Below are 57,671 nucleotides of genomic sequence, written 5' to 3'. Positions count from 1 at the left end.
TTCCATACTCAGTTCTCGGTCGGGTTTTTCTGAATTGATCATCTGAACGAGTTCATTCACTAATGGATGACCTTCCAAACCTTCATCCTCCATAAGCATAGAAGCTAAAATAGTGCCTGTCCCAAGGGAGATGGCCGGATCTACCGCTAAATGCTTACCAAGAAGTCGACTTACGAATAAAAATTGACGTTTTTTATTTATTCTTACGGCCATTTGGAAAAGTGCATCTGGTGATAAATTATACGGATTCTTTCTAATATCGATAACAAGCTTTAAATCTTCATGTAAGCTATAGGTTTTTGATGTATTGAAGGAAGTCGAGTGATGTAACATTTTCTTTTAGCACCCCATATATTTCTGCTTGGGCAATAATCTTCGTCGCCCAGCTGTAGTGAGGTTTAACCTCATTCATTTTGTTTCTAGCAGCACTTCGCAAAACACCGTTAGTTTCTGCTCCATTTTCTACGATTAAACATGCGTCTTCAAATAACTCCTTAGGCACAATATATCCACTATTCACAATGTCAATTTGAGATGGGTGAATACAGGTTTTCCCGTAAAAGCCATTTAAAACGTCGAGTTGAACTTCATTCCATAAAACGAATTCTATACTATTTGCATCGGTGAATAACCGAAAAGAATCTTGGGATTCAAAATACTCATAAACAGGTCCAGAAACGACAAAGTTATCCTCTTTACGATTAAATTTGTTCAATATATCGGTCAAACAATTGGTAACTAGCAGTAGATCATAGATTGTTCTATTTCCAGGACGTCTTTGACTAAACAGGCTAGTGAAATCTGTCGCTCCAACTCGTATAGTGAGTACAAGATCCTCAAACTGCTTAAAAATCGTATATAGTTTAGAAAGTTCTTGCTCTCTAAATTCTGTATAAATAATTTCTTTCGTTTCCAAAATGGGTAAGGCATATAATTGAATAGCATGTTGAAGGTTTAATTTTTGTAGACATAAAAAAAAGCTTTCTGCATTCTGAGAAGTGCATTTTGGAAAAACGAAGCCTGTAATAAATCGAATCGTACTTCCTAATAAAGTAGCCATTTTTTCTAAATGTTGAACGTTTCTAATTCGGACAAATAGGAGAGGGATGTCATTCGTAAGTGAGCTATTTTGCTCCAGCTTTTTTATTTCTTGTACTACATTTTGTTCTGCTTCTAAAAGGTCTGAATCAGAAACGGCATCCTCCAAACAAATGATAGTGCTAGTTAAGTTCTGCAAATGCTTGTTTAGTAGTTTATCGATGAAATTGGGCATTGAACCTGGTAAGTATAAAGCTGCTCCCATAGCCATCCCTAATTTTTTTCTTTCCAAGTTTTTGGAAAAGTCGCTAGGTGGTATATGAAAGAATCGATAAATCTCTTTCTCACTAACCCCTTTAAATTGTCTCATATTTTCCACTCCTAAGAAGGAAGAAGGAGTTATTAGGTATACCCAAATACCACTTACTTTCTTCAGATACTAAAACAAAAAGCAAGGAAGCATGCCCTTGCTTTTTGTGAGAAGTTATTAATTCAAGCCGAAATCTGTAACTAATGAAGCAAGACCGCCTTGGTATCCGCTTCCGATTGCATTAAATTTCCATTCGTTATTATGGCGGTATAGTTCACCAACAACGACTGCAGTTTCAATGGAGAAGTCTTCACCTAAATCATAGCGAATCAACTCTTCTTGTGTGTCCGCATTTAGAATACGTACATATGAGTTGTTTACTTGACCAAAGTTTTGACCTCTCGCTTCTGCATCATGGATCGTAATACTAAATGCAATTTTATCTACAGATGCTGGTACAGTCGATAAATTCACGTTAACTTGCTCGTCATCTCCGTCTCCATCACCTGTGCGGTTATCTCCTGTATGAACAACAGATCCATTACCACCTGTAGTGTTGTTATAGAATACAAAGTCACCTTCTGAAGAACATTTGCCGTTACTGCCTAATAGAAATACAGATGAGTCTAAGTCGAAGTCTTTACCACCATCGTATTTATTTGTATCCCAGCCTAGACCAACTGTAACGTTTACTAAACCAGGATTCGTTTTTGTTAAATCTACCTTTTGTCCTTTTGATAAGTTAATGCCCATTTATAACCACTCCTTATAAGTATTTGTTTGCGATTGAACCGATATCAAGATCTAATGTACCTTCTCCAACTGCAGAGAACTTCCAATCAGAGCCATTTCGATATAGCTCTCCTGGAATTAGAGAGGTTTTACCAGCATAGCTTTCACTTAAATTATAATGTACTAACTCTTCTTTTGTGCCATTATCCACTAGACGGATAAATGCATTTTGAATTAGACCAAAGTCTTGTTTTCTTTGTTTTGCTTGATAAATGTTTACTACAAACACCAATCTATGTACAGATGGCGAAATAGCACTTAGATTCACGTTAATCACTTCGTCATCACCGTCACCGTCTCCAGTTAAATTATCACCAGAGTGGACAACGCTACCATCTTGACTTGTTTTGTTTCCAAAATATATAACATGTTGCTTAGATACTAATTTACCTTTTTCATCTAAAAGAAGTACAGATGCGTCGCAATCAATGGCTGCTCCGCCGCCTCCACCACCTAAAAGTCCGCCTAAAAATCCACCACTTTTTTTCTTTTCAACAGGGTCCCATCCTAGTCCTACCATAACGCTTGATAGGGAAGACCTGCCCTTTGTTAAATCAATTTTTTGACCCTTAACTAAATTAATGCCCATTCTATTACCTCCAATTTTAGTCCTACCATATATACGAGGAAACGATCTAATAAGTTTCAAAAAAAACCAACGCATTGTTATGCAAAGGATAGTGTAATTTTATCAGAATTTTTCAGTATTTGCTATTAAGTTGAATAGGGTAAATTACGAGCTAGAAGAATAATTTTCAGTGTGAAATCCAAACAACGCTCATTTCCGCTGCGATTAACAGGATTAACTTATTAAAACGAATAAAAAAATACGAAATACAGTAAATATTTGTGTGATTGAAAATTAAATAGGTAATATCGAATTGACTCTGATGAAAAATAAAAAACAAGGCTGAAAAATATATGTGCGCTTAACATAATTTTTAGCCTTGTTCAGTAATTATTTGTTTTTTAAAAATGCAACTAAGTCTCGATGGTTCTCTGGAGTCACCCCGTGCCCTTCGTTATACGTTTTAAAAGTCACTTTCGCTCCCGTAGCTTCAAAAAACTCTTTACTGTCGAGTCCCCATTGTGATGGGATGACATAGTCATAATCACCATGTGAGATGAAGATGGATAAGTGATCAATATTACGCTTGCTATATTCCGTTTTAACAAACGCAGGAATATATCCGCTTAAAGCAACCACTCTACTAATTTCATCTCCCATTGTTAGTGCCACTGTTTGGGAAAGGATTGCTCCTTGACTAAATCCTAGTAATGTAATGTCATTCGGATCTAAGTTGTATTCGACAATAGCTTCACGAATAAATGCTTGAATATGCGTTACAACCTGATCGAAAACGTCCCTCACAGGCTTTCCGATTTCTTCAATCAGGAAAAATGCATAACCGGGTTTATGAACGATTGGACCACGTAAGCTAAAAATATGATGTGTGCCTTCGAATTCCTTCACTAGCTGTGGTAGGTCTGCTTCATTACTACCCATACCATGTAATAGAAATAACGCTGGTTGTTTTTGGTCAGTGTTTTTAGGAGCTGTATGGTTAAAAGTAAAAGGTGATTTCATCTATCTTCATTCCCTTCCGTTAAAGTATGTCCATCTTATCATAGGTAGAGATAGGAGCTTGTTGTGGAAGCTTTAGCTGATTTTTCTTACCGAATATATTGACAATGATGACACTCAAAATAGCTATGAATCCTCCGACAATCGAAAGGGACGAAGGAAGCTCCTGCAACCATATCCATGTCACAATAATCGCAACGACCGGCTCGAGGTACAAAGAATTCGAAACAGAGCTAGCTTCGCTATATGACAAAGCCATAGCCCAAGTTAAATATGCAATAGCAGTAGGAAATATTCCTATATAAATGGCAGATAAATTAGCCTCTAATGTCGCTTGTTGAATTCCTTCGATAAGTCCAGGTGAAAAGAACAAAAATGGAATAGTTCCTACCCAAGTAAAATAAGCAGTCAATTCAATAGCGCTATATTTTTTAAATAAAGGCTTTTGATAAACAAAAAAGATTGCAGTTGAAAAGGCAGCAATAAGAACTAAAAACACACCTGGTGAAATACTTAAAGAGCTTCCGCCTGTGCCTAATGCAATTAGAATGATACCGATAAAACCAAATGCTAAACCCAACCAACCAATTGTGCCTAAACGCTCTTTTAAAACAATGATCGCAATAATTGTTGTGAAGATAGGAGCAGAACCAATCAGCATACCAGCGGTCCCAGCAGAAATCGATAGTTGTCCGAATGTAACACAAAGATGGTATATATTAATCCCAATAAAACCGAGAAGACTTATTTTAAGTATATCTTCCTTTTGTGGTAGTTGAAACTTAACTCCAGGCCAAAGTGCGATAACTAGAAATATAATAGAAGCAATTAGAAATCGTACTAATATTAAATGACCTGCAGAATAGCCACCCTGTAAACTGGCGCTAATTGCCGCAAAAGAAGACCCCCAAATAGCTACAGTGAAAAGTGCAAGTGATAATGCTTTTGTATTCATTTATTCCACCAAACTTTCTATTTCTATGTACAAAGCAAACAATTAATAGTACAACGGATTTTCAAAACAAACAAGAGGAGTGAAAGGTCGATTGGTAAAAAAATCCTGAGTGAGAGTATTTGATACCAAAGTGAGAGTAGTCAACAAATGAGAACGAGTAAAAACAGAGGGAAAGCGAGTAAAGCAATGCGGTCCTAGAGTAAAATACATACGAACGCAAGTAACGGAAATAAGAAAAACCGGGCAAAAGACGCCCAGTTCTTTAAGAACAAAACCCAGATATGCCATTGTAGCTCTGGTCGGACGCTTTCCGTGGGCACTGCTCGAGCCTGTAGTCTCTCCCTCGTGCTTGTGAGACAGATGAGTTATCACAACGATGCGCTAGCGAAGGTGTTAGCTCATCACTCACCTCACGAAGGCGTTACCACACGAGGTGGCGCTCTTAGTCATCGTTCCTTTGTCTCCACCGGAAACGGAAATCATAGCATTATTTATTCTTACTAGTCTCCTTACCCAGTGTTAACGAGACATTTTTATATACTATCTTATCTTTTTAAAAAATGAGCACCGCAATATTAATCGCGATGCTCTACTCGTTTTGTACTGCACTATCGAAACTCGTTAGTGGACTTTAGTAATTGTGTGTTTTTCTTTTTTTCTATTCGTTCAAAGGCTCTAAAGCTTAGAAAAGTAGAAATATAAGCAAAAACACTACCAGAGAATAAGGGGATAGCTCCTGGGAAGAGTGTCAGTAAAAAATAGATTACGATCGCTGAAGCACTGATTGCCATTAATTCAACCGGCGATGTGATGGCTATGAAGAAAGATTGTTTTATGTAATGGAAAAAACGTAAATTAAAATGTGTATACACTGGAAATAAAAATATTAATGTGACTATAAAAGCTATTAAAATAAATAAGAAAATTGGTAATAGAAATTGGAAATCATTCTTTTGTATTACAAACATAAAGTCTAAATATAAAATGTAAACGGTGATGACTATAATGACGCCAAAACCATTTGCTTTTAGAAAGTCTTTTCTGAAATAACCCCAAAACACAGAAAAGATTTTAAAATTAGTTTCCCCAATGATTAATTTTCGAGTGATAGCATACATTGCTGTAGTTGCCGGAAATAGACCAAAAATACCTAAGCCCACGATGCTAAAAAGAATCCATAGTAAATTTATGTATGCCAAAGTCATTATTTTATAAGCTAGTGTACTAAAATTTTCCCAATTCATTAGACCAGTCCCTTCTTGAAAATACTATATGTAAGAATGGATCAAAAGGCAATAACAAATAATCAGAACAATATTTTCTCGTCCTCAATTAAAGACACTTAATAGACTTGTCTCTTTATAAAAAATAATATATGCTTTTAAAAAGTTAACGAATTATTTAGTAATTTCTGTTAATTTTAAATCGGATGAATTGAGATAAGTGTTATGAATTGTTATAAGACTCTTATTTCATTTGAATAAATGTTTTTCTAATTGGAGGGAGGCCTAAATAATATAGTGATAGGTTATCAGACACTGGGGATGTCGTATTAACTAATTTGAGAGGGGTCAAAGAGATGAAGAAATTTAGTTTAGTTCTATTACTATTGTTATTTGGTGCTTTAATAGCTGCTTGTAGCGATGAAGGAGCAGAGGGAGATAAACCAAAAGAGGGTACTAGCGAAGAAGGTCTTTCAGGAGAAATTACAGTATGGGCTCATCCATTTACAGGTGATCAGGAAACAGAAGGTGTCATGTGGAATGAAATAATTGCTGCATATGAAGAGGAAACAGGTGTAAAGGTAAACTTTGAACAAATTCCTTGGGCAAATAGAGATCAAAAGGTTCTTACTGCTCTTGCTGCTAATAATGGACCAGATGTATTTTATGTTATTCCAGACCAAATGCCACAATATGCAGATGCTGGGATGCTATTAGAATTAGATCCGTATCTAGAAGATAACGATATGGATGATTTTGTGGATTCAGCACTAGTTTCAACGACTTGGAAAGATAAAGTATATGGGCTTCCGATTCTTCAAGAAGCATATACTTACTTATACAATGTGGACATTGTGAAAGCAATTGGTGAGGATCCAGCGAAACTACCTACAACTTGGGATGAGTTTGAAGCATGGGCTGTAAAAGCAAAAGAAAAAGGTTACTATGCAACGAGCTTCCAAGGTGGTGGATCTATGAATGGAACACTATATCCGTTCTTATGGCAAGCTGGCGGGGATGTTTTGACTGCAGATAATGAAGTGTTGATTAACAACGAAGCTGGAGTAGAAGCATTTGAATTTATCAACAAAATGTACCAGGAAGAATGGACTCCAAAAGATTCAATTACAGCGATGGAACATAATGCATTATGGGATGGCGGTAAAATGCTTTCCGTACAAGGTTCTGGTATTTCTGTTAGCCGTATGTTAGGTCAAGATACGTTTGAATTTGTCATTGCTCCACCTTTGAAAAACAAAAAGCAAGTTACTTATGGAACTACTGGGATGTTTGTAGCTCCTATTAATACAGATAATCCAGATGCTGCAGCCGAATTTATTAAAGTGATGACGAATGCCGAAAACCAAAGGAAATTTAATACCGTTACGCAATATATTCCAACAAGAGAATCTGCAAAAGATATTTTTGGAGATCAAAAGTATATGGCACAGCTTGCAACGTATACAGAATATGCATTACCAGGAGTTATTCATCCAGAGGGTCGTACAATTATGCCTTTAATCCAAGCAGAGTTGCAAACAATGATGGAAGGCAAGAAAACTCCTAAAGAAGCTGCGGATGCTGCAGCAGAGGCTATTAAAGCCAAAGTAAATTAATAACAGTTAATAGAGAGTTTGGTCCAAGAGAGATCAAACTCTCTATTAACTTACATAGGAAAGGGTGATTACACTGAGTAATACACTGACTTCTAAAGAAAGAAAGAAGCCACTTCTCATAAGATTGAAAAAAGAGTGGAAGAAGAATGCGATTGTTTATATTGTATTGATCCCTATTTTAATTCACTTTGCAATTTTTCAGGTCTACCCATTTTTGCTAAGTTTTTATCTTACATTTATGGATTGGAGAGTAATTGGTGATCCTGAATTTGTAGGGTTAAAGCATTGGAAGTATTTGTTGAATGATTCACTCGCATGGAAGGCTATTTGGAATACAGTCAAATTTTCTATCTATTATATTCTTCCTACAATGGCACTGGGTTTGATATTAGCCCTTATCATTAACTCGGGAGTAAGGGGAGCAAAATTATTTAAAGGGGTATTTTTCCTTCCGGTTGTCACTTCTTTTGTAATCATTGCTGGTATATGGGGTTGGTTATTTCGTGGGACAGAAGAAGGGATGATTAACTATATTATTGGTTTCGTTGGAATCGAACCACAACTTTTTCTTTCGAATTCAAGTCAAGCTCTCGCAGTTTTGGCAGGCTTAAGTGTTTTTAAAGTAGCTGGTAGTACAATGATTTACTATTTTGCTGGCTTACAATCTATTGATAGACAACTATATGAAGCTGCAAGAATTGATGGTGCATCTCCTTTTAAAATATTTTGGAATGTAACTTTTCCATTATTAAAACCAATTCATTTTTATGTAGCAATTACTACAACGATTGGTTCGTTTCAAATATTCGACTCTGCGTATTTGTTAACTGGCGGAGGACCGAATTATGCAACAACAACCATTGTATATTATTTATACTCTCAAGGATTTACAAGTCTTAATTTAAGCTATGCAGCTGTGCTGTCATACGTATTATTCTTTATCATTTTAATAATTTCTCTGATACAAAGAAGGTATCTTGGCAAGGAATCCAACCATTATTAATTTTCGGAAAGGAGGATGAAAAATGAAAAAAGTAGTTTCATATATAGCTTTATTTGTATTAGGTTTTTGTTTTTTAATGCCTTTTATCATTATGGTTTTAGGTTCTTTAAAAGATGTGGAATATGCCCAATTAGATCCGCTGTTTTGGATTCCTGATGACCCTACATTAAAAAACTATAAATACATTTTGAGCGATGGGTTGTTTTTACGATGGATATGGAACTCTGTTGTCATTACGGTAATCCCTGTATTTAGTCAAATGTTATTCTGCGCAATACTAGGTTATATCTTTGCTAAAAAGCAGTTTATTGGTAGAGAGTTTATATTTTGGGTATTCATGGGAGTTATCATGATTCCACAACAACTACTAATCATCCCTAAGTACATTATGTTTTCCGATTTTGGATGGATAAATACATATTGGGCACTGATTGTACCAGAAATTTGGGGTATTATGGGGGTATTTCTAGTAAGGCAATTTTTGCAAGGGATACCAAATGATTTAGAGGAAGCGGCCTATATAGATGGTGCAAATGATCTGCAAGTATTCTTTAAGATTATTTTGCCCTTATCCGTCCCTGTTGTTGCAACAGTTGGTACTTTTTCGTTTATATCTAACTGGAATGATCTTTTTCAACCATTGATATATTTGACTCAAGAAAAGATGTTTCCAGTAACGCTAGGTTTGGCATCCATTTTAGGGAAAGAAGGGAACTTTGGAATAGAGATGGCAGGTTCAGCTGTCTCCTTTATACCGACATTTCTCATATTCCTATTCTTCCAAAGATTTTTCACAGAGGGAATTCAAATGTCTGGCTTGAAGTAAATTCTAGCTAATTAAGGAGAGGGGTAACGATCAAACAACTATCTATTGGCATTGTTGGCTTAGATACTTCCCACGTCATTGCTTTCACAAAGCTATTAAATGATTCCGATAATCCTCATTACATTAAGGGCGGGAAAGTTGTTATTGCTTTCCCCGGAGGATCACCGGATTTTGAACTAAGCAATTCTAGAGTGGAGAAGTTCACGAAAGAATTAAGGGACAATTACTCTATAGAAATTGTTCAATCAATTGAAGACGTGGTAAGAAATAGTGATGCGATTCTACTAGAGTCGGTAGATGGAGCGGTTCACTATAAACAGTTAAAAGAAATAATAGCATGGAAAAAGCCAGTTTTCGTTGACAAACCATTTAGTTTAAATACTAAAGAGGCAAAAAAGATGGTTGAATTGGCTAATCGGTTTGGTACACCATTAATGAGTTCATCAGCACTTCGATATTCAGAAAGCTTAACTCGTATACTGCAAACTTCAGAAAAAGGAGAAATAATTGGGGCTGATTGTTTTGGACCAATGGATTTAAACCAGGCAGGCTACTTTTGGTACGGTATTCATGCAGTAGAAATGCTATTTACAATTTTAGGGCAAGGAGCGAAATCCGTAAAAACAGTGAAGACAGTTGATCATGACGTACTTACAGCTGTGTGGAAAGACGGGCGAATAGGAACAGTAAGAGGGAATCGAAAGGGAAATAATCAGTTTGGTGCAGTAATTCATTTTGAAAAAGGTAGTGAATATGTGAATGCAGACTTGGATATTAAACCTTACTATGCAAGTTTGTTGGAGCAAATAATGATTTTTTTCACTGATGAAAATACTAGAGTTCCCTTAGAGGAAACGACAGAAATTATTCGCTTTTTAGAAGCAGCTACTGAAAGTAGTTTCAGTGGGGAAGAGATTATTATTTAACTTTAAAAAGAAGGGGCGTGAAACACCCCGACTTTGGAAGAAAAGCATTATCGTTGTTCTTCATCAATAAAGCTTAACCGATAAATGCGGCGTGGTCTTCCTTTGTGAGTTACTTTTTCTTCTCCAACAATATCGACTAATTCAGCATCAGTCCATTTCAACAGAATACGGTTTGCGCTTCGGATTGTGACATTAAGTGTGGACGCTAACTCTTGAGCGGTATATTCAATTTTCTTATGCCTAGAGACACGAGCCATTAGTTTTGTCATATAGGATGCGGACATTCCAGCTTTTTCTGCTTTGTCTAGTAACTGTGGATCGGTAATCGCCAAATTATATTGTTCATATTGTTTGTAGGTTGTTATGTCTACTGGGCCCAAAACACTTTGGTCTTCTCGTACTATGTAACAGACGTTTCCACCCAAATCGAGCGATTGTCGAAGTGCTAATCTTGCATGATTTCCAGATTCAGCAGCTGTTCGCCCGAAGCCTACACCGAGACTTATTGTCACACCAAGATCATTTTTTACGTCTTGTAACAGAGGAATAAATTTGTAACCTCTTGTTTCACGCTCGAAAATACCTCGAGTAGTGATAAAAGAATATTCATTACCGCCTAGGTTGATGAGATGTCCATCTAGCATTTTAATATATTCTAGTAGCATTTGTTGCAATTTCAATTTTAACAATTGTACATCATGCTCAGAGGAATATTTTGCTGTGACATTTTTAAAGTTATCGATATTGATTAATCCAAATACAATTTGAGATTCTTTGTTTCTTCTAGTGTCTGTTGCTAGTAAAGCTCTTTCGAAAGAGACAATCATATCTTGCTGTGTAGGTGTTACCCATTGATATGGAATTTGAAGAATGTCTAGTTGTTTAGCAACATCCGTAATTCCAGTAAGAGCTATTGAGTTATTACTTCTGTAGTTATGAATGTGGAAGTTAACAATTTCATTGATTCCTGGACTAGGTTTATTGCTCTTGTAGACTAGTAAATTATAGTTATCCTCTTCAAGTTCTAACAAAATCTGTTCGACGTAATCTTTATCAAAAGTATCAATAGATAAACTTGTTAAATGATATGCAATTTTTATAAGAAATAATGATCTGTAAAGCCCGGTGCCCATTAGGGGCATGTGATGTACAGGGATTTTAAAATCGATTAGTTGTTTCGCAATACTATAAGCATGAAATTCTGTGAACATTAAAACTTCTACATCTTTTATTAATTCTTTCGTAATGTCATGAATTTGACTGTCCTGTTCAATAATGCGAAAAACAGGTTTGAAATTAGGGAAAGCCATTAAAGTTTCTCTTGATTCATTCACTAGATCTTTTGGTCCAATAATCCCGATTTTTATATCGGAGGTGTCATTTAGTGCATTTTTACTTGCCACATGCTATTCCTCCTAAATGGTATTGTCTTTAAATGTAATGTTAAATCTATCTTAAGTTTTGTATATGAAAATGTCAAAATGTAACGTAAATACTAATGTTGAAGAACAACTAGAATTTTAATTATTTAAAGACAGTTTAAAGACATAACCTTTAATAATCAATTAAACAAATAAGAAGGAGTGATTAAATGAAGACGTTAACAGAATTAGAGGATTTTATGACAAAGCCATCTACCAACCTAATTGAAGATATTAAATTAGTAGATGGAGATATATTGATATTAGGAGTGGGTGGAAAAATGGGACCTACTTTAGCAAAAATGACAAAACGTGCAATTATGGAAGCTGGTATACAAAAAAGGGTAATTGGCGCATCTCGGTTTTCGTCAGGGGAATTAAGAGAAGAACTTGAAGAGTGTGGAATCGAGACTATAGCTGTAGATTTACTCAATGATGAAGAGCTTCAAGCGCTTCCCGATGTGAAAAACGTCATTTTTATGGCTGGAAATAAATTTGGTACAACAGGCAATGAGCATTTTACTTGGGCAATGAACGCTTATTTACCGGGAAGAGTAGCTGAAAAGTTTAAAAACTCACGAATCGTTGCATTCTCATCTGGTAATATCTACCCATTAACAAATGTAATTAATGGAAACTGTTCAGAGGAAGTATCACCAAACCCAATTGGTGAGTACGCTCAATCTTGCTTAGGTCGTGAACGTGTATTATCTAGTTTTTCTTATAAAAACAAAACTCCAATGCTTATGTTTCGCTTAAATTATGCAATTGACTTAAGATATGGAGTTTTATTGGAAATTGCTAAAAGTGTTTTAGAAGGTAAAGCAGTGGACCTTACAATGGGAAGTGTCAATGTTATTTGGCAAGGGGATGCCAATGAATATGCAGTTCGTTCTTTATTGCACTGTGATACTCCACCAAGATTGTTAAACGTTACAGGTCCCGAAACTCTATCAGTTCGCTGGTTAGCAGAGGAATTTGGCAAACGGTTTAATGTCTCTCCTGTATTTGAAAATGAGGAACAGACTACTGCATTGTTGAATAATGCATCTAAAGCACACCAATTATTTGGCTATCCAAAAGTCTCGCTTCAGCAAATGCTTGATCTGACAGCTGATTGGTTAACTAACAAAGGCGAAACTTATAATAAGCCAACTCACTTCCAAGAGAGAAAAGGGGCGTTTTAATGTTGAAGCAAGAGGTAAAGAAAAGCTTATTAGAAGGTGCGATGATTCCTGCTCATCCACTAGCTCTAACTGAGGATAGACAACTGGATGAAGCTGGTCAGAGAGCGTTAACCCGATATTATATAGATGCAGGTGTTGGCGGAGTTGCGGTTGGAGTACATACAACTCAGTTTGAAATAAGGGACCCTCAATTTAATTTGTATAAAAGAGTATTAACTCTTGCGATAGAAGAAATGAACAAAGCAAAGGTATCTGATTCTTTCATTAAAATTGGAGGTATTAGTGGACCAATAGAACAGGCGATGGAAGAAGCAACGTTTTTAAAGGAGATCGGCTATGACCTTGGTTTACTAAGTATGGGTGGACTCCAAGATGCTTCAGAGGAAGAGTTAATTGCTCGAACTCAAATAGTAGCGGAAATTATTCCTGTAATCGGATTTTATCTGCAGCCGGCCGTTGGGGGTAAGGTTCTTTCTTATGATTTTTGGAAGCAACTAGCCAATATTCCTAATGTCCATGCGATTAAAATTGCTCCTTTTAACAGATATCAAACAATAGACGTTATACGGGCGGTATGTAACTCGGAGCGAAATGAAGAAATAGCTATCTATACTGGCAATGATGACAATATAGTAAACGATCTATTAACAACATATAAAATTAGTGTTGGAGATAAAAAACTAACGAAACAAATTGTTGGTGGACTACTTGGTCATTGGTCAGTTTGGACGAAAACAGCCGTAGAGATTTTTGATAAGATTTCTACCTATAAATCAGCGGAACAAATTCCAAGTGAATTGTTAACTTTAGGTCAAGAAATAACAGATGCAAATGCTGCTTTTTTTGATCCAAACAACCAATTCAAAGGAAGTATTGCTGGTATAAATGAAGTGTTAACTAGACAGGGTCTACTTCGAGGGAATTGGTGTTTAATGGATAAAGAGAAACTAAGTCCAAACCAACATGAAGAGATTGATCGGGTGTATGCAGAGTATCCACACTTAAATGACGATGCTTTTGTGAAAGAAAATCTAACAAAATGGTTCTCCAACTAAGGAGTGTGTCAAATGAAATCAATCGTTGCAAGTAATGGTGCGGTTCATATATTAGAAAGAGAAAGCCCTAGAGTTAAACCTTCTTTTTTATTGATAAAAACTCTTTTCTCAGCAGTATCTCCAGGAACTGAGATTGAACTTATCGGAGTTAGTGAGGGAAAGGAAATCTCTTTAGGATATAGTGCAGTGGGAGTCGTGGAAGAATGTGGTGAAGGTGTCTCAGACTATCAGATTGGAGATGTAGTAGCATGCTATGGGGCTCCATACGTAGGGCATGCCGAGTACCTTCTAGTGCCTACAACATTATGCGCTAAAGTACCTGAGAATATGGAACCTAAACAAGCTGCATTAGCGGGAATAGGAGCAATTGCTATTCACGCTTTAAGAGTGGCTAAACTTGAATTTGGAGAAACGGTGGTCGTGGTCGGTTTAGGATTACTAGGACAAATGATAGCTAAAATAGCTAATGCAGCTGCCTTAAATGTTATAGCACTTGATATCTCAGAGGAGCGAGTAAGTATGCTCCAACAGGATGGGATAAACTCTTTTTCTTCGATCAGAGATATGGAAAATGAACTGATGAACGCTACCCATAACAAAGGAGCTGATGCAGTTTTATTATGTGCAGGAGGAAAGCGTTCCCCTTTAACTCATGAAAGCTTAAAGTGGATTAGAAACCAAGGAAAAGTAGTAATTGTAGGAGATATAGAACCAGATTTTCCTCGTGACCTTATGTTTGCTAAAGAAGCACAAATCCTTATTTCTCGTGCTGGTGGACCAGGCAGATATGACAAACAATATGAGCTACAAGCAATGGACTATCCATATGGTTATGTCCGCTGGACGGAAGGCAGAAACGTGGCTGAATATCTTCGTTTAGTAGATAAAAAGCGGATAGACGTACAACCATTTTTAACAGAAACAGTTGATTTTAATAATGCTCCAGGTGCTTATAAAGATTTATTAGATAAAAAATCACAAGTGTTAACTTCTATTATTGCTTATAACAATTAGAAAGAGGAGTGAGGTCAATATTATGTTAAAGGTTGGAGTAGTCGGTGGAGGATCCATTTCGGAGTTTCATATAAATCCTTATATCTCAAACGAGAAGGTACAGTTGTTTGCATTGTGTGATAGCAATGACCAACGTCTAGCTGATGCAGGTGAAAAATATGGAGTTACAAATCTTTATAACAATTATATAGAACTACTACAAAATAGTGAGATAGATGCCATAAGTATTTGTACATGGAATAATACGCATGCAGAAATAGCGGTTGCAGCCTTAGAATCAGGAAAGCATGTGCTTGTAGAAAAACCACTTAGTTTAACAGTTGAAGAGGCATTGGCTGTAGAAGCTGCTGTAAAAAAATCCGGTAAGATATTACAAGTTGGTTTTGTTAGAAGGCATGGAAGTAATACAAAAATTCTTAAGCAATTTATCGATCAGGGTGAGCTCGGAGAAATATATTATGCCAAAGCTTCTTGTATAAGGAGACTGGGCAATCCTGGAGGTTGGTTCAGTGACAGTTCAAAATCTGGAGGGGGGCCGCTTTTAGACTTAGGTGTGCACATGGTTGATATCTGTTGGTACTTGATGGGGAAACCACGTCCGGTTTCGGTAAGTGGGAATGTATATTCTAAGTTAGGAAACAGAAGCAATATAGAAAATCTGTCATTTTACAAGGCTGCAGACTATGATTCTAGCTTAAATGATGTAGAGGATTTAGCAAACGCGCTTATTCGATTTGAAAATGGTGCATCTTTATACGTCGATGTTAGTTTTACGCTGCATGCAAAGGAAGATGAACTCTATGTGAAGTTGTTTGGAGAAAAAGGTGGAGCAGAAATAGAACCAGAGATAGCAATGGTAACGGAGAAAAATAATACTATTTTAAACATCACTCCTCAAATTGATAACCTAAGTTTTGACTTTGTTGGTGCATTTACAAACGAAATAAATCATTTTGTTGATTGCTGTATAGCAGGAAAAGAGACGTTAGCTCCAGTTGAAGATGGCGTTCAAGTGATGAGAATGTTAAATGCGGTATATGAATCTGCTGAAACTGGGAAAGAAATATATTTATAAATGAATACAAATAAAATAGATTTGGTAATCGTCGGTGGCGGGCTAGGCGGATGTGCTGCAGCTTTATCCGCATGTGCAAAAGGATTAAAGGTAATTTTAATAGAGGAGACGGATTGGATCGGAGGACAGTCTACTTCACAGGGAGTGCCTCCTGATGAACATCCATGGATTGAAGAGTTCGGTTCAACTAAAAGATATAGAACATATCGAGAAAAAGTAAGAGACTTTTATACAAACATGATGGACCCTCTAGAGAAAAACGATAAATTTAATCCCGGAAATGGTCTTGTCAGTAATATTTGTCATGATCCACGAGTCAGTTTACATGTTTTAAATGAAATGCTTTTACCATACGTATTAAGAAACTTACTAACAATTGAGTTAAATACGGTGGTGAAGTCAGTAAATAGAGAGGGGAGAAAATTAGTTGATGTTTCTGTTGTAAATATAGAAACTGGGAAGGCAGCCGAATATACAGCCTTATATTTTGTGGATGCAACAGAATCAGGTGATTTACTTCCTCTAGCGAAGCTACCATACGTTACGGGAGCTGAAGGAAAGAGTGAATGGAATGAACCTAATGCTTTAGAAGAAGCGGATCCTATTGATATTCAAGCTTTTACTTACGTACTAGCGATGGAAAATCGAGAAGGAGAAAATCATGTTATCGAAAAGCCGAAAATGTATACATTTTGGAAAGAGTTCCACCCGAATATTTGGCCTGACAAATATTTGAGCTTCTTTGCTCCTCATCCAATAACAAAGGAAAAAAGAAGATACTCGCTGTTCCGAGAAGAAAGTGGATTTCCGCTATGGGAGTATCGCCGTATTTATGATGAAAATCAGTTTCGTTCTTTTAATGATTCAAAAGACGTTAGTTTAATGAATTGGCCCCAAAGTGATTACTTCTTAGGCAATATTTATGATGTATCAATAGAAGAAAAAGAAAAAAATATATATCAAGCAAAACAATTAAGTCTATCGCTTTTATATTGGTTGCAAACGGAAGCTCCAAGACCGGACGGAGGAAAGGGATATCCCGGATTAAAGTTACATAAGGAAATATTCGGGACGGAAGATGGCTTGGCGAAAGCTCCTTATATTAGAGAATCTAGACGGATACAAGCTGAATATACGATTGTCGAACAGGATGTTTCTCCACTATTTAATAGCGGAAAGACAGGGAAGCTATATGAGGATCGAATTGGTATAGGTTCATATAGTATTGATCTACATCCTAGTATTTCTGGGCGCACATATCTCGATATTCAGGCTCTGCCTTATCATATTCCACTAGGAGCAATCATTCCGAAAGATGCAGATAATATATTGGCAGGTTGTAAAAATATTGGAACTACACACATAACGAATGGCTGTTATCGATTGCATCCAACTGAATGGAACATAGGAGAAGCATGTGGAGCATTAGTAGCATTTTGTTTAGAAAATGATGTAACTCCAAAAGAGGTTCGGAAAGATAAAGATCTGTTAGTAGATTTTCAAAAGCGACTAAGAATGGACGGCTTTGAATTGGAGTGGCCGCAATCGTTTTATGAAAAAATAAATAAATGATCGTGTGGGATAATTATGGGTAGACAGGTTGGAGATTTACCGATTGAGGAACTAAGAGAGTATAAGCCAAGCCTTACTAATAAACCTACTGATTTTAAATTATTTTGGGAGAAACAAAAAAATGACCTCATATCGATTCTTCCATTTGTAGATGTAGGGTGGAGAAACTATCCGGTACCAACAGTTGAGGTGGCAGATATTACCTTTAAAAGCTGGGATAGTACACCATTAACAGGCTTTTTGATAAAGCCTAAGTCTGTTGATAATTGCCCAGTTATTATAAACTTTCATGGCTATACCGGAAGTTGTGGATTGCCGATTGACTACTTGAAATGGACTTCCCTAGGTGTAGCTGTATACTCTTTTGACGTTCGTGGTCAAGGCAACTCTCCAGATTTTGCAAAATATTTAAATGGCAGTAGAACTCCTGGATGGATGCTAAAAGGGATTCAGGATCCAACAAACTATTATTATACAAATGTCTATAGGGATCTACTCATGATAGAACGATGGATAAGATCTGAGGACGCTCCAGTAGCAGTGACTAAGTTAGGATTAACAGGTTCCTCACAAGGTGGTGGGTTAGCCCTTAGCTTAGCGGCACTCATTGGAAAGGTTGACCTTGTTATTGCGGATTACCCATTTATTGCCCATTTTGAACGTGCATTAGAAGTAGCGAATCTAGGACCGTACATGGAGATTGTAAATTATTTTAAGCTAACTGATCCTCAATATAAAACTTACGATAAAGTAATGCGCACTTTAGGCTATATAGATTCCGTTCATTTCTGTGATGAAATTACTTGTCCAGCACTAATGACGATAGGGCTTGAGGATGCAGTAACCCCACCGTCTACGGTTTTTGCTGCATATAATCATTTGTCATCAACTGAAAAAAGAATAGAGGTATATCCTCAATTCACACATGAGAATAATCCGTTTCACGAAGAAAATAAATTGTCATTTATCATGAAACATTTGGTGAATGCTATCTAAAGGCGGGATTATGATGAAGGTAAGTGTAAGTATGTACAGTTTAGCTTCTACTATAAAGAAGGAAAATTGGTCTGTGCTTGATTTTATTGATTATGCAAAGAGTATTTCTTTAGATGGTGTAGAGTTACTAGATTTTTACTGGAAAACTCCTAACGATAAAGAAGAAGAGATTAAATCAATAAAAGAGGCTTTGAAGAAAAATAATTTAGAAGTATCTGCTTATGATGTATCGAATAATTTTGTGAAGGACTCTAAAGAAGAACATGATAAAGAAGTGCTTAAAGTTTTAGATGGAATTCGAGTTGCCAAAAAGTTAGGTACTAATATAGTTCGTGTATTTTGCGGAGATATCGATGAGAATTTGACCTTTGAAAACGGAGCTGACTTAATCGTGAACGGCTTAAAAGAATGTGCTGAGTTGGCTGAAAAAGAAAGAGTGTACCTTGCTATAGAAAACCATGGATTATTAGCAGGCAAAAGTGATCAAGTAAATAATATAATTCAAAAAGTTAATAGTCCGTATGTAAAATCGACATTTGATACGGGGAATTTTTTGCTTGTTCATGAGTCTCCAGAGGAAGCATTTGAGCAGTTGAAAAATGAGGTAGTTCATGTTCACTTCAAAGATTTTCGTGAAAAAGTAGAAAATGAGCAGTTGAATGGTTTTCGATCGACAGAAGGCATCGAATTGATCGGAGTGATACCAGGGGATGGAAAAGTAAATCTTGAATATATTGTAAATGGATTAAAGAAAGTCCAATACAATGGATGGCTATCGATAGAGTATGAAGGTGTAGATGATGCAAAACTGGCAAATGAAGAGGCTGTTAATCGTTTAAGAAAATTGTTAAATGAGGAGGGCGGAAATCATCGGTAATATTATTCTCAGTGATTTAGAAAAAATAAATACTCACTCCACTCTAGCTAATCTAACCATTTTAAAGTCGCTAGATGAGATTTCAGGGAGTAGTAATGAAAATACTAATTACGTAGTAGCTACGACGGAATATGCAAAAGCTATAGCTAGTAAAAAAGAAAATATATATTTGCCATACAGCTTGTTAATGGAGAAGCATAGGAACGATCAAGTCTTTGTTTACTTTGAATTGGAAGCCTTTCCATTTTTCCATAGTTTCTCCCAAATCATAAAGAATGAACCTCAACCCAAAGGAGTTTTTAGATTTAGACGCACTAGTAGTAAAGAAAGTCTTCAATCATTGATGGCTGGAGAATTATATATGTTTTCTTCTTTGTTTGGTGAACTAAAAGATATTCATATAAATAAAACAGATTCATCCAAAGTCCCAAGACACATGATTATCATGCTACATTTTGAGAATGGAACGATGGCACATATCGAATATACAGTCGGTAATCAAGAGAAGATAGAGCTTGAATGGAGTGGTATAAAAAGTATTGTTGAATTTGACAGTGATCAAATGAAACCGATAACTCCAAACGATAAGACGAAATCTCCATTAACTTATTCGGTAGATGCTATTCTAAGCTCCGCAAGAGTTCTAGATGAAAAAGTTTTTTTACAATTAGACGACTTCCAAAAACTTTTAGATGGAGGTGCTCAAAAATGAAGATTGGCATAATGAGCTTTGCCCATATGCATGCTTATAGCTATGCAGATAGCTTAGAGAAAATCCCTCATGTAGAGATAGCAGCTATTTTTGATGAGGATATTAACAGAGGTAAAGAGGTGTCTGCAAAATATAATGTCCCCCATTATTCTAATCAGACTGATTTTTTAAACCATAGTATGGATGCAGTAATTATCTGTAGTGAGAATAGTCGTCACAAAGAAATGGTAGTAAACGCTGCAAAAGCCAAGAAGCATATTTTATGTGAAAAGCCAATCGCAACGAATGTTGAAGATGCTAATGAGATGATTGAAGTTTGTGAAGAGCATAATGTTACGTTGCAAATTGCTTATCCTGTTCGCTTTAGCTCTCCAATTCAAGAGCTTAAAAAAATGATTGATCAAGGTGAGTTAGGAGAGATACTAGCCTTTCGAACAACGAATCGCGGCCAAAATCCTGATGGTTGGTTTATAGACAAAGCTCAATCAGGTGGGGGGGCGGTATTAGATCATACAGTGCATATGGTAGATATAATGCGCTGGTTTTTAAACGAGGAAGTTGTAGAGGTAAAATCTTACGTCGATTCATACTTCCATAATATAGATATAGATGACGTTGGCTTACTAACCTTAGAATTTGCGAACGGTGTCATAGCTTCTCATGATGCAAGCTGGTCCCGATTTACTGAATATCCAACATGGGGAGATGTCACAATTGAAGTAATCGGTACAAAAGAAACGGTAAAGGTAGATGCTTTCAAAGAGCATTTTAGAATTTTTTCTAACGGAAAGAAATCGCTTGAACACCATTTCTTTGGGAATGATATGGACTTCGGTCTGATCTTAGATTTCGTAAATTGCATAAGAGAAGGTAAACAGCCATCGATAACTGGATTTGATGGATTAAAGTCATTGGAAGTTGCTTTAGCTGCTTACGAGTCGAATGAGTTAAAAGAGGTAGTGATATTAAAGGACTAATAAAAAGCAACTAGTTGTTTCGGTAAAAGAAAGCATCTTTTACTCTTAATTGACTAGCTCCAGGCTAGTCATGGCTTGCATAGGCGCTTGAGCTTTTAAAAAATATAAATAAAGTATCCTTTGAATACTGGAATCATGGACCTTGAAAGCATGAATAATAGTGGCGAATGGCCAACCAATATCACTAAAAATTCATTCGATAATAATATAGCAAGGTGTCTGTCCATAGCCCTTTGAAAACGGTAGAAACAGGTTTTGACATAAAGGGCAGGACATTTCTTTTACCCATTTTTCCTTAGAAAGGTGTTAAAAATTGTGCTGAAAATAATTTATTGTCAAAGTCACGAGACTATTCTATTTGCGATTGAAGAGTTAAAAAGGTTAGTAGAAAAAGCTGGTTATGAGAGCTCCATACATGATAAAACCTATCTACCAGAAGCAAATGAAGCTGATAAAAGAATTATCTTAATTACTACTATTCAATACCGGGAAATGATTTCGGCAGAAAATGTTCCCAATATTAATGCTGATGGCTTTGCGTTCGTTTCAGCGGGCAACGACTTGTGGATTATTGGAAATGAGCCTAGAGCCCTTTTATATGGAGTATATGAGTATTGTAAAAAATTCTTGGGCTACCAGTGGATTCACTTGGATAAAGAGGAAATGGTAGAACTACAAGATAGTGACGACAAGGAAGTATTTACCCACGAACCGATGTTTGTTAGGCGAGGAAATATTTTGGAAACGATAAATGACCCTGGGTACATAAATTCCCTCATTGATTGGGGTGTGAAGAACGGTCAAAATGAATTTTTCTTTACTTTCTTTTTATGGGATGAAATAAAATCCTACGTTAGACCCGGGTTAAAAAAACGTGATGTGCAAGTAACATTGGGAGGACATAGCCTAAAATATTTACTTGGCAAAATCCAAAAAGATCAAGAAAATAATCAGATAAATAATTACGAGAACCTAGAGTTTTTTGCGGAAAATGTAGCGCTTCAAGATGAAGTGATTAATAAGATAATATCAATTTGTAGTGAGGATGAAGTAATAACCAGAATCTCGTTATGGCCAGAGGACGTAGGGATAGAAGAAAAAAATGCAGATGGATTTTTATCAAATTATATTCGTTTTACGGAGAGACTAAATTCATCGTTAAAGGCTGCTAACTTAGAAGTCGAGGTTGAGTATATAGTTTATAATGCTGGACTATCATGGGACATGCTCGAAAGAAGGCAAACGGAAGTATCCGCTGAAGTAGATGTCTTATACGCATATTGGGGAAGAGACTACTCCAATTCACTACATTCCAGTGAACCTAACCAAGTTAAGGCAAAACGCACTTTAGACGATTGGAACACCCAGGCGATTAGTCAGGGACGCTCTTTAACAGTCTTAGAATATTATAGTGATCACTTTATGTTAAGTGAGCTTTTTCCGCCGCTTCTTACTAGAATAGCAAGTGATTTACAGGATTATAAACAATTGCAAGTACAAGGTGCATTAAATTTAATTGTTCCAATGCATCGAAAACCAACAAATCAGGTAGTAAGTGCTAATTATCCTTGGAAGTGGATTCATCATTTAAATAATTATATATACTCGCGTGTCGCATGGGGGGAAGAGCTTGAGATTGTATTGGAAGAGTACTTCTCTGTTTTCCAGGAAGAGAAAGATACTTTTAGAAAGATGCTTTTAGATTTAGAAAAATTGATTTCTCCATTTACTAGATGGAATGTCCCGCTATTTCCCGAGAGAGTTGTTGACCCGGAAAAAGTTATGCAATCTGCGAATTCAAAACAAATTTCCACTGAACTCAAGGGCGTAGATAAGTATTTATCCACTATTGAGTTATCAGGAATAGAATCATTATTAGTGCTTCAAAGGAAGGATAACTATAATTCTTTTTCACAAAAAGAAATGACTCTATTTTATATTTACTATCTTCGACTGATAAACAAAGTTTATGCAAATGAGTGGGAAAACATGATGAGTAAAAAGAAGTAGTAAACGGAGGTCTTATTAATGGATTTTAACAATCTACATTATTATGTGCCAACTGAAAAAAAGAAAAACCCGTCTGTTGTTGAAAAGGATTTGGTTATCTATGGAGGGACTCCTGCCGGTCTAACTGCAGCTATTCAAGCGAAAAGAATGGGTCTAACTGTAGTAATTGCCGAATTCAGTGGCAATATTGGTGGGATGACGACAAGTGGATTAGGAGCGACGGATCTAGGTGCGGAGGATGCAGTGGGAGGGCTCTCCAGAGAATTTTACGATGCAATAGCACAGTATTATGGAAAACAAAAGCAATGGAAGTTCGAGCCAAAAGTTGCTCGTCACGTGTTTGATCAATGGATGGAAAAGTATGATATTCCTATCTATTATAGACAGCATTTAAAAGAAGTGAAGAAAAATCAAACTAATATTTCTGAAATAGTGATGGAGGATGGTACTTCATACAAGGGGAAAATATTTCTAGACTGTACATACGAAGGTGACTTACTAGCTCTGGCTGGAGTTTCCTATTTTGTAGGTCGAGAATCAAATGCCACGTATAAAGAAATTTACAATGGTGTGCAATTTGGCGCACCGCATCATAAGTTTGAAAAGTGGATAGACCCGTATGTAGTGGAAGGTTTACCGGAATCTGGGCTATTGCCAGGAATTACGGAATACAGGCAGGAATCACTTGGTTTTCAGGGGCAGGGAGATCATAGAATTCAAGCTTATAATTTTCGTATTTGTTTAACGAAAGATGAAACTAATCGTATCCCTTTTCCGAAACCACCTGTCTATGATCCAAATCGATATCAATTACTACTTCGATACATCAAAGCGGGTGTTTGGGATGCGATGAAACTGCATACCGCTCTACCGAATGGTAAATCTGATTTAAATAATCATGGAGCTGTTTCAACAGACAATATTGGAATGAATTACGATTGGCCGGAAGGTAGCTATGAAAAACGGGAGCGAATGTATCAAGATCATTTGAATTACGATCTTGGATTATTATACTTCTTGTCAAATGAACCTGAAGTTCCACAATCAATACGCGATGAAGTCTCGGAATGGGGACTACCTAGGGATGAATTTGAGCAAACAGGACATTGGCCACATCAGTTATATATCCGAGAGGCTAGAAGAATGATTTCTGATTATGTTATGACTGATCGAAATTGTTTAAAACAAGAATTTATTAATGATTCTATCGGTCTAGCTTCTTTTCATATGGACTCCCATAACTGTCGTCGAGTTGTTATAGAAGGTAGATGTGTGAACGAGGGAGACGTGCAAGTACCAATTTCACCGTATGAAATTTCCTATCGATCAATTCGTCCAAAAGCGGATGAATGTACCAATTTATTAGTCCCGGTTTGTTTGTCCAGTTCGCATATCGCTTATGGCTCTATTCGAATGGAACCGGTGTTTATGATTTTAGGGCAGTCTGCAGCAGTTGCAGCAGCACTTGCTATTAAGAATGAAACTTCCGTCCAAGACGTTGAGTATGAAATATTGGAGAAGGAATTATCAAATTGCGAACAGGTAATATATTGGAGCTCGGGGATGGAAGACGATCCAATTAAACGAATGGAAGAAACTTTTGGGTAAAAGTAATAGAGTACCTTTAGAAAAGGAGACTGTTATGAAACTGATACCATGGAATAGAGAGCGAGTAGATGAATTAGTATCACTTTGGAACAAAGAGTTGAGTATTGATTTTCCAATGCGTAAGGAGCTATTTATTCAAAATAGCTTTGCAGACGTCAATGTCTTAGAACAAGGGTCATTTATAGCGGAAGACAGCAATGGGAAAGTTATTGGATTTGTAGTCTCTAAAATGTGGCAAGAAAATACACCGGTCGTAATGGATTCGAAAAGAGGGTGGATTCAAGTCCTATTAGTAGATAGTGAGCATAGGGGAATTGGAATAGGTACTTCTTTGTTGAAACATGCTGAAGCAGCCTTGATAGAGAATGGTGCAGAAGTATTACAGTTAGCTGGAGAACCTTTTCATTATTTTTCAGGAATTCCTGACGAATATTCGGAAGTTCAACGATGGTTTGAGAAATTTGGTTATTACAATAAAATAAATACATTCGACCTGATTAATCATATGTCTAAAAAATATCCCTTTCCTGAAAATAGTTCAGCATCCTTTGCGGTACTTTCAATTAAAGAGAAGGAAGATTTTTTATCATTCTTAAAAAGATGTTTTCCCGGAAGATGGGAATATGAGGCAATTAAATATTTTGAGATGGGAGGGACAGGAAGAGAGTTTGTAGTGGCTAAGAAAAATGGAAACATTATTGGGTTTTGTAGGATGAATGATGCGTTATCCCCATCTATTGCACAAAATGTATATTGGAGTCCTTTGTTTGAACAGGAGATTGGTGGAATTGGACCATTAGGTATCGACCCGAAGGAGCAAAAACAGGGGTATGGTCTAGAAGTTGTAGAAGCAGCTATGGCTTATTTACAAGGAAGAGATATAAATACAATTATTATTGATTGGACAATTCTAGTTGAATTCTATGAAAAGCTAGATTTTAAACCTTGGAAAAAGTATGGGATCTATTTGAAAGAATTGTAACGGAGCAAAGATGGATTATTTATGCGATTAATTATCTAAATATTCTGTTTTGTAATTATGAAGGACTGGAAAGTAAGTAACTCATTACCTTTTAGCTTAAGTGTTTGCTATGATTCACTTCAGGATTCTCAGCAACGGCAAATTATAGCACTTATGCTTTTAATATTTGCAATACCAAAAACATTTTAGGGGTGAATCGTTTTGAAAAATAATTATCGATTAATTGGACATACGATTATTTGCACAATGGTAGTAATAGGTTTATTACCTTCTGTACCTGCCACCACATTTGCTGAGGAAGATTCAAGTGAAAAAATAGTGTCACAGCAAGCTGAAGAGATATCAAAAGGAATCGTAAATGCAGGTTTTGAAATGCCGCTTGAAGATGAGAAAACTATTACTGGTTGGACACCAGATAGTGGGACGCCTGGAGTTTCGTTAAGCACTGAAAAATCTAATACCGGCACTCAAAGCTTAAAATTCGAGGATGGATCCGATAAAGCAGGACTAAGAGTATTGAGTGAAAAAGTTGCAGTAATTCCTGGGGAGTCCTATTTAGCTAAAGTTATGACAAATGTAGAATCGCAGACTCATAATATTGTATACGAAGTTCACTATTATGATGGCAAGAACAACGAGATTAAAGACAAAGTAAAAATAGAACTATTTGGTAACCTTCCAAAAAATCAATGGACGGAACTAAAAGTGTTTACTGACGTACCTGAAAATGCTGCTTATGCCCGGTTAGCTTTTTATTCTGGAGCAATAAGTTTAACAAAGGCATTTTTTGATGACGTTACTTGGGAACTAGCAGCAGGAGATGTTCCTTTGGATCGAAACTATGAAACTCCTGTTAATCATGGAGAAATGGTACAAGTTCAATTAGGACAAGCTTCCGTCATTCAAGAAAATTCCCTAGGTGAAAATGAAGTATATTATCATTCTAATGGACTTCCGGGAACATTCTCTGTATTAGATGCGGAAACGGGTGAACTGAAGTTTTCACAAGTGATTGCTGACACGGAAGCTCTTTGGGCAATGACAGTAGGAAGTGATAAAAATGTCTATTTTGCTGGAACTGCAGATGGTAAGCTATATCGCTATTTACCTGAAGAGAAAAAAGTGGAGGAATTAGGAGCGAACCCTTCTGATGTATGGGTATGGGATATAGAAGCTTCAACAGATGGAAAGATCTACGGATCCACGTATCCGCATGCTAGTGTTTTTGAATATGATATCGCTACAGGTAAATTCAGAGATTATGGAAATGTAAAAGAAGGCCAGCAGTATGCAAGAGGTATTGCTGTAACGGATAAGTATATTTATGTAGGTATTGGAACTACAAAGCATCTATTCAAAATAGATAGAGCTACTGGTGAGAAAGAAGAGGTAGATATTGAAGGACATTCCGGCCAAGCTGGAATGATTGAAAATATGTTTATCGTAAATGGGAAGTTATTAGTTTCAGTTGGATCCATAACTATGCTTGTCCTAGATTTAGAGACGAATGAAATACTTAATACATTTAGTTATAGTAATATGATTTCGGAGCCATCACCTCTAAATGAAAATATTATTTACTATAAATTTAAAAATGAATTATTTCAATATGATTTTGAGCTTAATAAATCAACATTAATTGAAGGTATTCCATTGTTACCTGACACGGTGCGTGTAAAAGACATGGAGTGGATTAACTTAAGCAGTGGAGAAACAGTCTTGGCAATGGTGACTCAGTATGGAGAATATATTCAATATAATCCAACTAACAATACAGTTGAATTTATTGAGCTTGATATATCTTCCCAAGCAGTAGCAATCCAAGCACTTCATAGTGGAGAAGATGGAAAATTATATATGGGTGGCTACCAGCGTGGCTTGAGTATATATAATCCTTTTACGGATGAAATTGAAGTAAATATACCATCTTTCGCACAACCTGAAGGCATAGGATTCTTAAACGGGAAAGTTTACTATGGTACCTATGTTGGGGCAATAATGTATAGTTACGATCCACTAAAGCCAGTAGATTTAAATAGTAATCCTAATTTTGAATATGATATTACAGATCATCAAGATCGACCATTCACGATTACATCTGGGGATGACAAATTATTTGTTGGAACTGTACCCGACTATGGTGTTTTAGGTGGTGTCTTAGCAATTTATGATGAAAAGACAGATACTTGGTCTCAATATCGTAATGTTGTACAAGATCAAAGTATTATTGGCTTGGCGTATAAAGATGGAAAGCTATATGGAAGTACTTCTGTATGGGGCGGTCTAGGTATTGATCCAAAAGCTACAGAAGCTAAAATATTTGTATGGGATGTTAAAACAGGACAAAAAATAGAAGAATTTACTCCAGAAATCCCTGGTATAGACGAAACACCGAGAATGATTGGAGAGCTATCATTTGGACCTGATGGAAACCTATGGGGAGCAATAGATGGAACAATTTTTGCGATGAATCCGGATACGAAAGAAATTGTTAAAAGTAAAGTAATTCGTCCGAGTCTATATAATAGTAGTAAATGGTTACCGTACCGACTACAATGGGCTCCGGATGGAATGCTATATACAACATTATCACGTAAACTTATAGCAATTGATCCGGAAACTTTGGCGCATAAAGTACTCGTAGAAGACTTTATGAATAATATGACGGTGGGAGCAAACGGTAGTATTTACTATGCTCTTGGAAGTGAACTGCACGAAATTGCAATTCCTGAAACAGATGCCACATTATCGACTATTAAGGTTGATGGAGAAATATTAACTAATTTCACTCCAGGACTACAGAAATATACCGTTTCTGCAAAAGATAAAACTAGCTTAGTGGCAGAAGCTAGTCAGCCGGGAGCGCAAGTTAATATTATTGATGGTGATGAAATATCGATTATTCAAGTTTCAGCAACAGATGGGAAGTCGGTAAAGGAATATCGAGTTCATTGGGTAAATAAACCCGAGTATGCTGTAGATATAACAGCAACATTTGTTGGTAAAAAGAACAACATAATCGAAAAATTATTACCTAATGAAAAGATTACTGCAAACGTTGAAGTGTTTAACAAACAGAATAAAAACCAAGATATCCTCATGCTGCTGGAACTGTTAAATGAAGAAGGCAATGTAGTAGGTTCTTCGCAATCTTCTAGAACAATTCCTAAAAACAAAACGATGAAAATGTCTTCAAAACTAAACATGCCTGCAGATGTGAAAGGCTACGCTTTGAGGCTTACAGTTTGGGAAGGGAAGAAAATTAAAGAAAACATGGTTCCGGTTTCAGATGAGTTTATAATTAAAAATTAAATGATCAAAAACCGCATTAGAGTTATCCTCCTAATGCGGTTTTTAAATGAGTTATATTTTATTTAGTTTGAAAGTTAATAGCAGCCATTCCTAATGCTTTCGCTGCAACTAGCATTGCACGTTCATCGAAATCGAACATCGGGCTATGGTGTGGGAATACATCTCCTTCTGGCATTGCTCCTGTAAAGAAGAATGTGCCAGGGATTTCTTCTAAATAGTAGCCAAAGTCCTCCCCGATCATCAATAACTCAGATTCGTTCACTTCATTGACTCCAGGAACAGTTCTTGCAATCTCAGCTAAATACTCTGTTTCTTCTCTGTGATTAACCACTGGGGGATAACCTCTTTCATATAGGAAAGAATAAGAACAATCCGCTGTATAACATGTTCCTTCTATTACACGTTTTAATTCATTTTCCATTAAGTCTCTAACATCGGGTTTAAATGTGCGAACTGTTCCAGTCATTTTCACAGTGTCCGCAATAATATTAAATGCATTGTCTGCTATGAATGAGCCGACAGAAAGTACTGCTGATTCAGTAGGGTTCACACGACGAGCTACCAATTGCTGCAAGTTACCAACTAATTGTGAGGCTACTACGATAGAATCCTTTGTTTCATGTGGATTTGCTCCGTGACCACCTTTACCTTGGACCGTGATAGAAAAACGGTCTGCCGCTGCCATAATTGGACCGCTCTTATATTCAATGGTTCCTAAAGGAGTTTGAGACCATAAGTGGGTACCAAAAATTACATCCACTCCATCTAAACAACCAGCCTCGATCATTGGTTTAGCTCCACCTGGAGCATATTCTTCTGCATGCTGATGGATAAAGACGTATTCACCTGACAGTTGGTCTTTAAATTCATTTAATGTGCGAGCGAGAATAAGCAGCGTAGCAGTATGTCCATCGTGACCGCAGGCGTGCATTACACCTGGTACAGTCGACTTATAAGGAACATTTTTTTCATCTTGTATAGGGAGAGCATCAAAATCAGCTCGTAACGCAACCGTTTTCCCTGGTAATGCACCTTTTACTCGAGCAACTACTCCATTACCACCAACATCTGCTTGGAACGATATTTCTAAATCTGTATAGAATTTTTGTATATATTTTGCTGTTTCCGTTTCCTGAAAAGACACTTCGGGATTCATATGTAAATAACGTCGAATACTGACCATTTCTTCGTATGATGCCTCAAGCTGCTTTATAATATCCACACTCATTTTTGATAATCCCCCTTACTTTTTTGAATTATATAAATTATAGCAGAAATTACTGATTATTTTATGAACATACGCATATTTCACTTTAATTAGTCCAAGCTATTCGTATAGAAAATTAGAAGGAGGAAAATGAAGTGAATAAATTTCTGAAAATAGTATTTATGATGCTACTGATTGGTTTTTTGACGGCTTGTGGAATGAATAATAAGGACAATGTGGCAAATGACAATGGCACGAACAAAACAACAGAAAACACGAATACGGTAGATGAAGGCAATGATGGAAATATCTCTGATAATCATGACGTAAATGATAATGGGGATGTAAACAATGCGAATGGAACAGATCGTCAAATAAAAGTATCGGACGAAGTAGCAAATAAAATCACAGAGTTAGAAGGAGTAAATTCAGCAAGTGTGCTCGTAACAGACCATAATGCATACGTGGCAGTCGAACTTAAAGAAGGTACAAATGAAACGGAAGAACTAAAAACTAAAATTTCAGATGCAGCAAAGGCTCAGGATGCTAGCTTAAACAATGTGTATGTATCCGCAAATCCGGATTTTACAAAGCAATTTAAGGAGTACGGAGAAAGAGTTCGGGCAAATGAACCAGTAGAAGGATTCTTCGACGAGTTCACTGATACAGTAAAAAGAGTATTTCCAGACGCAAAATGAGTAAAAACCGATTCCCACAAGGAATCGGTTTTTTACATAAAGATCAATATATTACTTCAACCCAATATTTGCTTTTACATCAACTTCGGCATATTTTCGTTGATCTGCACGGGCTCCGACCAATGTTCCGATCCAACCACCTAAAAATCCTAGAGGAACGGAGACTAAAGCAGGATTAGTCAGTGGGAAGAGAGCTTCCCCAGTAAAGGCCATTGAGCCGTCAGCAGCCCAAAGGTTAGGGCTAAGGGCAACGAGTACAAGTGCAGTAACAAGACCAGTGATGATAGCCGTCAAGGCTCCAGTTGTATTAAAGTTCTTCCAGTAAATTGTGTAAATGATTACTGGAAGGTTAGCGCTTGCTGCTATGCAAAATGCAAGGGAAACTAAGAATGCTACGTTCATTGATTGTGCACCGAGTGCTAACAAAATGGAAAATACAGAAACGCCAACAGAAGCAAGGCGAGCAGCATTCATTTGTTCTTTTTCTGTTACTTTTCCTTTTTTAATAATTTGTCCATATAAGTCATGTGCAAATGCGGATGCCCCCGATAAAACAAGACCTGCCACAACTGCCAGAATGGTAGCGAATGCAACAGCAGAGACAAACGACATTAGAATGTCTCCACCTAAAGCCTGTGCTAATAATGGAGCAGCCATATTTCCAGCAGGATTTGCAGCTTTGATTGCATCAGAACCTACAAATGCAGCAGCACCAAATCCTAAGAAAATAGTTAACACATAGAAAATTCCTACAATCCAAGTAGCGTAAACAACAGAGCTACGAGCAGTTTTTGCATCTTTTACAGTAAAGAAACGCATTAATATATGTGGTAAACCTGCAGTTCCAAGTACTAATGCAATCATCATAGATATCGTATCTAAGCCATTTGTATATTTTACACCAGGATGTAAGTATGCTTCACCATTAGCAGTTACAGATTTCATTTCTGTGAACATTCCTAGAATATTAAAGTTGAATTTCCATAATACCAAAATGGAAATAAGTACGGTTCCGACCATTAACAAGACGGCTTTAATGATTTGTACCCAGCTAGTGGCAGCCATGCCGCCCCAAAGTACATAAATAGTCATCATAACGCCTACTAAAAGAACAGCAATCCAGTAATCGATTCCTAATAATAATTGAATAAGTGCTCCTGCCCCTACAAGCTGTGCAATCATATAAAACAAAACAATCGTTAATGTACTTATTGCAGCAGCTGCACGAATTTTCTTCTGATCAAATCGTGCAGTTATCATGTCAGCTAGTGTATATTTCCCGAGATTTCGAAGTGGCTCGGCTACAATATACAACACAACCAAGTAAGCTACTAAATATCCAATACTATAAAAGAATCCATCGAAACCGAAAAGTGCGATAGCCCCTGCAATACCTAAGAAGGAGGCAGCAGATAAGTAATCCCCAGCAATCGCAATTCCGTTTTGCCAACCAGATAATCCTCCACCTGCAGTATAAAATTCACTTGCTGAGTTTGTCCGCTTAGAGGCGATATATGTAACGAATAAAGTCAATCCTACTATTCCTACGAAAAAAGATAATCCTATAGCGTTCATTCATAATCACCAGCCTCTTCTTTGTCAAAAATCTTCTGAGCTTCTTTATCAAAATCATTGGCTCTTCGTACATAAATCATACATAATACCCAGGTCATCACAAAAAGTGCAAGAGCATAAACCCAAACCCACGCGATATCACCGAATGCATTATTATTTAAAATAGTCGTATAAGAAGTCAAAATGGGAAGCAAAATATAACTCAGTAAGAAAAATATTGTGATAGGTAATATAAATTTGTTCTTCTTCTTTTTTAAAACCTTGAATTCCATACTTTCTGCAATGGCAGAATAGTTAGGGGAACCTGTTGCCTTATTATAAGTTGAATTAACGCCATTTTTTGATAGTTTTTTCGATTTTTCTAGGGGTTTCGCCGTGTTGAAAGCACTTTCAATATTATTCGCCATACACTTTCCTCCTAAAATATATTCAATCTTTAGAATTTTCTACCTAAAAACTGTAAGTCTATCATAATAAACATTAGTAGAGTTAGCAATAAATAATTCACAAAATATTCATATTTGTGCCGTAATTCCTATTGAAGTTATATAGAAATAGTTTTTAAAAAAGATAGATAAGTTGAATTATGCAATTTCTAGCGTAGAAATGATAACATAGATAAGTTGAACAAAATACGTAAAAGCTACAATAGAGAAGGAGGTTTGTTCATGAGCCAATCAGCAACCTTAGTTAAAACGATGCGCTGCAATTTAATGATTACAAATAAGGCGCGCAAAGGAATTCAGGAATGGTCAACTGATGAACATGCCTTTTTTAACATACAGAGTTCTTTTGAAGTACATATTGAAAAGCGACCGTTAAATAATCATGGAAATACGTCACTTTCCGTTTATTTTGATAATGTTACAAACGATAAGTTAGCTGAAAAAGTAAATTGTCGAGTAGTAGTGATGGAGTGTATCTTACAAAAGGATGGCTTACTTGCAACGGGTCTTTATGTTAGAAGTCCTAAAGTACCTGTACGCAATAATCGCCGTCTTCCAGTTACTTTGACTTTTGTTACCGCTAAAAATAATGGAGCAGGAATGCCACTTGCTTTGCACACCAAAATTCAAGATCTTCCTGTTGCAGAAGAACGTTCAGAGTATGTGAAAAAAAGAATATCTAGCTGGGAAGGTTATTTAAAAATTCAAGAACGTAATGCAGATATTGCAGATATCACGAGTCCTTATTCTAAACTTTTTTTCAATGCGGATTTTAGTCGTATGACATTGCATGGCTGTACGATGAACGCCGACGAATGGAAAAATCTAAGAGGACTCAGTGTAACGTTAAAAGGATTTCAAAATGACGTAGGCGATATCTTGAAAGCAGATCGAGTAAAACAAACAATAGAAATAGAGATCAAGCCCAAATTTCGTGAGCTAGCAAGAAAAAACGAGTGGAATCCTAAATCGAAAGAAGCAGTATTTAGCAATTTCGCATCCCTCAGCCAAATAAGACGTCTCCGTAAAGGATTTGAAGATTTACAAAATGGCTTCGCTGCCAATCCAAACCTTGAGAAGATCTTATTTGAGGATCGCCCGACCATTCGCATGAACGCAAAACGTAAGGAATTGGAATTTCATAATCAGTTAAACGAATTCCAACAAGAAGCGGTTATAGGTGCGATGTCTGCAGAAGATTTGTTTGTTATTCAAGGTCCACCCGGAACTGGGAAAACGACTGTAATTTCTGAAATATGTCAGCAAAATGCCAAGGCTGGCTTACGCACACTTGTAGCGTCCCAGTCTAATTTGGCAGTAGACAATGCTCTTAGTAGATTACTTTCAAACAAAGAAATTCGTATTTTACGATTTGGTAGGACAGAAAGTATTGAAGAAGAAGGCAAGAAGTTTATAGAAGAAAACGTAGGATATTACTGGAAAGAACAAACTTTAGCAGCTTTACAAAAAGAACTGGACGAGCATACCTTAAAAGGTGGCCAGCTTCTTAAACAAATTGCAGAATGTGAGCTTCAAATTGAAGTGCTTAGTAAGGAACAAATATTACTAAATAAAGCTATTGAACAAAAAGCGGATGCAAAAGTAGAACTTGAAGTAAGAATAGAAGAGATTAAACAGTTAAAAAAGACATTGGTTTTATTGAAAAAAGACCGTGAAAATATCGAAGCCAATCTTCTGAAAGAACGAAAAAAGTTAGAAACTTTAACAGATGAAATAAATGCTATGGAAGAGTTCATTAAATCGAATCCTTCAAGAGAAAAGTTGCTGGAAAAGATACAACAGTTGCAGATTGAAACAAAAGTAATACAAAACCACCTTTCATATCGAGAGGCAATAGATTCCTTAAATATACTAGAGTCAACTATGGAAGAAGCAAGAGAACAATACGAAAGTACACAATCAAAACTAAATCATCTAGAAATGTTCCAAAAAGAAATTGATTCCATTCGGAAAATAGACCAGCTAAAAAGTCAAATGGCGGAATATGGTTTGGAGCTTTCAATGTCCCTGCAACAGCAAATTGGGGAGTTAGATGAACTAATTGAACATATTAAAACCTTTTCTGATTGGCAGGATTTAAACGCTCGCCTCTTAGCTGCAATTGAGTACGTGGAAAATTTACTTCGAAAATACAAATTTCCCGTGGAAAATGTTCGCAATAATATTGGGAGAAGTGGTATCCTGTTTGATTCCTCGTATACGATAAAGGAAATTCATCAATTTATGAATCGTTTAAAGAATATGATGACTTCTGGCGATGACGATCTTACTACAGAGAAATTAGCAATTTTACTGGAAGGACTCTATGTGAGAGAGAAATTTGTTATAAAGCAGAAATCGGCCGTTCAGTTGGCAAAAAATAGTTCTATAAAAAAGTTTCAAACGATTAAAACACAAGTGATTAGCGAAACTAGCAGGGAGCAATTAGCGCTTCAACAACTCAAAAGTGAATTAGTTAATAAAGCAACTAGCCAAAAAAATCAGCTAGAGCTTCTGCAAAGAACAGTGAATCAGCTAGAAACTGAAATTGATACAACTGATTTACTATCGACCTCATCAGAATTAAAGAGCAAAAAATTCGACCTGGAAGACTCTATGTTGGCATTGAAGAAAACGGAAGAAACCGTTACAAGCTATCTGGAACAATTAGAAACGAAAAAGTCTCATTTACAAAAATTGGCTCAGGAACTAGTGGAGATTGAAGCGATTCTTCAAGAAAATGAACTGAAAACTAAACAAGTAAATGCAGATGGTTTAGAGCAAGAGCGCATACTAAAAGCTTTAGATGAAATTCTGCTTCAAAACCCTGAACATGCACTTGAAAAAAACGAGGAAACGATAAAAGAAACTAACAAAAAAATCGGTAAACTTCAACTTGAAAAAGATCATCTTCCGATCACCCAAGCGGTTCAAAAAGAATGGTATTCATTATTAAAAGAAGCAAATGACCACGACCTAGATGAAATTCGTAAACTCTATGTGAGACATGCCAATGTGATTGGAACGACATGCGTTGCATCCGCTCGTAAAGAATTTATGGAAAACTACCCGGTTTTCGATGTAGTTATTATAGATGAGGTTTCTAAAGCAACACCACCTGAATTGCTTTTACCAATGTTAAAAGGGAAGAAAATAATATTGGTAGGTGACCACCATCAGCTACCCCCACTTGTTGGAGAGGACACGCTAGATGAAACACTACAGGCAATTCTAGAAGAAAGTGAAAATCTAGAAGAAAAAGATGAGTTAAAAAAGCTTTTGAAGGAATCTTTATTCGAACGTTTATTTAAAAATTTACCTAAGATGAGTAAAACGATGCTGGCAATTCAATATAGAATGCATGAAAGTATCATGGAGACAATCACACCATTTTATGAGGAAGAAAATTATCGATTGCAGTGTGGGTTAGTGGATTCAGATGCTGCACGTGATCACCTTTTGGAATCACGCTATGTAGATAGAAAAGACCATCTGCTATGGCTGGATATGCCAAACGAAAAATCCTATTTTGAAGAACGAATGAAGGATGGGAAAAGTAGGTTCAACCAAGCAGAGTTAGACGTTATCCGTGATGTACTAATAGATTTGAATGAAGCTACAGCAATTGCTAAAAAAGAAGGAAGAATGAACCCAGATGAACGTAAAAGTATTGGGGTCATTAGTTTTTATGGAGAACAGGTCAAACGAATTGACCGTCTTATAGGGCAACAGGTGAACTTATCTCATTTGACCTTCCGAACAGGAACTGTAGATAAGTTTCAGGGGATGGAAATGGATGTCATTTTATTAAGTATGGTCAGGAACAATCAAGAAAAGAGTGGAGATATTGGATTTGCCAATGACTACCGTCGCTTAAATGTGGCATTATCTCGAGCGAGAGAGTTGCTTGTTTTAGTTGGGAGTTCCGAGATGTTTACTAAACGGGCAAAACAAAGAACTTCTAGAGAAATGTATGGTCGCTTGCTTCAAATTGTAAAAGACAAAAACGGTCTAACCGACCCTCAAGGGAATAGGAAAAAATAGCAATTTGGTTATAGGAGTATAATAAAATGATTGAACTAGAGAAACGTCTTAAAAAGGAATTACAGCAAAATATTCAAGCTAAGATAGTTTCATCCAATGCGTGGACGATTCCACTTCATACAATTGAAGTGGAATACAAACCTGTAAAACGTATAAAAATGGATGTTCTAATGAAAATGATGTTGATAACCTGCCAAAAAGCAAAAATGACAAGTGCTAAGCAAATCAGTGAGATACTACTTGTGGAGCAGCTATTTATAGAAGACTTGATTAATATTATGAAGAGAACTCGTTTAATCGAAATAAAAGAAACCGTTTTTACACTAACAGAAAAAGGGAATCAACAACTTGAGGATGGAATTTTTGAAGAAGAACTAGATGCCCTCAGTCAAAATCTAATTTATAGCCCAAGTCATCACATTTTTTTGCAGGGAGAAATAAAACCTGCACTGGATGGGGAGGAAGCATTGAACCTCTATCGTTATGCCTCTGAGAAAAAGGCTAGAATAAAGTGGGACGATGCGGTACTTATAGATGCACTTGAAGCAAATCGAATGGAGATAGGGGATAGTGAGCTTCAAACGGTAGTTTCTGAAATTGTTTCCAACTCAGAATTATATGTGGATGATGTTCCTTGCTTTGAATTTGTTTTGTACAATAAATCAGAGGATCTCCTATACGCTCGAGTCTGGAACACATTCCTTGACCAATGGGATGAAACATTGGAAAACGAGCTAAACGAAAAAGAACGATTTGTTTGGCGAGAGAAATATTTAAAACTGAATAAATGAGTGCTGTGAGAGAGTGAACAGGTTCCAACCGAGAGAAAAACCGCAGCTAAGCGAGAGTAAAACAAGCTCGTCCGAGAGTATATCGGTCTTGAGCGAGAGTAAAACAAATGTATCCGAGAGTAAACAGGTTCTATCCGAGAGAACCACAGCCAAGCGAGAGTAAAGACAAGCTCGTCCGAGAGTAAATCAATCTTGAGTGAGAGTAAAACAAGCGCAAACGAGAATAATTCCAACACAACCGAAAGAACCAAAAGAGAACCCGCTTAGTAACAAATGCTAAGCGGGTTTTCTGCAATTATTTTTGGGTTTTATAATATTCCTCAATCGGTACAAATAGTCCAACTTTTCCGTGCTCTTCATGATCTAGAGTGGCAAATACAACACCAATTACTTGCCCATCTTTATCCAAAACTGGACTACCACTATTTCCTCGATAAACTGGGGCTTCCATCATCATCACGGGTACATCCCAATCACTTAATTGATGAGTAGCAATTAAAGTGCCTTCATTAGCAATACCAGTAAATTTGAGTGGATTTCCGATAAAAGTGATAGGCTCACCATATTCATAAGAAGGGTTTTCCGAAAGCTCTAGATAAGGCAATTCCTCTTCATGCACTTGCAACACTGCAAGGTCTATAGATGGATAGGTTTGTATAACGTCAGCCTTAAATCGTCCAGCTTCAGGAAAACCGACTATTACGCTGTCATTATCCTCGACAACATGATAATTAGTGAGAACCCTACCTTCACTTGAAATGGAAAATCCGGTTCCTTTGCTATCATCCGTTAAAACAACAACGACAGCCTCTTTATATTGAGCAATATTTTCCTGTGCCGATAACCTAGCGGAGGTTTTGATAAATTCAATGGCTGGAATGGAGTAAATCTGAAAAATCATCGCAAATGTATTGACGAACAAGACGAAAGCCATTGTCCAAAATATCCATCTTGGAAAAGGACGTTTTGGGTTTGGTCTAGTTTTTTCTAATGCCTCTTTTTCAAGTGCCTCTCGTTGTGCTTCTAAAACTAGCAATTGTAATTCTTCATCACTAATTTCTTCAATCTCTCCATCTATTTGCTTCTTATTCATATCCACTCCATCACATCCTCATTCCAGCATTTCTATTTTCTATTATACCTGAATAAAGGTTGAAATCATTTCCATTGAAAAACTATAGAGAAAGGTATATTATATAAACATAAGCTGCATTGTACGTATGGATATTAAGTTTTAACCTTTAAGCTGTAACAGGGAGTTTTATATAGAGCTGGAATGACAAGCCTTATTCTCTTCGGACAATGAGGACATGCAGGATAGTTTCTGCGAACACCCACTTTGAGGAGTGGTGGTTTAAAACTTTCTAATGAATGTACGGCAAACGCGGCTTACATAAAAAGATGATTATAGCAACGTTTATAGAGCACTCTTGCCAGGAATGGTACGGGTGTTTTTTTGTTGCTTATTTTTATATGGGTTAAATTGGGGTTAAAATTTGAAATAAAGTATTATAAAATATTTAAAATTACATCAAATAAACAAAAAATAAGCCTTAATCACAAACGATAAAAATGCAAGTAAAAATGACCACCAATTTGTATAACATTTTGTGGTCACTTTTTTATTGTATAAAGGGAATACTGCCAGAAATACTTGAAAACTGAACAGCAAATTGTAGGGAGATTGGTAAGGGTACAATTACTGGTGTACAATTGCATTTTTACTTACAATTTACATTCAAATTTTCTTACATAACGACAGGAATACACTGTTAAATAATACAATTTCAATAATTTTAAAAGGTATTTTCAATAGTTATGGTGAAATAAAAAGAAGATTGTGAAATTTTACACTTAAACTAACGCGGCAGGTTAGTTCAATAAGGACTGGGAAGAACTTAGCAGTAGAGGAGATTATAATGAGAAAAATAGACCGTAGTATTGTTATTGGAATATCAGGTGGTTCAGGTAGTGGAAAAACCACTTATTGCAGTAATTTGGCGAAGAATTTAGATGCATTAAAAGTTAAAACCTTATCTACTGATGATTACTTTAAAGAAGTAAAACCGAAAGTAAATGCTCCATACAATGGAAAACAATATGATGATTACGACCATCCTACTTCTGTGGATATTGATAAGCTAAATAGAGATATAAATCATTTAATATCATCTAAAACGTTTGATGTCGTTATTGTTGAAGGCTTAATGGTCTTGTATTTTGAAGAAATTCGAGAGAAACTTGATTTGAAGATATTTGTTGATTGTCCTTCAGATGAGAGATTAGTCAGGAGATTAAAACGAGATATTAACGAAGAAAGCTTTGATGAAATTTCTTCGGAATATCTTGATGTAGTAAGACATCGTTATAATGAGTTTGTTGAACCTACAAAATGGTATGCGGATATAATCATAAACGGTTCCAATACTAGTAAAAACTCAATAGATATTGTTCGGAAATGGTTAGTAAATTAACATTTTCTTATTGAGCTAACGGGTGCTTTACTTCAAGAAGGAGTAAAGTATTTTTCTTATTGAACTAATGTAAGGGGTTTAGTTAAATATGTAACATTGCTATAAATACATCGTCTAATTCATAAAAAACTGGAGAGTGTTCTATGAAAGCACGGCTGAAGATAATGTTATTTTTTTGTCTCCTTATTACTTTAAGTGGATGTAGTACAACTATGGATAACAAAGAAAGTGATAAAAATACAGAAAAATTAATTGACGAAGAACCTGAAAGTTTAGTCTCTGAAGAAAGCAGCAAAGATAGTGCTATTAACAATGAAATTACGCTCAGCACTGAACGGAATGTATTACAGGATTTCCCCGAATATGTAGCTAAAAATGAAGTGGGAGTATCTATTCAGGATTCTGAAACGGCTTATGAAATGTGTGTGAGAGTGCTGACTGACTATTATAAAGCGGTCTGGAACGGCTCGCATATTGAATTGGGTGCATTTATCGATAACGAAAACCTTAAACAGTATACGCAAAATAAGATTCAATACCAATTTGACTTGTATTTAACGCACAATCTTACTGATAATTATGTGAAGAGTGTTGATATTGGCACTTGGGAAGTGGAGTATACTGATGACGTAGATGGGGGTTTTCTCTATTTAAATTTACCTGCAGAAATTAAACAGACTGTAGGTAGTTATGGTGAACCCACTGAATTTCTCGTACGCAATGTAAATGGCAATTTAGTCATTGTTGATTGGTATACGGGTGCAAAAGATAGTTATGATTTCATGGTACGTGGAGAAAATCTAACAATTGACAACCCTAATATTTGGGATGATAGCGAATTTGTGAAGAAGTTAAATAGTAAACAAGGTGAATTTTTAGGTTCAATTCGATAGTTAGTTATTTACAGCTAACTCGGCAATCAAAGTTTGTTAATGAAAGCCCAATATGAGACTCGCTTCCAAAATTAATTTCTCTTATTCAACTAACGGGTGCTTTAGTTTAATAAGTAAAGGACTTGCGTGTATGAATGATTTTTATATATGCGAGTCCTTTTAATCTCTGAGTGCTGCTCTTGATTCATAAAAAGAAAAAGCACATCACGTTATTGTGATGTACTCTCCTTTACTCACCTTCAAAAAATGTGAAATCAACTTCTTTAATTAATACCTTACGCTTAATAGTAACACCAACATTGTAATCTAACATGTATCTTGCTAATTTGTTACCATCAATCAAGATAACTTTCTTATAAGGAAGAACTTTAACATAGTCATTCGCACCTTGAGAAAAACTAGATGTTGTAATAAAGACACCCTTACTAGCACTTCTCCCTTCTAAAGCACCTACAAATGCCATAATATCGGGTCTGCCAACGGTGTTTATCCAACGTTTAGCTTGAACATAAATATTATCCAAACCAAGTTTATCTTCTTTTATTATTCCATCAAGACCCTCATCATTTGTACTCTGAGTTACTTCTCCATCACCGTATCCCATTGCAGTTAAAAGTTCCACAACTATGCTTTCAAACCTTTTCCAATGAACTTTCTGAAGTTCTGTAAGGATCTTATCTATCAAATACTTATCAAGTTCTACTAATTGCTCGTTAATTATTTTTATCGGATCTACCACTTGTTCTAATTCTTCTAGTTCTTCTTGCATCTCAATTTCACTTTCATTAAGCAAATCTAAACCATCTTTAGTAATTCGGTAAGTATGTTTGCCTACTTCTTCTATATATCCTTTCTTCTGTAATGAAAATCTCGTTGCCCTCATACGACTTACAAATACTGTTTCTTTACTCTCGGGATACGAAAAGTTAACTTGTTCTTCTTTCAATTTAAAATGATTTGCAACTCCCTCATTCAGCTTAGTCGCAATATATAAATCCTCATCTGACATTACCAATAATATTGGAATGACTAAATCTTTAGAAGAAGGCATTGTCGTTAAAACTTTACTCTCGATTAATGTTAATCTATTCTTTTCAGAAATTATTCTTTTTATTTCATTATCAGAACTTGGAACTCCTTGTTCTTCAAAAATATGTTCAATTTCATTTAAACTTAAATGTGCGTCATTTAATTTCTTGACCTTCTTTAAAAACTCATATGCTTCTTCATTGTAGTATTTATAAATACCTGTTTCTTCAAAAGGTAAATATCTTTGGAATTTTTTAATCCATTGTCTCCCTTTTGATTCAGTCCAACCAAATCTTTTAGAAAGTTCTGTTTGACTGATGGTTTTATTCGTCATAGATACACCCCACATTAGCTTTTATTTAATTCTATTGTAAATTATGGATATACGCCACTCAATTGTGATGGTGCAATAGGAATGATAAATCACATGACTGTTATGCAAATACCAATCTCCTATAACGAAATAACACGACACGCCTTTTTTAAACATGTTACACTATACCAAAAACTGTTTATTCAGTTGTTCAATTAACGCGGCAGGTTAGTTAAATTTTTCGCGCGTCTATTCGGTCGATAAGGATGGGATGAATTTTGGATAGTGCTAGTGTAGGAGAGAAAATAAAGAAATTAAGAAAATCCCAAAAAATAACACAAGCAGAGATGGGAAAAGCACTAAATTTAGCTAATACCACTATTGCATCTTGGGAAAGTGGTAGTAAAAGCTTAACAGCAGAAAAGCTTTATGAAGTAGCGACAATTTTCAATGTACCAGTCAGTTATTTTTTTGATGATGAAAGTACATATCAGAGTGAACAAATGCATCCTACATTTAGTTATTTAACCGTTGAGCAATCAGTGTTTTTTACGGATTTAATGACAAAAACACTTGAAATGGATATAGAAAAACGTGAAAAGTTTATTGATAGCATCAAGTTTGCAATAGAATTTTTCAATCGTAATAACGACTAATAAAGAATATTGATTTTTTAAAAGTTATTGTTTAATGCTTATTCAACTAAAGGTTGCTTTACTTCAAGAAGGGGTAAAGCATTTTTTCTTATTGAACTAACGGGCAGGTTAGTTGAAGAAAGTAAGCTAAAATGACTTCACTATTACACGGGACAATCTCCGAGTAACTCGCTTAGCTGATGAACAGAAACTAAAATAAAAAGACCACATAAGAAGAACATCACTTAAATGATTTTACTATATTTAAAGTACAAATAATTGTGTGCTAATTCAAGCGACAACAACCCACTTACCACATGGAAAGAGGGTTTTGTAAGATTATGCAACAACTTAATCTAATGAATCTAATTTCCCTCTTATATATTTCGACCGTGCTTCAATAAAATCCAATATATATTCTGGTTCCTTATCAAATAAATGGATATCGTCTTTTTTATATGGATCTTTTTGAATATAAGGCCTTATTAAATCATGCATACCTTGAATTTTCGGTTTCAAATAGTCTACATTAAATTGGTTGTTTAAAATAACTTCTAGCAAGTTTTTGTATTGACGTCGAAATGTTTTTACGTCGAGAATTCTTGCGGTAAGCGTATTAAATCCTTCGATTCGTAAATAGTCTTCTTCCATCACTTTCCCGTTTACATCCCTTCCCCATGTTGCATCGTAATCCCACGGGATGATTTCGAATAGTCTAGTTTCGCTATTTTGATATAATGCGTAATTATGAACAAAACCATCAAAATTTTGGGTGAAAACAATGCCAGCCAACCAGCGGAGATACTGATCAACATGGATGTATTTCACAATTTCATTTTCAAATTCAGCTTTTGAAAGGGTATTAATCTCAATAATCATTTTTTGTAAATGAAATTCATCTTGTTCTGTCCCATACTTTAGTTCATAGCCAACCTTAAGAGATTTCTTTACTTGTTTATCAAGGTCACTCATCAACGAAAAGTTTGCATCGCCATCAACCGCATAGAATATTGGTCCTTGCGGTAGTTGTCGATTCTTAAGGAAATGCTCATCCACTGATTCTAATTCCAAATATAGCCCCTCATTTCTCCCATTCAATTTCATATTTACAAATTGGGAATTTGGCGATAAGCACCCTATTTCATTGAAAAAATCGAGCGATAGTTTATTTCTTAATAGAGAAGGATCTTTATATTCTGCATTGATATGAATTTCTTTGGTATTTCTATACGTACTTGGCTTACTAAACGAAATGTGATACGACTTCTTTCGAAAATCCCGGATATGGGAGCCACGATAGGCGATATCAATATCATACTTTCTTTTGTTGATCGTTAGTTTGGCAGAGATAGGATCGTCACACCATATATCTTTCCGAAGTTCACTTAAATCTAAAGGATGAATAAAAAGCTGATATTCAGGTATTATTATGCCGTTATCCACGCGAATTCTTTCCTTTCATTATTAAATTATTCATATAAAACAAAATTGTAAGATTCCATAAAAAAAATAGAGTTAATATTTTACTTTCAAAAACTATGCAATTGTCTCTAACATCTTTAGTACAACCTCATATACTACGATAGGGAAAGAATAGTGCTGAGGCATGGGTTTGAGTCTTTAAAGGAATTTACCTTCTTTCTCTAATAAAGATGAAAGGAGGTTTGAATATGTCACTTATACAGAATGCAGTAGAAATGGCTAACAACTCAGGGTTAGGTCACTTCATGCATCAAGATCCTATTAGTAACGAACGATGCACGAGCAAGAGACGTCGTACTTCGAGAAAACAACAATGCACGAGCAGGGTACGTCGAACTTCACGAAACGAACGCCGCACGAGCAACCAACGCCGAACTTCACGAAACCAACGCCGCACGAGCAACCAACGCCGAACTTCACGAAACCAACGCCGCACGAGCAACCAACGTAGGACTTCGCGAAACCAACGCCGCTCGAATAGGAACTCCTTTTGGAATGACTTGTTATTTTAAAAAACTTCGAGACGATTTCCGCTATTTGAAGAGTCTGTCACTTTAATTTCTTCAATGGACTATTGAGTGGAACCGTAAAGTTAACTAGTTCTTACTAGTTAACTTTTTTTTGTGTTATTCCTATCGAAGTCCAAGGTTGAAAGAAAAGTGAAAGGTCAGCTGGGGGGGTCCGTCTGATCTTTCCTTTTATGTATATTCTTCTGGATGAATTGTTATCGTTGTGTATTACATAGCATCTATCAGAATTGTTTAAATCAATGTAGCCTATTCACTTATCTCGTTCAAACCAGAATTATAAAAAAGGTTCCTTGAACGGCGTGAACCGTCACCGGATCCTGCTATTCTTTTTTATCTAGAAAAATCGGGAAACATTTGATGTCCAACTTTAAAATGCATTGGATTTACCTCCCTTTAGGGTATAGTAAAGGATATGTTTAATTAATAAAGAGGCTTAGACTAAGACCCATATTTGAGATCTTTGCATAGAACGATTTTAGATTGTTTTGCAAATCGCCACCTATACAAACAACTACTCTCCAATTGGTATCTAGAAACAATTATCATTACATTTCTGTTGTTATGTAAACTAAAAATGTATGCGAGTTCGATAGTAGTTGAAAATTCTTCCTGAACTAAGGGGTAGCATTCCTGTAATAAATAAAACCAAAGAAGATATGCATATAGAAGAAATAAATCTTAAGATTGTGAATTATTACACTTAAACTAACGGGTGCTTTAGAAGAACAGAACTGTCCAAGTATTCCATGTTTATAACTATATAAAGAGAGGTCACAATATGAGAAAAATAGTAATTGGTATTCTGATAGTCTGTTTATACTGTTTTCCTTTTGTTTATTTTTCAATGCACCAGGATTTTGTTAACCGTTCAATGCTTGGCTATTTATTCTTTGAAGTTAGCTAATGTATACAAAAAGGGGAACAAGTAAATTAGTCAACTGATTAACGGGTGCTTTACTTTAAGAAGGAGTAAAGCCTTTTTTCTTGTTGAACTAAAGCCGCAGTTTAGTGTAATTAACAAATAAATCAGATAGGAGTAAAATATGGTTATTTTAATAAGCGCTGTAAGTGGTACTGGAAAAACATTGATGGCTCAAAAGTTACTAGAAAAATATCATATTTCTTATCTCTCTATAGACCATTTAAAAATGGGCTTGTACAGAGGAGATAAGAATTGTGGATTTACACCACTAGATAGTACCGAATTCATTGGAGATAAGCTCTGGCCAATATTAAAAGGGATTATTATGACAAATATCGAGAATGAACAACATATCATTATTGAAGGATGCTAGATATTTCCTCACTATATGAAGGGCTTTGACATCAATTACTCAGAAAAAATCATTCCAGTATTCTTAGGTTTTTCGACGAATTATATTCAAGAAAACTTCGAAACAAAAATAGTGAAACATAGGAATGCTGTTGAACTCCGTAATTGGCCCGAAGAAAGAACGATAAAAGAACTAATCAAGGAACATAAAGAATTTAAAACAAAATGTTTACAAGTAGGTGTTAGGTATTTTGAAATTGAAAACGACTATGACAAAGAAATATTGAATGTTTATGATTATATAGAGGCTGAAAAACGGAGAATTGAATCTTTATAAATTGGGATTCTCAATTATAGTTATTGAAGTAACGGGGTGCTTTACTTTAAGAAGGAGTAAAGCTTTTTTCTTATTGAACTAAAGGGGTATGTTAGTTGAAGAATAAAATGGTGAACAAGGAGGTTGACTATGTTAATTCCTAAAAATGTACGAACTTCTGGTGCTTATGTTTTATATAAAGGATTATTTGTATTTCAAGTTGGTCCAACAAAAGAAGGAGACAAACTTGGAGTGGTTAGATTGGGAGGGCATAGAGAGGGTAATGAAACAGCGTTGGATACAGCTAAACGTGAAGTTTTTGAAGAAGCTCAAGTAGAAATTACTACCTTTAATCCAAACACAACATTTTACCTCAGTGAGTGGAACGAAGAACCTACTAAAGTTTATATAAATGAACCTGTTGTACCTATTCTAATTAAGGGCAATGAGGAATCTTCTTATACAATAATGTATCTATCTAATACATTAACTCTGCCAGTTCCATCTTCCGAATCAAAAGGTTTATTATTGCTTTCTCCAGAGAATGTACAACTTATCTGCCAAAAGAAAATATCTTTAAGTGATTATCAAAAGCTGGATGGAGTTTCTATACTAAAAACAGAAATAGATATGAATTTAATCTTACAGCCATTTCCTCAATTATTATTTCTTTCACGATTACTAAATGAAGAAACCAAGCTAATGGAACGCTTTGTTAATACATCCTTATTCAACTAACGGGTGCTTTAGCAAAAACTCATGGGGCTGCCGTAGGTAACTCTTTTTCTTAGTGAACTAACGAAGCAGTTTAGTTCAATAAGAAAAAGGTTATTTACCACTCCTGTCGAATTAGTCAATAGTGGAAAGAACCTCTGTTGACTATAAAACTGGGTAAAGGGTGTAATTAATGAATGTAGAATGTACAAAGCAGGCACATATGGAGGATATTTTAAATAAAGCTAGGATCGTAGCGAGTAAGGTAGTAGTTGATGCTGGGAATATTGCAAAAGAACGTTTCGATAACTTTACTAGTTTGGATGAGAAAGATGATTATGGGGATTTAATTACTGAAGTTGATCATTTAGCAGAAGATTTAATATTGGACGTATTAACTAGTGCATTTCCAAATCATAAGATACATAGTGAAGAAGCAGGGGATAATGGATTACAGAGTGAATGGTTATGGCAAGTGGATCCCTTAGATGGTACTAATAATTTTGCAATTGGATTTCCGGTTTTTTCCTCGTCTATAACACTTTTATATAAACACGAGCCAATTCTAGGAGTTATATATGAACCTATGGTAGATAGGTTATTTATATCTAGTTTAAACGGTGGTTCATTCTGTAATGATGTAGAATTGAGAATTAAAAAGAGAGATAATCCTAAAAAATTTACTATTGCTTGGATACAGGGTCATAGAGTTCAGAATGAAGAAAAGGCTGTAAAATTACGACAGTATATCGATGTGAATTGTAAAAGGATGATGAGGCTCTGGGCTCCGACCCTGCAATGGTGTATGCTTGCAAAAGGTGATATAGACGGAATTATCCTTTATAACTCTGAAGGCGATGACTTGTATTCTGGAATACTTATGGTAAAGGAAGCTGGAGGAATTGTAATTGACTTTCAAGGAAATGACTTTACAGGTATGAACAATGAACCTTACCTAATTGCTTGCCATCCAGATAATAAAGATTATTTCGTAAATATGGTAAGTGAAGGATTAAGTCAGGCTAGAGCATTAATTCATACTGTCTAAAAAATGGATAATAAATTCAAGAGTAAAAGAGCTAAGTTTAATTTAATTATAGGCAAAAAGCTGGTTTAATTAAGATTGTGAAACGATGTACTTAAACTAACAGGTGCTTTACTTCAAGAAGGAGTAAAGCCTTTTTTTCTTATTGAACTAACTGGGCAGATTTAACAATAATGGTTGGGTGGGATGGATTATGAGTTTATATAGTAAAGCATACGCATATGTTTTAAAGAAAAATTTTATGCTGTTGATTATTGCAATAACCTTATTAATCTTGACATTTGGATATTGGATTGGGATACCTTATTTCGTGGCAGGAAATATGCTTTTTGAGTTAAATGCACCTGTTTTAATTCAAAGTTTTTGTATATCAATATCTGCTGGTTTATTCTTTTCCTTATTTTTCATTCCAATCAATCTTAAAGTTGAAAAAATGGTTGGAGAAAAGAAACAGCAAAGTACATCACAATCATTCACTCGTTTACAAGTAGCTTTTGTTCTTATAAGTGCAATCATTTTTTATATAATCTTTAGCCTTATTTTTTGGACACAAGGGGTCTCTCTTTAAGCATTTGGAAGTCTTCTTTTTTTAGGTAAATAGCCTTTTGCTCAAGGTAATGGAATAAAGAGATCATACCTCCGATAATTAAATATGCGAGAGAAAAAGACCGTTGCTTATATAGTTAAACGGTTTTTTACTGAAAAATACAGAAATATTAACATTTTAGGAAGGGGTTAATTGGGGTTAAATTGGGGCTAAAATCAAAATAAAACGTTAATAAACGATATAAAAACACCTTATAAAACACCGTTAAAACAGTGAGTATTACAGGGTTTAAGGCATTTTCCACCACATTTGAGGAGTGGTGGTTTAAAACTTTCTAATGAATGTACGGCAAACGCGGCTTACTTAAAAAGATTATTATAGCAACGTTTATAGAGCACTCTTGCCAGGAATGGCAAGGGTGTTTTTTTGTGCTTAGTTTTAATTACTAAATTAATTTTATAATATCCAGAAACTTTGTTTGACCAGAAGAAATGAATACCATAACTAATATTAAACACCAATTGTTAAGGTAGGTATAAAGGCTTAATTTGATTAAAGACTTATTTATCTAATAATTAAAGTGTCTTGTACACCAACGTTTTGATAGTGCTATAACATTTTAGTTATAGAAATAATAACCTTTCTACTATTTTTCACAAAAGATATATTGTGCAATAATGTGTCTTGTGTTTAGACATCAAATATCCACATTATTGATGAATTATTGTCACAAAGCAGGTAAAGGAGAAATTAAAAATGGGTACTATCGGTATAGTAATTGCGATTGCGTTAATCGTCATTCTAGCAATGAAGGGTTATAGCATCGTTTTCATAGCACCACTTGCAGCAATTGTTGTAATTGTGACAAATGGTATGGATTTCTTTCCTTCATTAATAGGAAATGAAAGTTCATTTATGACAGGTTTAGCAGGTTTTATTATTAATTATTTTGCAGTGTTTTTATTAGGGGCAATTTTAGCTCAATATATTGAAAAAAGTGGGGCAGCTCAATCTATTGCCCAAAAAGTATTATCGATCACAGGAACGCAAAAACCATTTTCTGTATTGGTTGCAGTTTTAGTAATTAGTGCAATTTTAACATACGGCGGAATTAGTTTGTTTGTCGTATTGTTTGTTGTTATTCCATTGGCGAAACCGTTATTTAAAGAGCTTAATATCGCATGGAACTTAATCGTTATCCCAGTATTTATAGGGATTGGTACATTTACAATGACTATGATGCCAGGAACACCATCTATCCAAAACGTTGTTCCAACGAAATATTTAGGAACCACACTAACCGCCGCACCATTAATGGGGTTTGTTGCAACACTAGTAGCAATTATCGTTGGTCTTGTATATATGCGATATGCTTTAAAAAAGAGTATTGCGGAAGGAAATACTTTTGCTCCTTATGCAGAGGAAAAAGAAGAGTCACTTGCTTTGAAAGAACAAATTCCTTCATTCTTTTTAAGTATCTTACCAATTCTACTATTAATCGTCATCATATTTATAGGAAGTGCGATGAAAGTAGATAATATCGTATTAATCGGCTTAGGTGCAGCAATTTTGGCAGCGGCAGTATTGTTTCATCGTTACATTCCTTCGCACAAAACAGCACTTAGTTTAGGTGCGAATGGGTCAATCACACCTATTTTCTTTACGTCAGCAGCTGTAGCTTTTGGTGTTGTAATTACAATGGCACCAGGGTTTAAGGTAATTTCAGATTTTATCTTAGGTATTCCTGGAAATCCATTAATTAGTTTAACGATTGCTTCGGCTGTACTTGGAGCAATTACGGGTTCAGCTTCAGGTGGTCTAGGAATTGCGATGGAAGCATTTGCACAGACATATTTGGATATGGGTGTGAATCCTGATGCGATGCACCGTATTTCTGCGATTGCATCCTCTGTATTGACTGGGTTACCACATTCTGGTGCGGTCTTGTCATTGTTCGCTTTGGCAGGATTAACTCATAAAAATTCATTTAAGTATGCATTTATAAGTATGACATTGCCAATCTTTATTGCTCTAATCGTAGCATTAATAATAGGAATTACATTCTATTAATAAAAATCATTGGGGGGAAAGTATAGAGTCTCTCCCCAGTGAACAAAAATAAATAAAGCAATCAAAATAAAAAAGTTGGAGGGTTTTTAATTATGAAAACAAATCGTACAGTATTAATAACTGGTGCTGCGCAAGGTATTGGTTATGCAATCGCACAAGAATTTATTGCAAATGGTGACTTCGTAGCAATCTTTGACTTAAATGAAGAGGCTGCTATCGCTTCTGCTGAAAAATTAGGAAACGCTAAAGGTTACAAAGTAAATGTAGCTGACGAAACTTCAGTTAAAACTGCTATCGACGCTGTAATCGCTGAGCGCGGTTCTGTAGATGTAGTTGTTAACAACGCTGGTTTACAATTTATCTGTAAAACAGAAGATTTCCCAGTAGAAAAATGGGATCTATTAAACGATGTTATCTTAAAAGGTACATTCTTAATGACAAAACACTCTTTAAAATCAATGCAAGCTCAAAACTACGGTCGTATCATCAACATCGTTTCTGCTCACGGTCGTATTCCAGATGCTTACAAATCAGCTTACTGTGCTGCTAAAGCAGGACAAACTGGTTTCTCTAAAGTGGTAGCTTTAGAAAATGCTACTAACGGTATTACTGTTAACTGTATCGAACCAGGTCCAGTACGCACTGAGTTAATCGAAAAACAAATTCCGATTTTAGCAGAAAAAGACGGTACTACTGAAGAAGAAGCAGTAGCTCATCACATCTTAGGTAAACAATGGATCAAACGTTTACTAGAACCATCTGAAATCGGTAAAACTGCGGTATTCTTAGCTTCTGAAGGTGCTGCTGCTATTACAGGTGAATCAATTCCTGTAACTGGTGGTATGTAATCTAATATGCATTTTTAGAATTGTCTCCTTTCGTAGGAGGCAATTTTTTTATCCAGTAACAGGTGGAGAATTATTGTTGAGTCCTTATCCTGTTATATTTCAAAAGAAATTGATTATAATGAAAGTGTTAAGAGTTATAGGTAAAGGAGCGACCTGATTTGAGTCAAATGAAAGACATGTCGGCCTTATATTTAGATACTATTCTGGAGTATGGGAATATTTCACATGCTGCGAAAGCGCTTTATATTTCACAACCTTATTTAAGTAAATATATTAAAAATATTGAGTCAGAACTTGGTGTTGAGCTTGTTAATCGTCATGTGACACCACTAACACTTACTTATGCTGGCGAACGATATCTTTCATATATGAAGGAAATAGAAGAGAAATATGTGAAAATGAAGCATGAGTTTGAAGCAATCTCAGATTTAAAAAAAGGAAGACTTACTATAGGGATTAATCCTACATTAGCATCGTATACATTGTATAAATTTCTACCAAAATTTATAAAAGCTTACCCAGGATTAGAAATAGAACTAGTTGAAGAAACCGCTTCAATTATGGAGTCCTTACTATTACAAAACAAAATTGATATTTGTTTAAATATGCTACCTATTACCAATCCTGAATTAGATTATGTAAAGCTATATGAAGAGAACCTGTATCTTTTGGTACCGAAAGGGCATCGACTACACGAGTTAAAGTATAAAGGACCTACGCATATCCCTTTTAGTCCGAAGTTTTTGCAGCATGAACGTTTTGTCTTACTAAAACCTGGACTTGGTTTACGTAGACTAGTAGATCGAGTTTTAGACCATTATAATATAGAGCCAGAAATAATTCTCGAAACAGAGAACGTTGAAAATGCATTTAGATTATCGAATAACGGTTTGGGTCTAACAATTATTCCAGGTTGTGTGGTAGAACGAGATAACATTATAACAGAGGCAAATTTATTTACTTTAGGGAATCCTACATTTAAAAATATAGTGGTTATTAGCTATATGAAAAATGCCACATTATCACCTGCAGCCATTGCTTTTTTACAGATGACGGTAGAAGAATATGCCAGATATTAAATCGGAAAATGATTAAGACAACTTACTTTAAAAGTCTTATATATTTTATCCCGCAGAAATTAGCACTACATAGGGTAATATCGGTCCTAGTGCATCTTGCATGCATTAAGACTTCCATTCAAGTTTGCCCAAGCAACAAGCGTAAGTAGGAGAGGAAGAAATCCCCTAATTGAAGTTTCACTTTATATAACACTCTTGCCAGGAATGGCGAGGGTGTTTTTTTAGATTTCTGACCTGAGTAAATAAACAGGGAAAGAATCAATTCAATTCATAAAAGCACCAATGGTAATTCTGTATGTGAATCTGTCTAGAATCCACTAGTAACGATTCAAAAAAGCTTTTTCGCTTTAATGGTGCTATACCTTTTCGTATTTGAACAAATCAAACAGGGGTGCATATCTTAAAGAGATAGTTAAGATAGAGGAGAGTGTACTACTACTTTGGTGAAATATAAAAATAATTGGATTCCAACGAAAACGCTTGAAGAGATGTCAGGGACAAATTACGATGTACTTATTGTAGGAAGTGGTCCAGGTGGAGGAGCAACCTTGCAAAGGCTCTGCGAACTGTGGAAAGGTCAAGGAGCAAAAAAAATAGGAATACTTGAAATGGGTGATAAATTGTTTCATTCCCATTCTTTAAACATTCCAACGCAGAATGTTAATACTGCAAGAGATCAGCTTCTTCCAGATAATTCAACAGTAGTAGGTGAACGTTTACCGCAATTCTCAGGTGCCAGAATGGTATATGCACTTGGTGGCAGATCATTGTTTTGGAATGCGGCGACTCCCAGACCAATTCGAGAAGAACTTAATAAATGGCCTATTCACCGTCAGGAATTAAATGTATATTATCGGATGGCTGAGAAATTATTGCATGTGACAACCGATTATGCGGAAGGATCATCTATGCAAAAGATTCTTTTAAGGAAGCTTCATGCAGGGGGCATTCTCGAAGCGAATGATATGCCAGTTGCTTTTGATATGACACCTTCTCGTCAAGGAGAAGTCCACTCAAATCCCTGGTTTAGTTCAATCAATGCCCTTGCAGCCGCCCTTTTTGATCATCCATATGATCTTGCGATAAACGCCAATGTGTCACGAGTATTTTTGGAAAATGGGAAAACAGCTGGCGTAGAAGTATTTTCTCCAGATAAAAAAGCGCATTTTATTCGAGCTAAAAATGTAGTGTTATCAGCGAGTACTCTAGAGACACCACGTATATTGCTTAATTCAGGAATTCAAGGTCCTGCAATTGGACGCTACTTAACTGGGCATGTGTCCATCATTGCAATTGGAACAATAGGCAGAAATCAGTTTTCCGATAAAAATGGAAATTTATCAATCTTGAAATTCGAAACAAAGGAATCTCCATATCAAATTCAAATCTTAGGTCCAGACCAGTATTTTTCTTACCAGCAATTTGAGGACAAAGAGCTAAAGGATACTTTGATAATCGCATTCGCTGCATTTGGAAGGGTTGAGCCTAGGGCTGAGAACAGAGTGTACATTGATCCAGCTGAAAAGGATGAGTTCGGTGTACCTTTACAACAAGTTCAATATTCATTAAGTGACAGAGACCTTCAAGTGGCTGAACAAGTTAAGCAAGGAATTATCGAATCGGCTGCCGCTATGGGAGTTACTTTAGATACTTCTACTCTAACTCTTCGTCCACCGGGAAGTGATATGCACGAGGCTTCCACTTGTAGAATGGGTGACGATCCAAATACTTCAGCTACAGATCGCCACGGTCAAATACATGGTGTGCAAGGTTTGTATGTAGCAGATAATAGTGTTCTTCCAACGTTAACAGCAGCCGGACCAGTTCTTTCTAATGTTGCTTTAGCTATAAGATTAGCAGATCATATTGTTCGCCAATCGAGTTAAATAAACTTATTTTAGCCCCGTTCTACTATTGGAATGGGGCTATATTTGTTTAAAATAACCGAGACCAACAGGTGGTCGTTCTATGTATGATTTTCTACATTTTGGGTCAAATTAAAGATACACAGCAAGCTGTCGTTATAATTTTGAAACGAGGTATCTAGATTATGTCTCAGAATGTTTTTGATTTATCACAACTAAAGTTGAAATTAACGGAAAGCTTAGAAAATATATCATTTGATATAAATAAAGGAATAAAAACTTTAAACAATGATAGTTATTGTGTTTTGGGGGAGCTTAAAGACCTCAAAGATAAGTTTGAAGAAGTAGAAACGATGGCTGCTACCTTTTATCTTAATAATTATTTGGCGCCTTATACCGATAAATACTTGGAAATATCTACTTGCATTCAGCATTTGTCTCACCAAAGACATGGAGCATTAATAGTTATTGAACGTAAGGATCAAGTGGACTTATTAATTCGAGCTGGTACGTCTATTGGTGCAACATTAACCCAATCGTTATTAGAGTCGATTTTCTATCCAGGAAATCCATTGCATGATGGAGCAGTATTAATAAGAGGGGATAAAATATATTCTGCAGCAAACGTACTCCCTTTATCTGGCATAGGGTCAGGGGGGAAAAAACTCGGTACTCGACACCGTGCGGCGATAGGACTCTCTGAAAGATGTGACGCGTTAGTACTTGTAGTTTCAGAAGAGACAGGGGTAATTTCTTTTGCAATAGAAGGAAGTCTCTTTCCCATGAGTGTGACAAGTTCGATGATTTGATGGGATAAATTTATTGATTATTGATATTTACAAAACTGTTGACAGCTATAATGCTTTCATGTTATATTTAGTTCGAATTAAAGATACTTTAATTAAAGATAAATTAATTATAAGTATTAAGAGGAGGGATATGATTGGATTTTGCCACAGAAAAATTGAATGCTGTTACCGATATCCTTCGTGCCTCCCAATCGATTCAAGAAATTATTAGAAAAGATGCAGCTAGATATGAATTGAATCCTACAGAGTTTGCTGTATTAGAATTACTCTTTCAAGTAGGAGATCAGCCGATTCAAGTAATTGGGAAAAAGGTACTTATTTCAAGTAGTAGTATCACTTATGTGGTAGATAAGCTTGAGCAAAAGAAGTATGTTATTCGTAAAGCATGTCCAGAAGATCGTCGAGTGACTTATGCTAGTCTGACGAGTCTTGGGAAGACACTTATGGAGCGGATTTATCCTCAACATGTGAAAATGATGGATGGAATATTTTGTCGGTTTACAGAAGCCGATTTGAACAAAATGGTTCAACTAATAAAAAAAATTGAATAGCAATATTTTTTTAAATGATTATCTCGAAATGAAGAATAATTAAATTAACATAAAATTAGGAGGAAACACAATGAATCACTTAAAAGGTATACATCACGTAACAGCAATTACAAGTAGCGCAGAAAAAAACTATGAGTTTTTCACATTTGTATTAGGGACGAGACTAGTTAAGAAAACTGTCAATCAGGATGATATTCAAACGTATCACTTATTCTTCGCAGATGATAAAGGATCGGCTGGTACAGATATGACGTTCTTCGATTTCCCAGGCATTCCTAAAGGAACACATGGAACGAATGAGATTTATAAAACAGCTTTCCGTGTACCGACAGATGCGGCATTAGATTACTGGGTGAAACGCTTCGAAAAGTATGAAGTAAAAAACACTGGTATTAAAGAAGTGTTTGGTAAGAAGACTATTTCATTTGTAGACTTTGATGATCAACAATATATGTTAGTTTCTGATGAGTTAAACGAGGGTATTGAATCGGGAACTCCTTGGCAAAATGGTCCAGTTCCATTGGAATTTGCGATTACAGGTTTAGGACCAATTCATATTCGAATCGCACAATTTGATTATTTTAAGGAAGTATTGGAAAAAGTAATGTTAATGCGTGAAATCGGACATGAAGGTTCCTTGCATCTATTTGAAGTTGGAAAAGGTGGAAATGGTGCACAAGTAATTGTAGAACATAACACGATTCTCCCAGCTGGCCGCCAAGGCTTCGGAACAGTACACCATGCAGCATTCCGAGTTGAAGACACGAAAGTATTGTATGAATGGATTGACCATATGCAAGCGTCTGGTTTCGGTACTTCTGGCTATGTAGACCGATTCTTCTTTGAATCTTTATACGCTCGTGTAGCACCTGGAATTCTATTTGAGTGGGCAACTGATGGCCCAGGATTTATGGGAGACGAGCCTTATGAAACAGTAGGAGAAATCTTATCGTTACCACCATTCCTTGAAGGAAAACGTGAACAAATTGAGGCATCCGTGCGACCAATCAACACAGTACGAAGCACGCTCAACATAGAAAAAGAGTACTTATAAGGAGGTGAAATTAAAAAAATGGGCTTTTTAAATAAATTATTTGGATCACAAGAACAACAACAAGAGGAGGAAAAAACAATGACAAAATCAAATATAGGTATTATTTTAGGTTCAACACGTGAGGGACGTGTAAGTCCACAAGTAGGGGCATGGGTAAAAGAATTAGCAGACAAACGTGGAGATGCAAACTATACAATTATCGATATCGCAGATTACAAATTACCACTTTTAGGTGAAGCAGGCGGAGACGCATCAGGTGCAGCAGCATGGTCTGAAATCATTTCTAAACAAGACGGATTCGTATTCATCGT

At 35.9% G+C, this 57,671-nt stretch carries 51 protein-coding genes and 1 other RNA gene (1 of these 52 running past the window's edge); 38 read left to right on the top strand and 14 right to left on the bottom strand.

Translation table 11 applies throughout. The annotated features are described in order from the left end of the window. The 7 genes from BLR36_RS11360 to BLR36_RS11330 form a co-directional block, all read right to left on the bottom strand. Positions 1-333, bottom strand: partial view of a phosphoribosyltransferase domain-containing protein gene (locus BLR36_RS11360; RefSeq protein ID WP_254771391.1) — the start only. It extends 1,029 nt beyond the left edge of the window; the window shows 333 of its 1,362 coding nt (coding positions 1-333); the start codon lies at positions 331-333; its stop codon lies beyond the left edge, outside the window. Next, on the bottom strand, positions 290-1,408 hold the full coding sequence (locus BLR36_RS11355; protein WP_093061861.1) for an HpcH/HpaI aldolase/citrate lyase family protein: 1,119 nt from the start codon (positions 1,406-1,408) through the stop codon (positions 290-292). Before BLR36_RS11355 ends, BLR36_RS11360 begins: the two co-directional genes overlap by 44 nt. A gap of 117 nt (positions 1,409-1,525) precedes the next feature. Next, a complete protein-coding gene (locus BLR36_RS11350; RefSeq protein WP_093061860.1) occupies positions 1,526-2,101 on the bottom strand; it encodes a TerD family protein in 576 nt (191 codons plus the stop codon). Between the two features lie 13 nt (positions 2,102-2,114). After that, positions 2,115-2,729: a TerD family protein gene (locus tag BLR36_RS11345; RefSeq protein ID WP_093061859.1), complete on the bottom strand. Its 615-nt coding sequence runs from the start codon at positions 2,727-2,729 to the stop codon at positions 2,115-2,117. A gap of 369 nt (positions 2,730-3,098) precedes the next feature. Then, positions 3,099-3,728 carry an alpha/beta hydrolase gene (locus BLR36_RS11340; RefSeq protein ID WP_093061858.1) on the bottom strand — a complete coding sequence of 210 codons (630 nt, stop codon included), beginning with the start codon at positions 3,726-3,728 and terminating at the stop codon, positions 3,099-3,101. A gap of 19 nt (positions 3,729-3,747) precedes the next feature. Next, complete coding sequence (locus BLR36_RS11335; RefSeq protein ID WP_093061857.1) at positions 3,748-4,680, bottom strand: DMT family transporter; 933 nt, start codon at positions 4,678-4,680, stop codon at positions 3,748-3,750. Between the two features lie 608 nt (positions 4,681-5,288). Further along, on the bottom strand, positions 5,289-5,924 hold the full coding sequence (locus tag BLR36_RS11330; protein ID WP_093061856.1) for a YesL family protein: 636 nt from the start codon (positions 5,922-5,924) through the stop codon (positions 5,289-5,291). A 335-nt stretch (positions 5,925-6,259) separates the two neighbouring features. On the opposite strand from BLR36_RS11330, the gene BLR36_RS11325 reads away from it, so the two are divergent. The 4 genes from BLR36_RS11325 to BLR36_RS11310 all read left to right on the top strand — a co-directional run bounded on the left by BLR36_RS11325 (position 6,260) and on the right by BLR36_RS11310 (position 10,274). Further along, entirely contained in the window at positions 6,260-7,519 is a 1,260-nt protein-coding gene (locus BLR36_RS11325) for a sugar ABC transporter substrate-binding protein (protein WP_093061855.1), read from the top strand. 85 nt (positions 7,520-7,604) lie between these two features. Beyond that, positions 7,605-8,522, top strand: a complete 918-nt coding sequence (locus BLR36_RS11320; protein ID WP_093062042.1) for a carbohydrate ABC transporter permease — start codon at positions 7,605-7,607, stop codon at positions 8,520-8,522. A gap of 22 nt (positions 8,523-8,544) precedes the next feature. Continuing rightward, on the top strand, positions 8,545-9,348 hold the full coding sequence (locus BLR36_RS11315) for a carbohydrate ABC transporter permease (protein WP_093061854.1): 804 nt from the start codon (positions 8,545-8,547) through the stop codon (positions 9,346-9,348). Between the two features lie 191 nt (positions 9,349-9,539). After that, entirely contained in the window at positions 9,540-10,274 is a 735-nt protein-coding gene (locus tag BLR36_RS11310) for a Gfo/Idh/MocA family protein (RefSeq protein WP_371326719.1), read from the top strand. Between the two features lie 47 nt (positions 10,275-10,321). Here the strand turns inward: BLR36_RS11310 and BLR36_RS11305 are convergent, their stop codons facing one another. Beyond that, entirely contained in the window at positions 10,322-11,677 is a 1,356-nt protein-coding gene (locus BLR36_RS11305; protein ID WP_093061852.1) for a GGDEF domain-containing protein, read from the bottom strand. Positions 11,678-11,865: 188 nt separating this feature from the next. Here BLR36_RS11305 and BLR36_RS11300 point away from each other — a divergent pair, with 188 nt between their 5' ends. From BLR36_RS11300 to BLR36_RS11240, 13 genes are all read left to right on the top strand, one after another. Then, the gene (locus BLR36_RS11300; RefSeq protein WP_093061851.1) at positions 11,866-12,882 is read left to right on the top strand and encodes an NAD-dependent epimerase/dehydratase family protein; all 1,017 of its coding nucleotides are present in this window, start codon (positions 11,866-11,868) and stop codon (positions 12,880-12,882) included. After that, positions 12,882-13,937, top strand: a complete 1,056-nt coding sequence (locus BLR36_RS11295) for a dihydrodipicolinate synthase family protein (RefSeq protein WP_175454055.1) — start codon at positions 12,882-12,884, stop codon at positions 13,935-13,937. The genes BLR36_RS11300 and BLR36_RS11295 overlap by 1 nt, the downstream gene beginning before the upstream one ends. A gap of 12 nt (positions 13,938-13,949) precedes the next feature. Beyond that, on the top strand, positions 13,950-14,951 hold the full coding sequence (locus tag BLR36_RS11290; protein WP_093061850.1) for a zinc-dependent alcohol dehydrogenase: 1,002 nt from the start codon (positions 13,950-13,952) through the stop codon (positions 14,949-14,951). Positions 14,952-14,973: 22 nt separating this feature from the next. Next, positions 14,974-16,026, top strand: coding sequence for a Gfo/Idh/MocA family protein (locus BLR36_RS11285; protein WP_093061849.1), 1,053 nt, complete (start codon positions 14,974-14,976; stop codon positions 16,024-16,026). Then, a complete protein-coding gene (locus BLR36_RS11280) occupies positions 16,027-17,598 on the top strand; it encodes an FAD-dependent oxidoreductase (RefSeq protein WP_093061848.1) in 1,572 nt (523 codons plus the stop codon). Positions 17,599-17,613: 15 nt separating this feature from the next. Then, positions 17,614-18,594 carry an acetylxylan esterase gene (locus BLR36_RS11275; protein ID WP_093061847.1) on the top strand — a complete coding sequence of 327 codons (981 nt, stop codon included), beginning with the start codon at positions 17,614-17,616 and terminating at the stop codon, positions 18,592-18,594. Positions 18,595-18,607: 13 nt separating this feature from the next. Beyond that, positions 18,608-19,471, top strand: coding sequence for a sugar phosphate isomerase/epimerase family protein (locus tag BLR36_RS11270; RefSeq protein ID WP_093061846.1), 864 nt, complete (start codon positions 18,608-18,610; stop codon positions 19,469-19,471). Further along, the gene (locus tag BLR36_RS11265; RefSeq protein WP_093061845.1) at positions 19,446-20,183 is read left to right on the top strand and encodes a hypothetical protein; all 738 of its coding nucleotides are present in this window, start codon (positions 19,446-19,448) and stop codon (positions 20,181-20,183) included. Before BLR36_RS11270 ends, BLR36_RS11265 begins: the two co-directional genes overlap by 26 nt. Next, complete coding sequence (locus tag BLR36_RS11260; RefSeq protein WP_093061844.1) at positions 20,180-21,160, top strand: Gfo/Idh/MocA family protein; 981 nt, start codon at positions 20,180-20,182, stop codon at positions 21,158-21,160. Before BLR36_RS11265 ends, BLR36_RS11260 begins: the two co-directional genes overlap by 4 nt. Before the next feature lie 315 nt (positions 21,161-21,475). Further along, positions 21,476-23,170 carry an alpha-glucuronidase family glycosyl hydrolase gene (locus BLR36_RS11255; RefSeq protein WP_175454054.1) on the top strand — a complete coding sequence of 565 codons (1,695 nt, stop codon included), beginning with the start codon at positions 21,476-21,478 and terminating at the stop codon, positions 23,168-23,170. 18 nt (positions 23,171-23,188) lie between these two features. Further along, positions 23,189-24,778, top strand: coding sequence for an FAD-dependent oxidoreductase (locus BLR36_RS11250; RefSeq protein WP_093061842.1), 1,590 nt, complete (start codon positions 23,189-23,191; stop codon positions 24,776-24,778). 34 nt (positions 24,779-24,812) lie between these two features. Next, positions 24,813-25,760 (top strand): GNAT family N-acetyltransferase, encoded by a 948-nt coding sequence (locus tag BLR36_RS11245; RefSeq protein WP_093062040.1) that lies wholly within the window; start codon positions 24,813-24,815, stop codon positions 25,758-25,760. Positions 25,761-25,961: 201 nt separating this feature from the next. Beyond that, entirely contained in the window at positions 25,962-29,072 is a 3,111-nt protein-coding gene (locus BLR36_RS11240; protein ID WP_093061841.1) for a carbohydrate binding domain-containing protein, read from the top strand. 58 nt (positions 29,073-29,130) lie between these two features. Here the strand turns inward: BLR36_RS11240 and BLR36_RS11235 are convergent, their stop codons facing one another. After that, positions 29,131-30,300 carry a M20 metallopeptidase family protein gene (locus tag BLR36_RS11235; RefSeq protein WP_093061840.1) on the bottom strand — a complete coding sequence of 390 codons (1,170 nt, stop codon included), beginning with the start codon at positions 30,298-30,300 and terminating at the stop codon, positions 29,131-29,133. A gap of 134 nt (positions 30,301-30,434) precedes the next feature. Here BLR36_RS11235 and BLR36_RS11230 point away from each other — a divergent pair, with 134 nt between their 5' ends. Further along, the gene (locus BLR36_RS11230; protein WP_093061839.1) at positions 30,435-30,977 is read left to right on the top strand and encodes a YhcN/YlaJ family sporulation lipoprotein; all 543 of its coding nucleotides are present in this window, start codon (positions 30,435-30,437) and stop codon (positions 30,975-30,977) included. A 51-nt stretch (positions 30,978-31,028) separates the two neighbouring features. On the opposite strand, the gene BLR36_RS11225 is transcribed toward BLR36_RS11230, so the two are convergent. Next, positions 31,029-32,552 (bottom strand): solute symporter family protein, encoded by a 1,524-nt coding sequence (locus tag BLR36_RS11225; RefSeq protein WP_093061838.1) that lies wholly within the window; start codon positions 32,550-32,552, stop codon positions 31,029-31,031. Then, positions 32,549-32,959: a DUF485 domain-containing protein gene (locus tag BLR36_RS11220; protein WP_093061837.1), complete on the bottom strand. Its 411-nt coding sequence runs from the start codon at positions 32,957-32,959 to the stop codon at positions 32,549-32,551. Before BLR36_RS11220 ends, BLR36_RS11225 begins: the two co-directional genes overlap by 4 nt. A gap of 261 nt (positions 32,960-33,220) precedes the next feature. On the opposite strand from BLR36_RS11220, the gene BLR36_RS11215 reads away from it, so the two are divergent. Together BLR36_RS11215 and BLR36_RS11210 are read left to right on the top strand one after the other, a co-directional pair. Continuing rightward, on the top strand, positions 33,221-37,042 hold the full coding sequence (locus tag BLR36_RS11215; RefSeq protein ID WP_093061836.1) for a DEAD/DEAH box helicase: 3,822 nt from the start codon (positions 33,221-33,223) through the stop codon (positions 37,040-37,042). Between the two features lie 26 nt (positions 37,043-37,068). After that, complete coding sequence (locus BLR36_RS11210; RefSeq protein ID WP_093061835.1) at positions 37,069-37,833, top strand: hypothetical protein; 765 nt, start codon at positions 37,069-37,071, stop codon at positions 37,831-37,833. Positions 37,834-38,128: 295 nt separating this feature from the next. On the opposite strand, the gene BLR36_RS11205 is transcribed toward BLR36_RS11210, so the two are convergent. Beyond that, positions 38,129-38,926 (bottom strand): S1 family peptidase, encoded by a 798-nt coding sequence (locus BLR36_RS11205; RefSeq protein WP_093062039.1) that lies wholly within the window; start codon positions 38,924-38,926, stop codon positions 38,129-38,131. Positions 38,927-39,034: 108 nt separating this feature from the next. Between BLR36_RS11205 and ssrS the strand changes: the two genes are divergently transcribed. The 3 genes from ssrS to BLR36_RS11190 all read left to right on the top strand — a co-directional run bounded on the left by ssrS (position 39,035) and on the right by BLR36_RS11190 (position 41,200). After that, positions 39,035-39,228: non-coding RNA, 6S RNA (ssrS, locus tag BLR36_RS11200), on the top strand. Between the two features lie 524 nt (positions 39,229-39,752). Next, positions 39,753-40,307 (top strand): uridine kinase family protein, encoded by a 555-nt coding sequence (locus BLR36_RS11195; RefSeq protein ID WP_093061834.1) that lies wholly within the window; start codon positions 39,753-39,755, stop codon positions 40,305-40,307. A gap of 143 nt (positions 40,308-40,450) precedes the next feature. Beyond that, positions 40,451-41,200: a hypothetical protein gene (locus BLR36_RS11190; RefSeq protein WP_254771390.1), complete on the top strand. Its 750-nt coding sequence runs from the start codon at positions 40,451-40,453 to the stop codon at positions 41,198-41,200. Between the two features lie 229 nt (positions 41,201-41,429). Here BLR36_RS11190 and BLR36_RS11185 read toward each other — a convergent pair whose 3' ends face one another. Then, positions 41,430-42,563, bottom strand: coding sequence for a restriction endonuclease (locus BLR36_RS11185; RefSeq protein ID WP_175454053.1), 1,134 nt, complete (start codon positions 42,561-42,563; stop codon positions 41,430-41,432). A 257-nt stretch (positions 42,564-42,820) separates the two neighbouring features. Between BLR36_RS11185 and BLR36_RS11180 the strand changes: the two genes are divergently transcribed. Further along, a complete protein-coding gene (locus BLR36_RS11180; RefSeq protein ID WP_175454052.1) occupies positions 42,821-43,198 on the top strand; it encodes a helix-turn-helix domain-containing protein in 378 nt (125 codons plus the stop codon). Positions 43,199-43,528: 330 nt separating this feature from the next. On the opposite strand, the gene BLR36_RS11175 is transcribed toward BLR36_RS11180, so the two are convergent. Further along, positions 43,529-44,620: a CotH kinase family protein gene (locus tag BLR36_RS11175; protein ID WP_093061831.1), complete on the bottom strand. Its 1,092-nt coding sequence runs from the start codon at positions 44,618-44,620 to the stop codon at positions 43,529-43,531. Positions 44,621-44,829: 209 nt separating this feature from the next. Here BLR36_RS11175 and BLR36_RS19240 point away from each other — a divergent pair, with 209 nt between their 5' ends. The 14 genes from BLR36_RS19240 to BLR36_RS11115 form a co-directional block, all read left to right on the top strand. Beyond that, a complete protein-coding gene (locus BLR36_RS19240) occupies positions 44,830-45,171 on the top strand; it encodes a CotG/ExsB N-terminal domain-containing protein (protein ID WP_371326718.1) in 342 nt (113 codons plus the stop codon). A 1,061-nt stretch (positions 45,172-46,232) separates the two neighbouring features. Beyond that, positions 46,233-46,484 carry a P-loop nucleotide/nucleoside kinase family protein gene (locus tag BLR36_RS19045; protein WP_254771389.1) on the top strand — a complete coding sequence of 84 codons (252 nt, stop codon included), beginning with the start codon at positions 46,233-46,235 and terminating at the stop codon, positions 46,482-46,484. Positions 46,485-46,499: 15 nt separating this feature from the next. Then, positions 46,500-46,799, top strand: a complete 300-nt coding sequence (locus tag BLR36_RS19040) for a hypothetical protein (protein WP_254771388.1) — start codon at positions 46,500-46,502, stop codon at positions 46,797-46,799. A 129-nt stretch (positions 46,800-46,928) separates the two neighbouring features. Further along, positions 46,929-47,516 carry an NUDIX hydrolase gene (locus tag BLR36_RS11165; RefSeq protein WP_093061830.1) on the top strand — a complete coding sequence of 196 codons (588 nt, stop codon included), beginning with the start codon at positions 46,929-46,931 and terminating at the stop codon, positions 47,514-47,516. A gap of 169 nt (positions 47,517-47,685) precedes the next feature. Then, positions 47,686-48,540 (top strand): inositol monophosphatase family protein, encoded by an 855-nt coding sequence (locus BLR36_RS11160; protein ID WP_254771387.1) that lies wholly within the window; start codon positions 47,686-47,688, stop codon positions 48,538-48,540. A 190-nt stretch (positions 48,541-48,730) separates the two neighbouring features. After that, entirely contained in the window at positions 48,731-49,105 is a 375-nt protein-coding gene (locus BLR36_RS11155) for a hypothetical protein (RefSeq protein WP_093061829.1), read from the top strand. A 735-nt stretch (positions 49,106-49,840) separates the two neighbouring features. Continuing rightward, positions 49,841-51,154 carry a GntP family permease gene (locus BLR36_RS11150; RefSeq protein WP_093061828.1) on the top strand — a complete coding sequence of 438 codons (1,314 nt, stop codon included), beginning with the start codon at positions 49,841-49,843 and terminating at the stop codon, positions 51,152-51,154. 92 nt (positions 51,155-51,246) lie between these two features. Further along, complete coding sequence (locus BLR36_RS11145; RefSeq protein ID WP_254771386.1) at positions 51,247-52,002, top strand: SDR family oxidoreductase; 756 nt, start codon at positions 51,247-51,249, stop codon at positions 52,000-52,002. A 167-nt stretch (positions 52,003-52,169) separates the two neighbouring features. After that, positions 52,170-53,081, top strand: a complete 912-nt coding sequence (locus BLR36_RS11140) for a LysR family transcriptional regulator (RefSeq protein ID WP_093062036.1) — start codon at positions 52,170-52,172, stop codon at positions 53,079-53,081. Positions 53,082-53,524: 443 nt separating this feature from the next. After that, complete coding sequence (locus tag BLR36_RS11135; protein WP_254771401.1) at positions 53,525-54,967, top strand: GMC oxidoreductase; 1,443 nt, start codon at positions 53,525-53,527, stop codon at positions 54,965-54,967. Between the two features lie 164 nt (positions 54,968-55,131). Beyond that, positions 55,132-55,755 (top strand): sporulation-specific diadenylate cyclase CdaS, encoded by a 624-nt coding sequence (gene cdaS / locus BLR36_RS11130; protein WP_093061825.1) that lies wholly within the window; start codon positions 55,132-55,134, stop codon positions 55,753-55,755. Between the two features lie 134 nt (positions 55,756-55,889). Beyond that, positions 55,890-56,306 (top strand): MarR family winged helix-turn-helix transcriptional regulator, encoded by a 417-nt coding sequence (locus BLR36_RS11125; RefSeq protein WP_093061824.1) that lies wholly within the window; start codon positions 55,890-55,892, stop codon positions 56,304-56,306. Positions 56,307-56,376: 70 nt separating this feature from the next. Beyond that, positions 56,377-57,360 carry a ring-cleaving dioxygenase gene (locus tag BLR36_RS11120; RefSeq protein ID WP_093061823.1) on the top strand — a complete coding sequence of 328 codons (984 nt, stop codon included), beginning with the start codon at positions 56,377-56,379 and terminating at the stop codon, positions 57,358-57,360. 18 nt (positions 57,361-57,378) lie between these two features. Then, positions 57,379-57,671 (top strand): NADPH-dependent FMN reductase (locus BLR36_RS11115; protein WP_139185091.1); only part of this gene is annotated, 293 nt, incomplete at its 3' end.

The organism is Psychrobacillus sp. OK028, from assembly GCF_900103605.1.
Lineage (GTDB): Bacteria > Bacillota > Bacilli > Bacillales_A > Planococcaceae > Psychrobacillus.
Note: the sequence above shows the minus strand (reverse complement) of the source record. Positions and strands in the feature narration are given on the sequence as shown.

Excerpts from the sequence above, each read along its gene's own strand:
- BLR36_RS11350 (WP_093061860.1), bottom strand. The coding sequence starts at position 2,101 with ATGGGCATTAACTTATCAAAAGGACAAAAGGTAGATTTAACAAAAACG.
- BLR36_RS11345 (WP_093061859.1), bottom strand. The coding sequence starts at position 2,729 with ATGGGCATTAATTTAGTTAAGGGTCAAAAAATTGATTTAACAAAGGGC.
- BLR36_RS11155 (WP_093061829.1), top strand. The coding sequence starts at position 48,731 with ATGAGTTTATATAGTAAAGCATACGCATATGTTTTAAAGAAAAATTTT.
- BLR36_RS11265 (WP_093061845.1), top strand. The coding sequence starts at position 19,446 with ATGAGGAGGGCGGAAATCATCGGTAATATTATTCTCAGTGATTTAGAA.
- BLR36_RS11150 (WP_093061828.1), top strand. The coding sequence starts at position 49,841 with ATGGGTACTATCGGTATAGTAATTGCGATTGCGTTAATCGTCATTCTA.
- BLR36_RS11215 (WP_093061836.1), top strand. The coding sequence starts at position 33,221 with ATGAGCCAATCAGCAACCTTAGTTAAAACGATGCGCTGCAATTTAATG.
- BLR36_RS11245 (WP_093062040.1), top strand. The coding sequence starts at position 24,813 with ATGAAACTGATACCATGGAATAGAGAGCGAGTAGATGAATTAGTATCA.
- BLR36_RS11300 (WP_093061851.1), top strand. The coding sequence starts at position 11,866 with ATGAAGACGTTAACAGAATTAGAGGATTTTATGACAAAGCCATCTACC.
- BLR36_RS19040 (WP_254771388.1), top strand. The coding sequence starts at position 46,500 with ATGAAGGGCTTTGACATCAATTACTCAGAAAAAATCATTCCAGTATTC.
- BLR36_RS11195 (WP_093061834.1), top strand. The coding sequence starts at position 39,753 with ATGAGAAAAATAGACCGTAGTATTGTTATTGGAATATCAGGTGGTTCA.
- BLR36_RS11160 (WP_254771387.1), top strand. The coding sequence starts at position 47,686 with ATGAATGTAGAATGTACAAAGCAGGCACATATGGAGGATATTTTAAAT.
- BLR36_RS11280 (WP_093061848.1), top strand. The coding sequence starts at position 16,027 with ATGAATACAAATAAAATAGATTTGGTAATCGTCGGTGGCGGGCTAGGC.
- BLR36_RS11270 (WP_093061846.1), top strand. The coding sequence starts at position 18,608 with ATGAAGGTAAGTGTAAGTATGTACAGTTTAGCTTCTACTATAAAGAAG.
- BLR36_RS11120 (WP_093061823.1), top strand. The coding sequence starts at position 56,377 with ATGAATCACTTAAAAGGTATACATCACGTAACAGCAATTACAAGTAGC.
- BLR36_RS11330 (WP_093061856.1), bottom strand. The coding sequence starts at position 5,924 with ATGAATTGGGAAAATTTTAGTACACTAGCTTATAAAATAATGACTTTG.
- BLR36_RS11205 (WP_093062039.1), bottom strand. The coding sequence starts at position 38,926 with ATGAATAAGAAGCAAATAGATGGAGAGATTGAAGAAATTAGTGATGAA.
- BLR36_RS11250 (WP_093061842.1), top strand. The coding sequence starts at position 23,189 with ATGGATTTTAACAATCTACATTATTATGTGCCAACTGAAAAAAAGAAA.
- BLR36_RS11285 (WP_093061849.1), top strand. The coding sequence starts at position 14,974 with ATGTTAAAGGTTGGAGTAGTCGGTGGAGGATCCATTTCGGAGTTTCAT.
- BLR36_RS11225 (WP_093061838.1), bottom strand. The coding sequence starts at position 32,552 with ATGAACGCTATAGGATTATCTTTTTTCGTAGGAATAGTAGGATTGACT.
- BLR36_RS11335 (WP_093061857.1), bottom strand. The coding sequence starts at position 4,680 with ATGAATACAAAAGCATTATCACTTGCACTTTTCACTGTAGCTATTTGG.
- BLR36_RS11260 (WP_093061844.1), top strand. The coding sequence starts at position 20,180 with ATGAAGATTGGCATAATGAGCTTTGCCCATATGCATGCTTATAGCTAT.
- BLR36_RS11140 (WP_093062036.1), top strand. The coding sequence starts at position 52,170 with ATGAAAGACATGTCGGCCTTATATTTAGATACTATTCTGGAGTATGGG.
- BLR36_RS11275 (WP_093061847.1), top strand. The coding sequence starts at position 17,614 with ATGGGTAGACAGGTTGGAGATTTACCGATTGAGGAACTAAGAGAGTAT.
- BLR36_RS11235 (WP_093061840.1), bottom strand. The coding sequence starts at position 30,300 with ATGAGTGTGGATATTATAAAGCAGCTTGAGGCATCATACGAAGAAATG.
- cdaS (WP_093061825.1), top strand. The coding sequence starts at position 55,132 with ATGTCTCAGAATGTTTTTGATTTATCACAACTAAAGTTGAAATTAACG.
- BLR36_RS11190 (WP_254771390.1), top strand. The coding sequence starts at position 40,451 with ATGAAAGCACGGCTGAAGATAATGTTATTTTTTTGTCTCCTTATTACT.
- BLR36_RS11165 (WP_093061830.1), top strand. The coding sequence starts at position 46,929 with ATGTTAATTCCTAAAAATGTACGAACTTCTGGTGCTTATGTTTTATAT.
- BLR36_RS11220 (WP_093061837.1), bottom strand. The coding sequence starts at position 32,959 with ATGGCGAATAATATTGAAAGTGCTTTCAACACGGCGAAACCCCTAGAA.
- BLR36_RS11325 (WP_093061855.1), top strand. The coding sequence starts at position 6,260 with ATGAAGAAATTTAGTTTAGTTCTATTACTATTGTTATTTGGTGCTTTA.
- BLR36_RS11145 (WP_254771386.1), top strand. The coding sequence starts at position 51,247 with ATGAAAACAAATCGTACAGTATTAATAACTGGTGCTGCGCAAGGTATT.
- BLR36_RS19240 (WP_371326718.1), top strand. The coding sequence starts at position 44,830 with ATGAAAGGAGGTTTGAATATGTCACTTATACAGAATGCAGTAGAAATG.
- BLR36_RS19045 (WP_254771389.1), top strand. The coding sequence starts at position 46,233 with ATGGTTATTTTAATAAGCGCTGTAAGTGGTACTGGAAAAACATTGATG.
- BLR36_RS11295 (WP_175454055.1), top strand. The coding sequence starts at position 12,882 with ATGTTGAAGCAAGAGGTAAAGAAAAGCTTATTAGAAGGTGCGATGATT.
- BLR36_RS11210 (WP_093061835.1), top strand. The coding sequence starts at position 37,069 with ATGATTGAACTAGAGAAACGTCTTAAAAAGGAATTACAGCAAAATATT.
- BLR36_RS11340 (WP_093061858.1), bottom strand. The coding sequence starts at position 3,728 with ATGAAATCACCTTTTACTTTTAACCATACAGCTCCTAAAAACACTGAC.
- BLR36_RS11290 (WP_093061850.1), top strand. The coding sequence starts at position 13,950 with ATGAAATCAATCGTTGCAAGTAATGGTGCGGTTCATATATTAGAAAGA.
- BLR36_RS11315 (WP_093061854.1), top strand. The coding sequence starts at position 8,545 with ATGAAAAAAGTAGTTTCATATATAGCTTTATTTGTATTAGGTTTTTGT.
- BLR36_RS11185 (WP_175454053.1), bottom strand. The coding sequence starts at position 42,563 with ATGACGAATAAAACCATCAGTCAAACAGAACTTTCTAAAAGATTTGGT.
- BLR36_RS11355 (WP_093061861.1), bottom strand. The coding sequence starts at position 1,408 with ATGAGACAATTTAAAGGGGTTAGTGAGAAAGAGATTTATCGATTCTTT.